A 40,939-nucleotide genomic window follows, 5' to 3' on the forward strand; every position below is an offset into this window, starting at 1 on the left:
ATGCGTGCGCGGCTCACAAAATTGGAAAAACTCGTGTCGAGCTTGTTGTCGCTCAACGCGAGCTCGGGGTCGGCCTTGGAGCTGCGGGCGGCCTGCCAGGCGCGGTGGCGCTCGGCGTAGCGCTCCGTCAGCTCGATCAACTCCCCGTTGCAGTCGACGATCGGAGCTGGCGGCGCGGGCTGCACCTTCTCAATCCCCTCCCGGGCGCGGCGAGCGGCCCAGCCGAGGCGCGAGGGCGGAAGAGCGTAGGACTGGAAGAATTCATTCTGAGATACAATGCGCATTGCGATACCTCCCCTTCAGGGTAGCGCAACCTCAGCGGCCGACATGACGACCATGTTCGCCGCTGACTGCAGGTTGGGTGTGAAGTGGGGGAGGTTAGCAGAGAGGGGAGAGGTGGAGAAGAGGGTGACGTGTTCGGGGCTCGTAACCGGCTCGCGCCAGAGCCGTAGGGGGAGGTCTTGTGCCTTTTTTGGAGTCCGCGCCACAGCCGTAGGGGGAGGTCTTGTGCCTCCCCCCTTACTCCCTCGCCAGAGCCGTAGGGGGAGATTTTGTGCCTTTTTTGGAGTCCGCGCCACAGCCGTAGGGGGAGGTCTTGTGCCTCCCCCTTACTCCCTCGTCAGAGCCGTAGGGGGAGGTCTTGTGCCTCCCCCTTACTCCCAGGGCTGGGAGGAGACGCTGAACGAATGCTCCAAAACCTCAACAGTACGACGTCCGCATCGTCAGCGCCTCATCCCCCTTCATGATCCGCGCGATCCCATCGATGCGCGTATAGCCGTAATCCTCCGCCGAGACCCCCTTGATGCGCTCGCCATCGGCGCCCTTGATCTCGGTCCAGGTCCAGCCGGCCACCGCCAGATACGTGGAGGTCTCGTCCTCGACCTCCAGCCCGTACTCGCCAAGCGCCTCCCAGATCGCGTCGGGGATCTCGCGCGGCTCAAGCGCCTGGCGGGGCAGCGGCTCGTTGCCGTCCATCTCGTCGGAGCCGTAGTCCACATGCGTCACAATGCCGATAAGCGAGGGTGTGAAGTCAAAATCATCGGGCCAGTTGATGGTGGTGCCGGCGTACACAAAACTCAGCGGCACGCCATGTTTCGCGCCCAGCTCCGCTACAAAAGCCGCGGCCTTTTTGATGGCGTCAGCGCTCTCAAATTCACTGCGCACCGGCCGACCGATGACGATCAGACCCTCGTTTTCCATCTCATTAAGATAACCTGCCATCAGCGACCTCGGCGGTGGCGCGCTCCTCCCGGGAGCGGCGAGTGGTTGGGATGTGGAGGCACGAAGGTAGGCCGGGGAGGGGGGTGGGTGCAACGGGGTCTGAAACCGGGTCGAACCCTGGCGCCGGTGTCCGACCCAGGGACGGACATGCCCCTTGTTTTATGCGCCTGATGTCTGTCCCTGGGTTGGATACGAGCCCGAGATCGAGATCAAGATCAAGCCCGAGATCGAGTACGAGATCGAGTACGAGCACCAGCTACCAGCACGAGTACGAGTACGAGTACGAGCACCAGCTACCAGCACCAGCACCAGCTACCAGCACGAGTACGAGTACGAGCACCAGCTACCAGCACCAGCACCAGCTACCAGCACGAGTACGAGTACCAGCTACCAGCACCAGCACCAGCTACCAGCACGAGTACGAGTACGAGTACGAGTACGAGCACCAGCTACCAGCACCAGCACCAGCTACCAGCACGAGTACGAGTACGAGCACCAGCTACCAGCACCAGCACCAGCTACCAGCACGAGTACGAGTACCAGCTACCAGCACCAGCACCAGCTACCAGCACGAGTACGAGTACGAGTACGAGTACGAGCACCAGCTACCAGCACCAGCACCAGCTACCAGCACGAGTACGAGTACGAGCACCAGCTACCAGCACCAGCCCGAGTTACCCTCGAAGCACGTAAGTCCCCGACCTCCCCGCCGGATCCACACCCTGCGGCAGGCAGACACCGCCCTCCCCCGCTCCACCTTCTCCGCCAGCCCCCACCCCGCGCTCCGACCGCACCGGATGCACCCACCGCGCCCCCTCCCAACCCGACCGCTCCAAACGCCCCAACAACGCCAACCCCAACCTCCCAAAACTCACCCGCGCGTTGATCTCGCTGACCGCCCGCACCACCCGCTCCCCCACGTACCACCCCACATACGCGTCCACCCCCACCGGCCCCACGTACCCCCGCTCGGCTACCGCCCGCGCGGCCTTCCTGGCCCCCTCCCAGAGCAACGCGTCCTCCTCCAAAACATCCACCGCACTCCCAAGCCCAAGCCCCCGAAACGTCCCCGTCGCATCCGCCTCCAGAGCGCACATCCCCACCTCCCGCACCGCCCCCCCGGCCTCGATCTCGAAATGCAACGAGCGCTCCGCCTCAATCTCCACTCTCGGCTCCACCACCACCCCCAACCCCGCGCCAAACACCCGCTGCGCCCACCGCCGCGCGTCGTCCGGAAGCTCCGCGCCGCGCCCCCGAAGCTGCCCCCGACCGCTCACCCCGAAGGGATGTTTGAGCACCCAGCCCGCCTCCAACCCTCGGACCGCCTCCGCCAACTCCGCCTCACTCCCACACACCGCCGAGCCCGCCAGCGCCTCAATCCCCAGCCCGAAGCGCTTATCGTTGACCTCCCGAACCACCCCGATGTCCACCAGGCCCACCTCCAGCCCGGCCCTTTCGGCAAACGCCACCACCTCGCCGGTCCACCCCCACGGCACAAGCCGCCTCCCCGCCTCAAGCCGGGCAACCGCCCCCTCGGCAGGCGGCCAGACCACCACCTCGGCCTCCGGCTCAAGCAACCTCAAAATATGCGACCACCTCGCTGACATCGCCCGCACCGCTTTCGGGATCGGCGCGCCACTGAGCGCGAGCTCAAACTCCAGATTGGTCAGCACATAGCTCATCGTCTTCCTTTTGAGGTGTATCGGCCCGGGCGTTTCGCGGCCGGGATGTAACGATTACGGAACATTTTAACAGGTGTTTTCGTTGGGCCGCTTGATAAAAGCGCCGTTGTAATGAATCTTGTCGGCGGCGTCGCCCCGACGCCTGCCCGAAACCATCTCAACCCACTCGCATCACGGCTGAGTTATGAGCGCCACCGCTGGTCAATACACCGCCAAAGACATCACGATCCTCGAAGGCTTAGAGCCGGTGCGCAAGCGCCCCGGCATGTACATCGGCGGCACCGGCAAGGCCGGGCTCCATCACCTGCTCTGGGAGATCGTCGACAACTCGGTGGACGAAGCCATCAACGGCTACGCCTCCTTTATCGAGGTGACCCTGCACGCCGATGGCGAGTCGATGACGGTCAGCGATAACGGCCGGGGCATTCCCGTCGACATTCACCCCAAAAACGGCCGCAGCGCGCTGGAGATCATTCTCACGACCCTGCACGCCGGGGGTAAATTCGACAACGACAACTACTTCACCTCCGGCGGCCTGCACGGCGTGGGCTCCTCGGTGGTCAACGCGCTGAGCACGAGTCTGGTCGCCCGCATCAAGCGCGACGGCATCCTGCACGAGCAGTCCTTTGCCCGCGGCATCCCGCTTGGCCCCATCGCCGAGATGGGCGACGCGCGCGGCTCCGGCACCGAGATCTTCTTTCGGCCCGACGCCGAGATTTTTGAAGACACCAGCTTCGACGCCACGCTGATCGCCGAATGGCTCGAGATCAAAAGTTATCTCAACCAGGGCCTGCGCATCCTCTTTCGCGACGAGCTCCACGGCAAATTCCACGAGTTCAAGCACGAAGGCGGCATCAAAGATTTTCTGGCGCATATCCAGAAATCCAGCAACCAGCCCCCCATCCATACCGACGTCGTGGTGGTGCGCGAGGCCGATCCGGCTCCCAACGTCGCCCGCGTGGAGATCGCGCTGCAGTGGACCGAAGACACCTCCGAAGACCTGCGCGCCTTTGTCAACGGCATCCCCACCGCCGACGGCGGCACCCACGAGCAGGGCTTTAAAGACGGCGTCGTCAAGGCCATGCGCACCTACTTCGACACCCACGATCTGGCGCCCAAAAGCCTCAACATCGCCTCCGAAGACATCCGCGAGGGGCTCAAAGCCATCATCAGCGTCTTTATGATGGACCCGCAGTTCCAGGGCCAGACCAAGAGCAAGCTCAACAACCCGGACATCCGCAGCATCGTCTCAGGGATTGTGCGCGTGGAGCTGGAGCGTTTCCTCAACGCCAACTCCAACACCGGCAACGCCATCGCCCAGCGCATCATCCAGGCCGCCCGCGCCCGCCAGGCCAGCCGCTCGGCCGCCAAGCAGGTCAAGCGCAAGCGCGCCGTGAGCCACCGCCTCAACCTCCCCGGCAAGCTGGCCGACTGCTCCTCGACCGACCCCGAGGAGTGCGAACTCTTCATCGTCGAGGGGAACTCCGCCGGTGGTAACGCCAAACAGGGCCGCGATCGCCGCACCCAGGCCATCCTCCCGCTGCGCGGAAAAGTCCTCAACGCCGAGCAGGCCACCCTCTCCAAAGTCTCCAGCAACAAGGAGCTGCGCGACGTGGCCGACGCTTTAGGCTGCGGCCTGGGCGACACCTTCGACGCCTCCAAGCTGCGCTACCATAAGATCATCCTGCTTATGGACGCCGACAGCGACGGCCTGCACATCTCCACCCTGCTCCTGACCTTCTTCTACCGCTACATGCCGCGGCTCATCGACGAGGGTTACCTCTACATCGCCCAGCCCCCCCTCTACCGCATTGACTGGGGCAACGAGACCTTCTGGGTCCTCGATGAGGCCGAGCGCGAGCGCACCCTCAAAAAGCTCGAGCGCCGCAAGAAGACCAAGAAGATCAACCTGCAGCGCTTTAAGGGTCTTGGCGAGATGATGGCCGACACCCTCAAATCCACCACCCTCGATCCGGAACAACGCCGCCTGCTCAAAGTCGTGGTGCGCGACGAGCACCGCGAAGACACCAATCAGGTCATCGGCGAGTTGATGGGGAAGGATGCGTCGTTGCGTTTTGATTTCATTATGGAGAACGCCCGCTACGTCGATGAGCTCGACGTCTGATCGCCCCACCCTTTTCTCGGATCCGCCGCCCCGGAGCGCTCCATGGCCGAACCCTTTGTCTTTCATTTTCAGCGCGGCCCGGCTGGCGAGCCCGAGGTCATGTACATGGTCGACCTGGACTGCGCCTGCCAGCTCTGCGGGCATGTGCAGTACCAGCGCTTCTACCACAGCACCGCCTTCCACACGCTGAGCCTCGACCTTCTCGACGAGCTCGCGGAGCGCGCCTACCTCAAGGCCGGCTACGAGTGTGAGAACTGCGGCACCGAGGTCGGCCCCGACGCCACACGCCGCGCCGCGCTGACCTACGGTTTTGCCGACGACGCCGGCGTGATCCGCGTCTTTGTCGACCGCCTCGAAGAGACGCTGCGCTACGACCTGCAGCCCCGCCGCCGCCTCGACCCCCAGGCCATGCCCACCTGGCACCCCGACGCCGAGAGCGCGCTGGTCTACGACGAGCTCGACGAAGACGAGCTCGAAGAGGTCTTCGGCCGCCCCTTCAACATCAAATGGGCCTGGATCGACCTTCTCGAAGACTGGGTCGAAGACCCCGAAGGCGGCGCCTACTCTCGCCTTGCCCCCGGGCTCTGGGCCGTGGTGGAGCGCGACGAAGAGAGCGCCGACCAACTCGCCGACGAGGTCGACGAAGACGAGTTCTTCGACGCGCTCGACTCCGGCGATCTGGCCGTGATCCCCCTGCACGACAGCCTGCCGGTGGCGCTGGCCACCCACGATCATCCCGAGCGCATCTTCGGGCGCCTGCACACCTGGCTGCCCTCCTCGCTGAGCACCGCCTTCAAAAAAGAAGAGGTCTGGGCCGACGCCTACGTCTCGCGCCAGGCGGCCATCGAGACGATGGAGCGCACCCTCACAACGGCGCGCCTGACCTACACCCTGCACCAGACCGAGGCCGACGTCTTCTTCTCCGAGATCACCACGCCCACCGGCGCGGTCTACGGCCGCGGGGTGGCCATCTCGGCGGTGCTTCGCCGCGCGGTGCACACCGGCCTGACCCCCGGTGAGGCCGCGCGCCTGACCGCCGAAGAGATCGTGGGCATCCTCCTGCAGCTCTGGTAACACTCCAATCTCCCAACGTTTATGCGCATTTACACCACACAGCGCCCCCTGGGCGAGGTCCCGGTCGGGGCCCTGGTGATGCTGCCCCTCTTTGCGATGCCGCTGGGTGCCTGGGCGGTGCGCACCGGCGTGTGGGAGTTCTCCACCTGCGGCATGAAACGCCTCTTCGAGATGCCCTGCCTCACCTGCGGCGCCACCCGCGCCACGCTGGCGCTGACCCGCGGCGACATCTTCGCGGCCATCGCCTTTCAGCCCCTGATCATCGCCCTCTACGCGCTGATCGCCATCTGGGGCGTGCTCAGCCTCTTTACCTACCTGCGCCAGCGCCGCCTCGTCTTGAGCTTAAGCCACCGCGAAGACCTGGCCTTCAAAGCCCTGCTCGTGCTGCTGCCGGCGGCCAACTGGTTCTACCTCTACAAAGCCGGCATCTGAGCTCGCCACGCCCCCCGGCCTCGGCTCAGCTCGATCCTTGTATGTGTTTGAGAAGATAGCTACTATTCGCCGCGAATGGTCCTGTCGCCGGACCTTCCTTTGTCGGCGACATTCCCCACGCGGCGGCGTCTCCCTGACGCGCTCATCGCAACTCCGCGACCCCTCCCCCTCCTTTAAGGCCAACCCCGGCCTGCACCGCGATTCGGTCTCCGAAGTCTGAGAGGAACCTATGTTCAACCCGCTTCTGCCCTCCACCCCGAGCGCCGGTCGGCTCTCCTCGCTCTTGCTGCCCCTCGCCATGATGCTGCTCGTCGGCGCGGTTGGCTGCGGCGACGATGATGGCGACGACGGCAACCTCTCCGGGCTCGATGCGCCTTCGATCCTCGTCTCTCCGTCGAGCTTCAACTTCCCCGACACCCCCATCGGGGAGCGCGAGACCACCACGCTGATCATCAGCAACACCGGCGGCTCGGTGCTCAACATCACCGAGATGGAGCTCATCGACGAGAGCCCCACCCCACAGTTTCGCCGCGGTCAGGGCTTCTTGAGCACCCTGCAGATCCCCGAGGGCGAGTCGCACGAGTTCAGCGTGAGCTACATCCCGCTCACCCCCGACCCGGCCCGCGCCGAAGTTCGCATGCGCACCAACGATCCGAACAACGCCGAGGTCATCGTCGAGCTCAACACCCCGCAGCTCGGCCCGCAGATCTTCGCCAACCAGATTGTGCGCTTTAACCGCGTGCCCGCCGGCGAAGAAGCCTGGACGCTGAACACCGTCCAGAACATCGGCACCACCCCGCTGAACATCAGCCAGATCCTGATCAGTCAGAACACCGACTTTGACATGTCCTTCCCCGCCCCCGGCGCCGACCCCTCCGACCTGGAGAGCGACACCGAGCAGTGGCCCGAGGTGCTTGAGCCCGGCGAAGCCTTCGACATTCGCGTGTGGTTCCGACCGATCAACAACAACCCCTCGTCTGGCGAGATCACGATCCTCTCCAACGATCCCAACCGCTCCACCTTCTCGCTCGACCTGCTCGGCAACAGCGGCGCGCCGTGCATGGAGGTCAACCAGGGCGAAGTCCTCGACTTCGGCGCAAGCTCCGCCGGTCAGGTCGGCCGCCGCTCGGTCGTCATCACCAACTGCAGCGCCGAGACCCCGCTGGAGCTCACCAACGTCTTCTTGAGCGAGAACCCCGACAGCATCTTCGACCTCAACCTCGACCCGCTCGGCGGCGACCCCGACGACGCCCCGGTCATCATCGATCCCTCGCGCTCGGCGACCTTCCAGGTGCTTTTCGCGCCGGTCTCCGAGACGGCTTCGTACGAGGCCAAACTGACCATCGAGAGCAACGACACCGTCGCCTCCCCCTATGAGATCGCGCTCCTCGGTGAGGGCACCGACAACGAATGCCCGGTGGCCGTGGCCGAAGGCCGCATCCTCAACACCACCCGCACCTTCACCGAAGGCACCGCCCTTCCCCTCAACACCATTGAACTTCTGGGCGGCTCGAGCTTCGATCCCGACGGTCAGATCGACTTCTACGAGTGGAGCATCCTGGAGTCTCCCGAAAACTCCCAGGCCCGCTTAAGCCCCAGCCCCAACCAGGTTGACCCGACCCTCTACCTCGATCTCGCCGGCACCTACGTCGTCGAGCTGATGGTCTACGACAACCAGGGCGTCGCCAGCTGCGGCGAGCCGGCCACGGTCACGATTCAGGCGATTCCGGAAGATGATGTGCACATCCAGCTGGTCTGGGACGCCCCCGGCGTCGCCAACCCCACCCCGGACGCCGGCGTGGACCTCGACCTGCACTACCTCCACCCCTCGGGCCGCTGGAATGGCGAGGGCAGCGTCTACTGGAACAACCGCTTCCCCAACTGGGGCAACCCCGAAGACGAGCGCGACGATCCTCGCCTCGACATCGACGACACCTGCTGCGGCGGCCCGGAGAACATCAACCACTCCAACCCGGAGTCGGGCCTGGAGTACGGCGTGGGCGTCTACTACTTCACCGACCGCGGCCTGGGCGCAGCCTACGCCACGGTGCGCATCTACATCCGCGGGGAGCTTCGCTTCCAGCTGCGCAACACCTACATGCCCTCGGAGGGTCATTTCTGGCACGTGGCCAACATCCGTTGGCCGAGCACCGACGTGTACCGCCGCGATGTGATCGACTTCGGCTTCCCGGTCCAATGATCGACCTCGCCACCAGCATCGGCCGCCGCCCGGCATCGCTTGCCGCGCTGGCGGCGGCCACCCTGCTCGGCGCCTCTCCGGCGCTTTATGCCCACGGCGCGCCCCCCCGGGCGCGCCAGGCCTTCGCCCTCACCGACCCCGGTGGGGGCGACGCGCTCTGGGCGCTCTCGACCAATTTTGGGGTGATGTCGCAGAGCGCGCCCTCGCGCTACATCTGCGAAGAGGCCTTTGAGGCGGGTGAGACCTACATCATGCTGCCCTTCGCCGCCGATCGCTGGGTGAGCCTGGGCGAAGATCGCGTCGCGCTGAGCGAAGCCGGCTGTCAGATCGAGGTGGTGCACACCTACGCGCTTCCCCCGGTCGACGCCGCCCACCGCCCGACCACTGGCGAGGTCATCGTGGCGCTGGCCGACGCCAACGAGGCGCAGCTGCACTACAGCCAGGACGGCGGCCGCACCTGGTCGCAGCTCGCGATCGACCTGAGCGATCTTCGCCCCACCGGCGTGCGATTTGTGGGCGAAGGCCAGGTGGCGTTGAGCGCGTTCCGCACCCCGGATGAGCGCCGCGGTGAGGCTGTGGTCGCCCACCTCAATGTACGCTCAGCCGCACCAGCGCTCAACCTCTTCGAGCTCCCCGCCGAGCGCCGCTACCCTTACCTTTTGGCCGCCGCCAGCGGCCAGCTCCTCTGGCACGCCCAGGGCCCCGAGTCTCAGGAGGTCTACTGGAGCGAGCTTGAGGCCTTTCCCGCGCCGGGCGCCCCGGTCTTTGAGCTCGACGCCTGGCCTGCCGCCGGCGCCCTCTCGACCGCTGGCGAGCGCGCCTGGCTCAGTGGCTCCGATGAAAACCCCGGCATCTTCACCGCCGAGCGCCAGACTCCAGACCTCTGGCAACCACTCCCCTCCGAGCACCACGCCCGCTGCCTCACCCCCACTGCGGATGGCCTGTTGATCTGCGGCCACCGCGCCACCGACGGCTTCGACCTGGCGCTGCTCGACGCCGCTGGCGAGGTGGAGCCCCTGGTGGACTTCCGCGAGCTTCAAGGTCCGCGCAGCGAATGCCTCAGCGCCGAGGGCACGCTCAACCCCTGCCAGGCGGTCTGGCCGGAGCTGGCCCGCACCCTGGGCATCGACCCGGGCAGTGTGGACGAAGGCGCCGACGCCGGCGACATCCCCGACGCCGGCGCTGCCCCTGACGCCGGCGACGCCCCGGGTCAGGCTGGCGAGCCGGGCTGCGCGCAGTCGGGTGGGTCTGTCGGAGCTCGGTGGTGGTGGGTGATCGCCATCGCGCTCTTAAGCGCGCGCCGACGCCGGCGCTGAGGCGAACGTCCCCCCAGGGTACGAAGACCCGTTTACAGACGAAAGCTGCGCTCAACCCTGGCGAGGGGCCTCAAACGCAAAGCTCACGCGCAACTCATCGCCCTCTCCGGCGCCGGCGGCGGTGCCGGCCAGGGTGAGGTCGAGCTGAGCTGCGCGCTCGGAGAGTTCTGGGCGGTCGCGCTCACGCGCCATACACACCACCGCCCCGCCCGGAGCCACAAAGGGGCGCGCCGTCTCCAGCCACTGCACCGGCGCCTGAAAGGCCTTGGAGATCACGTAATCAAACCCCGCGCCCTCGACCTCTTCGATACGCTCATTGCGAATCGAAACATCGCTCAACCCCAGGCGGTGCGTCACAATTTTGAGGAAGGTCGCGCGCTTGCGCCGCGGCTCCACAAGCATGATCGGAAGATCGCTGTACACGATCTTGAGCACCATCCCCGGCAGCCCCGCGCCGGTGCCCACATCAAGTATCGGGCCGGCCGGCTGGCGAGCCTCGGCGGCCACCAGGCTGTCGATGATCAGCTCGTCGATCACCTCCTGCCTGTCCATCGGGCCGATGAGGTTCATCGCCTCATTGAACTGCAGCAAGAGCCCCACGTACTGCTCCAGACGCTCCAGGCTGCGGGCGTCTACGGGCAGCCCGCGCGCCGCGCAGAATCGCTCGACATCGTTCATGGTGACTCTCACTTCATGTCTTCAGGGGGTCTCCACCCGACTCGGTGCGCGCGGCTCGCGCGGCAGCCCCGGCGACTTCGCCGGCGGGGTGGTGGCCTTATGCAGGGTCACGCGGATCTGGTCGTCCACCACGCCCACCCGCGCGCTCTTGCCGGCGTGCGGCCCCGGATTCTCCAGCAGCGCGCGACTGATCGCGGTGAGCACGTGTTTCTCCAGCGTGCGTTTGAGCTCGCGCGCGCCAAAGCGCTCGCTGAACCCTCGCGCTTCTAGCCACTGGCGAGCCGCCGGGTCAACCTCCACCTGCAGGCGCCGACGCTTAAAGCCGCGCCGCTCCAGCGCCTTGTTCAGCTCCAGCTCCACCAGCCGCTCCATCGCGTCGGGGCTCAGCGGATTGAAGACCAACACCTCGTCGAGGCGGTTGAGAAACTCCGGCGCAAAGAACTCATCGAGCTTGTTGCGAATATGCGCGCCCTGCTCCTGACGACGGTCCTCAGTCCCAAAGCCCATGGCCTGCACGCTGGTGCGCGAGGCCCCGAGGTTGCTCGTCAAAAAGATCAGCGTCTGGCGAAAATCCGTCGTGCGCCCGCGCGCGTCGGTGAGCCGCCCCTCATCGAGGATCTGCAAAAAGAGGTTGAATATCTCGGCGTCGGCCTTCTCAAACTCATCAAAGAGCAGCACCGAGAAGGGCTGGTTGCGGATCGCCTCGGTGAGCAAACCCTCGCGATCTTTGTCGTGCGGCGAACCGATCAACTTCTCCAGCGCAAAGCGCCCCTGGTACTCGCTCAGGTCGAAACGCACCATGCGCGACTTCGAGCCAAAGAGACGCTCGGCCACAAGCCCCGTAAAGTAGGTCTTGCCCACCCCGGTCGGCCCCACCAGGAAAAACACCCCCAGCGGGCGGGCCGGATCGTGCATGCCCGTCTTGACCATCGCCAGCCGGTCCACAATCGCATCGACCGCCCGCTCCTGGTCGATGAGCCGACGCTTGAACCACGCCCGCGTCTCCTCCAGGTCCATCGGCAGCGTATCATCGAGAAGATCCAGGCTCATGCCCGTGACCTCCGCCAGACAGGGCGGAATGTTGTGGCTGCGCAGCACAAACTCACCTGTGCTCGGCTCCTCCTGACGCAGAGTATAATCGATCAACGCATCCATCAGATCGCAGGCCCGCCCCGGCGCAAAGCTGCGCGTATAAAAGCTCTCAGCGAAGTCGCGAACCTGCTCCAGACACCCCGGCTCGGCGTGCAGCAGACGATCTTCGTCGAGGTTCAGCGCGCTCAGCCGCCGCTTGAGCACCGCGAGCGTCTCGGCCTCATCCATCGGCTGCACTTTGACCTGACGGAAAAGTCGCAAGAAGCCCGGGTCGCGGCTCAATCCATTCTTCAGATCATCTTCGGTGCACTCGGCGATGATGCGCAGCTGACCGCGCTGCAGGTAGGGTTTGAAGAAGTCCGCAAAGTTCTCATCACTCTTGGAGTGCGCCCCGGCCCCCAGCAGATCGTTGGGGTTGGTGATGTACATCAACACCTTATCGTGCTTGAGGATCGCCTCGGCCATCTCCTTAAGTTTGGTCTCCCAGTCGCCCAGATAACGCGTCCCGCTGATGAGCTCGCTGGTGTTCGTCTCCAGGATCTGCCAGCCCTCCTCATCGGTGCTCAGCCGCAGCGCCACCTCGTGAATGATCGCCGTCTTGCCCACCCCGGCTTCCCCCACGAGCAGCATGCTGCGCTGGCTGCGATCGTCGGTGAAATGCTCCACGAGCGTGCTGACGACGTCTTCGCGCTCAAAGGCCCGCATCAAATAAGAGCGCTCATCCTCGGAGTGCAGCAGTCGCCCGTACTTATCGAGCCCGCGCGAGGGCGTCGACGCCTTGGAGACCAGCTGCAGGCGCTGCCACAGAGTGCCGTAGACCTCCTGAAGGTTGCGCGCCTCCAGGTAGTTGAGCACCAGACGGCGCTCACGCGGTGTGAGCTGGTCGGGAAGTTTCTTGTACTGCTCCCGCGTCAGCCGCGGCACCAGGCGATCGAGGATCTCCTCGGCGCTCTGCTGCATCTCCAGCTCGCGCTCCAGGAGCGCCTTGAGCACCACCGGCAGACAACGCGGCGTGCCCACCGTGCGAAGTTGCGTGAGCGCCTGCTCGCGCACCCCGTACGACTCATCCTCCATCGCCCGAATCAACACCTCTTCGAGGTGCGCGTAGTTCAGGTCCCCCAGCGCCACCAGCGCCCGGTAGCGCACATCGGCGTCGTAGTCGTGCATCGCGCCCAGCACCGCCTCGGTGCTGGATGAGTCCCCCAGAATGCCCAGCGAAAAGAGGGCCATCTCCCGCACGCCGGCGTGCGGATCGTGAATCAACCCGATGAGCTTCGGGATCGACTCCCGATCGCCCAGCCTCCCCAGGTTGGTCGCCGCGGCCATGCGACGCAGGTGATGACGGTGCCCCAGGTTCTCCCGCAAGATCCCCAGAATCGGAGTGCCCAGCGCGTAGAGCTGATCGCGATAGTCGCGGTAGCGCTCCTCGTCCTCACACGCCTCAATCTTATCCAGAAGCCGCCCGGCCAGCTCCACTGATGCATCCGTCATAACTCGCCTCCAAAAGATCGGCCCGTCGCCGACGCCCCTCTTATAAAGGTCGCAGGCCGGTCCGATCTTCCACTCTATCGGTGCCCCGGAGGGCTGTACAGACCGGGCGCGCGGGCACTTCCGGCCAGATTATGATCCCGGCCTCAGGTGGTTCCAGATCTGGGTGACACGACGCGTGACGCCGCGCTCAAATCGCAGCGCCGTCCAGGCATCCAGCAGGCGCTGCTGACGCTCGGCGTCCGCAAAGCCGCGCAGGCTCAATCCGCGCCCGAACCCGGGCACCGACTCCACCATCACCGCGCGCCGCGAACACGCCCGCAGCGCCTCAACCGCGTCCCGATCGCGCAGCCCCCCGCAGGCCGCCTCGCGCGACCCATAGCCCGGCGGAAGATCGCTCACCGGCTCATTGATGCCCACCACCGACGCCTCAAACTGCAGCCCCACCTCCCGGGCGACGCTCACGCTTTTACTAAAGATCGACGCCCGCACAGGCCCTCCCCGATCGCGGCAACGCATCGACGCCTCGGCCGGCGACCGCATCACCGTCAGCGCCACAATCGGCCCCGGCACTGGCGCTCGCCATAACTCCATCGTCTCATCGACCCCGCTGATCACCGTCGGCTCAAAGAACGCCCCCTCACACCGCCGACGCCGCGACCCGCCCACAAGCAACTTCGCGCCCTTCTCCACCGCGTCGTCGATCAACTCTTCGAGCAGCTCCACCTCCCCGAAGTCGGCCTGGGGCCCCACTTCCACCTCCTCGACCCCGGGCATGCCCTGTCGCAGGCGCAGCACCTCGGCGACGACCTGGTCGGTAAACACCGCCGCGATCGACTGCTGCACCCACACCCGGCGGATTGCCGCCTCCCGACGGCCCGCCCCGCACATCGCTCCCCAGACCACCGCCCGCGCCGCCGCGACCAGATCGGCATCGTTGAGCACCACCGCCACATCCGCCCCCGGTGAGCGCCCCCACACCGGCACGAGCCGCTCTGCGGCCGCCGCGCGCACACGCCGGCTGCGGCTCGCCGAGCCATGCACCACCACCACATCGGCGCGGCGCGCGACCTCTTCGGCCAGATCATCGCCTCCGCAGATCGTCGTCCACGCGCCGGGCGTGGCGAGCGTCTGCGCGATCACATTGCCCACCGAACTGAGCAGAAGCGGCGCGCGCTCATCGCTGACCACCACCACCGTGTTGCCCGCCACCAGCGCGGCCAACCCCTGCGCCACCGTGCTCTCCAGCATGCCGTAGGCCCCCGCCACACACGCCACCACCCCGCGCGGCCGCCAGTGCGCCACCGCGCGCTCGCGCCGCTTTGAGAAGAGCCCCCGCCCCACCTCCAACTCCTCCTGAGACAAACGCTCCGGCGCACGCTCAAGCACCTCGCGGGCCACCGCCATCAACCGCCACCAGGAGCGCCGCATCTCCAGCGGTGTCATCCCCAGCTCCTCGATCCCCAGCTCCAGAAGATCCTCGCGCCAGACCATCAGCGCTCCCAGCACCTCCTTAACCGCCTGCACTCGCTGCACCAGCGGACGCCGCCGCCAGGCTCGCTGGGCCTCCCCACCACGCTCCACCACCTCGGCGGCCTGCGACGCCAGCGTACGCGCGACCTCCCCGATGGCATGCTGGTTGGCCGGATTGTAGCTGACGATCGTCTCGGCCCCCGGGCGCTTCAGCGAGGCCTCGGGCAGCTGGTCGGTCGCATCAATCGAAGGGCTGTGGCGTGCGGGTGTTTCCATACAGGAGTCTCCTCAGAGCAAGACGCGGCGCATACGACTCCCCTCTTCGAACCCTCGAAGAGCAGAGTTGACCCGACCGCGAGACTCCCAGGTCACTCGCCAGCACAGTGAATACACAATGGCCAGATGTTAAATCCTCCCCCCCTCAGGTCAAGCCTCATCTGCGCGCACCGATTGCCCCCCGCGCGCTTTTCGGCTACACGCTGCCCGGTGGATTTGCCCGCTTTTGCCACCGGCTCATATCCCCCTCATCGACCCCCTTTCGCCCCCCAAGACGCGCTCTTTGCGGCGCCCGGAGCCTGCGATGACCTTTGTCGACAAACCCTACGGACAATTTCTGGGCTCGGCGCCCGGCTTTGAGGCCGCCCCCAACATCCTCTTTGGCATCCCCATGGACTTCACCTGCTGCTTTCGAGCCGGCACGCGTCTGGGGCCGCGCGAGATCCGCTACTTCGCCGACAACCTCGAAGAATACTCCGTCGAGCAACGCCGCGCCCTGGCCGAAGACACCTTCTTCGACGCCGGCGACCTGGAGCTTCCCTTCGGCAACCCGGCGGCCTGCCTCGACATCATCGAAGAGGCCGTCGACCACATCCTCAAAGCCGGCAAACGCCCGGTGGCCATGGGCGGCGAACACCTGGTGAGCGCCGGCATCGTGCGCGCCATCGCAAAGCATTTTCCCGACGCGGTGATCCTGCACGTCGACGCTCATTTTGATCTTCGACACACCTACGCCGATCAGGAGCTCAGCCACGCTACCGCCCTGCGCCTGTGCTGGAACGCGCTGGGCATGAGCCCCACCGATCAGCCCCCTCGCCTCGCACAGATCGGCGTGCGCAGCGGCCCGGCCGAAGAGGCCGAGTTCGCCCACCAGCACATCCCGCAGATCCTCACCGAGTCGACCTCCGAGCTCATCGCGGAGCTTGAGAAGTTGCGCGCGCTCTGGGGCGACCGCCCCGTCTACTGCACCTTCGACATCGACGCGGTCGACCCGGCCTACGCCCCCGGCACCGGCACCCCGGAGCCCGGCGGTTTGAGCAGCCACCAGGCCCTGGCCATCGCCCGCTTCCTCCCCACGTTTGAGAACCTCGTGGGCTTCGATCTGGTCGAGACCAGCCCGCCCCTGGACCACGCCGGCATCACCTCGGCGCTGGCCGCCAAGATGATCCGCGAGTTCATGATCGCCACCCAGTCTTAAGGCTCAAAGAGTCTCACAGACATTCAAATCGACCCATCGACGAGGCGCTCACCATGCGGGTGAGCGCCTCGTTTGATTTTTGCTGCATCCAAAACTTAGCCGCCAAAATCAAAGCGGTAACCCACCGAGATCAGCACCGTATGAAACTGGTCGCGGCTGCTCACCGGCGCCTCCACGATCACAGGCTCCGGGAACTCGCGCAGGTGCAGCTGGTAGGTGTAATCCACCCCGATCAAGAAGGGCTCAAAGGTGCGCACCACAAGCCCCACCTGCGCCGAGGCGCTGGGCGCAAAGCTGCCCTCCCCGTACGCCCCGGCCGAGTTCGTGCCGCTGATCACCGGCGTAAAGAGCGCAGCCAGATTCAGCTCCGCAAGCTCCCCGAACGCATAGCCCAGCCCCACCCCGAGTTGGGCCGCAAGATAGCTGTGGCCGGTGTAGAGGGCGTTGGGCGCGAGCGTCGCGTTCAAGAACTCCGCCCCCACAATCCCGCGACCTTTCAGCGAAGGCCCCAGCCCGCGCACATAACGCACCTGCCCGCCCCCGCGCATGTACTGCCCGGCCAGCGGCTCGTCGGCAAACTGCGAGGTATAGGGCGCGATATCAAAATGCCCCCCGACCTCCAGCGCCGCCCGACCTCCATCAAAGATCGCCACCATCGCGTCCACGCGCGCTCCCCCTCCTAAAAGCGGCGTGTTGTGGTTGATCTCAAAGGCTTCATTGGTATTCTGGCGCATCATCCGCTGCCCCACCACAAGCCCGGCGCGCACCTTTAAGTGCGGCGCAAGGTTGCCGTACTGCTGGCGATGCCGGGCGACGGCCGCCGCCCGCAGGTCGTCTTCGTCATCGAGCGGCTCGACCTCGGCGTCGGTCTGCGCGCGGGCGGCCTCTTCTTCCTCAAGCCGGCGCTGACGCTCCAGCTCCTGCGCCTCGCGGTAGGCCAGCACCTCGGGCACAAGCGCCGAGAAGACCTCCCGCAGCACCTGCATCACCCCCTCCTGGTCGATGCGCCCGCGGCGGATGTTGTAACGCACATCGGCGAGCTCTTCGCCCTGCGGCCCCAGCACCACCACCTGCAGGGTGTTGCCCCCGCCGAAGACATCGTGAATGAGCAGCCCCTCGATGTTCCCCTCCGACATCAGCCGGGCGAACTCCGCGCGGTTCTCTTCCCGAAGCGCGCTCTGCCGAAAGGTCGCAAGCTCAAGTCCCATCGCCCGGGCCTGATCCAGCACATCTCCCTCATCGAGGAGCTCAATCTGGGTGCTCTCCTCCAGGGCATCTTCGATGCTCTCATAAGAACGCTCACCGCTATCGCCGGCGGTATTGATATACCCCAGCCGCAGCGGCGCCTGCTCCTGAGCGGCAGCAACTCCCGCCCCCGCAACGAGCACACACAGCGCGGCCAGCCACACCCCGGCGATCTTCCAGAACATCCTCTTCACATTCACAGCCTGCACCTTTCGATTCGGCGAAAAGTCGCAACCTTTTCGCGCTTTAACGATCCATCATCCACACACTGCCTATGGTGTTAGCCTCGCCAGGGGCGACTTTTCAAGCCGGCGCGCTGGCGTTGTCCCAGGCTGCGACCATCTTTAGTGGCGCCCGCGCAGCTTCGCATGAAGCCTCCCGCCGCGCTATAACTCCGGCGCCATCCTCGATCTGCCCTCCGCTCACCAGGGATCCTGATGTTTGGTCTCTTCAAACGCTTTCGGCGAAACGCCCTGCTCAAAGAACCTCTCCCGCAGAGCTGGGAGCAGGCCCTGGCCGACGCGCTGCCCTTTCTCAATGAGCTCAACACCCTGGAGCGCGAGGGGCTGGAATCGCACCTGAAGATCCTCATGAAACAAAAACACTGGGTCGGCGCAGGCGGCTTTGAGCTCGATGAGTCCATTCGGCTGACCATCGCCATCCAGGGCGCGCGCATAGCCCGCGCCCTGCCCCTGGACGCCTTTGAGCGCTTAAGCGAGTTCGTGATCTACGGCGAAGACTTTGTGCGCCCCGACGACGCCTTCGGCGGACCGATCCACGGAGAAGCCCACCCCTTTGGCACCGTCGTGCTGAGCTGGCCGGCCTGCCAGGAGGGCCTGGCCTACCCCTGCAGCGGCTACAACCCCATCCTCCACGAGCTGGCCCACGTGCTCGACGTCTCCAGCGGCTACTTCGACGGCACGCCCCTTCTGCACAGCGGGGAAGATTATGAGCCCTGGGCGCGCGTCTTCCAGCATTATTTTGACGCGCTGCGCCAACACCCCGAGCAGGCTTTCCTCGATCTTTATGGCGCCGAAGATGAGGCGGAGTTTTTTGCCGTGGCCACCGAAGCCTTCTTCGAGCTGCCGGATCTTCTCCTCGAAGAAGCCCCCGATCTTTATGAGGAGCTCGGGCGTTTTTATCGCCTCGACCCGCATATCATCCCCTGCAGCTGCGAGTCCCACGATCCTCCCGTCGACGACCCTCACACCGAGCCCGAGGAGGTCGGCCGCCCCCTCTTTGGGCCGGGCGATCCCCTGGATTTTTTCTAAGCGCCAGACTCACTGCGCTCGTTTTTCGGGGCATATCAACGTCGACGCGATCGCCCGAAAAGTCGTGATCAATAAAAGGTGATCGCCGTCTTATGCTCAATGCTCAGACGCGCCGCCTCATAGAGCGCAAGCCACACCAGACGCTCAATCGCATAAGGCGCACCGGTGGGGCGTTGCGCGGCCAACTCCGTGACATAGTCCTCGTCGAGGTTGCCGTCGGCGTCGACCTCGATCTCCAGCGCGTCGGTCAGCAGCAAAAGCTCCTCGCGCAACCGGTACGATGAGCCCAGCGCCCCGCCGCGGATCTTATGCTTCGGATCGAAGTAGATCTCGTGGAAGTCGATCGGCAGATAATACCCCTCGCTGTCGGAGTGGCAGAGCAGGTGCGAGCGCAGCTGGCGGTAGAGCTGGCGCAACACCCGGTCATCGGCCGGATCTTCGCCCGGCTCCACCGGGTAGGGCACCCAGCGCGGATCGCGCATGATATGCGCCCCGAAACGCCGCAGGTAATGCAGCCAGGAGTAAGGAAAGGAGTTCAGCGACGAGCGCGGACGTGGTCGCCCCCCCTCGATCCCCTCAAAGGCCTCGGGCTCCTGATGCGTGGGAAGCCCCTCGGCCTCCAACACCGTGTTGATATATGCCAGATCTTCGCGCATCGCCTGCGCCGCCGCCGGATTGTCTTGCTCAAAGAGCACCAGCGCTCCCACACCAATTGCCAGCCCCATTGCGACCTCCATATCACCACAGACACACCGGTTTGCCCGACCCCTCGTCGAAGGCACGCGCTGCGGCTCCCACTGGAAAATATGCGCACCTCCTAGCCCAACCCCTCTAAGATCGCAACCTAACTTAACAACGATCTCGGACTGGCTGACGGCTCCTGATCAGGAAGCCCACCAGCACCGCCGCGCATTCCTTCACGCAAAACGCCCCGGCCTGCGGGCGCCCCCCGCTGCGTACCTTGTTTCAAGCCAACCGGTGCCTAAGCTACCGGCTCCAACGTTGATTGCGCCCGACCGCACTCGCCGGCCGAAGCCGGGCCTTGCATTGGGCGCGCGAGTGTTAGAGAAACACCCACAGACGCGCCGGCCAGGCGCCTTTAAAACGACGACCTCTTGACCCCGAATGGAGATGCTATGACGACGAAGATCGCGATTAATGGTTTTGGACGCATTGGACGTTGTGTGGGGCGAATTGCGCTGGCCGACCCGGATGTGGAACTGGTCGCCGTCAACGACCTGACCAGCCCCGAACAGCTGGCCATCCTCTTCAAATACGACTCGGTGCACGGCACCTACCCGGGCAAAGTCGAAGCGGTCGAAGGCGGCATCCGCATCGACGGCAAGCTGCTCAAGGTCACCTCGCTGCGCGACCCGGCCGAGCTCCCCTGGGGCGAGCTGGGCGTCGATATGGTCATTGAGAGCACCGGCGTCTTCCGCAAGCGCGAGCAGGCCGCCAAGCACCTGGACGCCGGCGCCAAGCGCGTGCTGATCTCGGCCCCGGGCAAAGGCGTCGACCTCTCGCTCTGCATGGGCGTGAACAACGACGACTTCAACGACGACATGAAGATCGTCGACGTCGCCAGCTGCACCACCAACTGCCTTGCGCCGGTGGCCAAGGTCCTCGACGAAGTCTTCGGCATTGAGCTGGGCCTGATGACCACGGTGCACTCCTACACCAACGACCAGGTGATCCTGGACACCCCCCACCCCTCCGACTTCCGTCGCGCGCGGGCGGCGGCCGTCAACATGATCCCCACCACCACCGGTGCGGCCATCGCCGTGACCAAGGTCCTCCCCCAGCTCAAGGGCAAGCTCGACGGCATGGCCATCCGCGTGCCCACGCCCAACGTCTCCTGCATCGACCTGACCGTGCGTCTCGGCAAAAAAGCCGACGTCGACTCGGTCAACAAGGCGCTGCGCGAAGCGGCCGAAGGCCCGCTCAAGGGCATCCTGGGCTTCTCCGACGAGCCGCTGGTCTCCTCGGACTACATCGGCAACCCCAACTCCTCGATCGTCGACGGCCTCTCCACGATGGCGCTCGGCGATGACTTCATCAAAGTCATCTCCTGGTACGACAACGAGTGGGGCTTCTCCAACCGCATGGTCGATGTGGCGAAATTTATTGCCAAAAAGACCGCGTAAACCTCTGATTTAAAACGCAAAACACCCACCCTTTAGCACCGACTTTTTTAGCGATGCTCCGGGGTGGGTCGGGTGCGGGGGACGCTTCCGGCGCGGGAGCGTCTCCCGCACTCACTCAAATGACCGCTGATCTGAACGACTGAACCTGTGGGGCGCTTGCGCCCGACGCTGCGGAGCCCAAAAGCCTGATGGACACCACCGGCATCAAATTCGTCGACGAGCTCGACCTCAACGAAAAACGCGTGCTCATCCGCGTTGATTTTAACACCCCGCTCAAAGACGGGGAGGTCGCCGATGACACGCGCATTCGCGCTGCGCTGCCCACGATCGTGCATTGCCTGGAGGCCGGCGCGAAGGTGATCTTATGCAGCCACCTGGGCCGCCCCAAAGGCAAGGTCAACCCGAAGTACACCATGGAGCCGGTGGCCGCGCGCCTGGCCCAGCTCCTCGACACCGACACGCTCCTCTACGATGTGGAGGTGGTCTTCCCCGAGGCGGTGGTCGGCCCGGATGTTGCCGAACTGATCGCCGACTTGAAGCCTCGCCATCAGGTGATGCTGCTCGAAAACCTGCGTTTTGAGCCCGGCGAGGAGTCCGGCGACGACGCCTTCGCCAGGGAGCTGGCGGAGCTGGCGGACTTTTATGTCAACGACGCCTTCGGCGCCGCGCACCGCGCGCACGCCTCGGTGTATACGATCAACAAATTCTTCGATCGCAACCATAAGGCCGCCGGCCTCCTGATGCGCGCGGAGTTGCAGGGGCTGGGCCGACTTCTCCAGCGTCCCGAAAAGCCCTTTGTGGCGGTGGTCGGCGGCGCCAAGGTCAGCGACAAGCTCGGCGTCTTGATGAGCCTGCTCGACAAGGTCGACGAGATCCTCATCGGCGGGGCGATGGCCTACACCTTCCTGGCCGCCCAGGGCGTGGGCGTGGGTGAATCGTTGGTCGAGCGCGACTTCATCGACCAGGCCACCTCGATCCTCAACCGCGCCAAAGCCCAGGGCGTGAAGCTGCGCCTTCCGGTCGACCACCGCGTCGCCCCGAGCTTTGAGGCCACCGAGGCCACCATCACCGACGATAACATCGTGCCCGGCGGCACCATGGGCCTGGACATCGGCCCGCGCACCGCCGAGGAGTATGGCCGCGCCATCGCCCGCGCCTCCACCATCTTCTGGAACGGCCCGATGGGTGTGTTTGAAAAACCCGCCTTCGCCGAAGGCACCTTCTCCGTGGCCCGCGCGATGGCCGACGCGGAAGGTTACACCGTGGTCGGCGGTGGCGATTCGCTGGCGGCGATCGAGAAGGCGGGGCTGGCCGAGTCCATCGACCATGTCTCCACCGGCGGCGGCGCCAGCCTGGAGCTTCTGGAAGGCAAGTCTCTGCCGGGCATCGACGCGCTGCGGGCGAACTACCCCATCGATTGATTCAAAGGCGTCGATGATGCTGACACCTCTCGTGCCCTCGACGCCTTCGTTCCAACCGACATAAGCCGTCGCAACATCAAGGTGTCGCAAAAGGTTGCCCGCGTGACGAACTCCCGTCACGCGGGCAATTCCTCAATCAAATCAAGCATTTGCACGCAGCATCCCGATCAAAAACTCGACCGAACTTCGATCGGGACCATCTTTTTTCAAAACCCACCATGGCCGGGGTGGAAGTGTGCTCTTGAACGGGGCGATCGCCTCATGCAAGAGTGTGGAGGTCACCCTGCCGCAACGCTTGCGCCCTGTCCTCCTTTGCCGGAAGGCCCGTTGGCCCGAGCACCTCGCACGTACGTAACGCACCCACGGGGTAACTCGAAACGCCGGCGCAAACGCTGACCTCAACCCCCCCGGAGCGCCCCTCAAAAGCGCGCCCCGGCCACCCACCCGGAGCTCCCGATGCGCACGCCCATCGTCGCTGGAAACTGGAAGATGAACCTCTCGCAGGCCGACGCCCTCACCCTGGGCCGCGCCATCGCCGAGGGAGCTCCTACCCGGGGGGTCACCGCCATCGTCGCCCCGGTCGCCCTGCACATCTCCGCGCTGGGTGAGGCTCTGGCCTCCTCCCCGGTGCTCCTCGCCAGCCAGAACGCTCACTGGGCCGAGTCCGGCGCCTACACCGGCGAGTTGGCCGCCCCGATGCTGCGCGAGCTCGGCGTGCGGTATGCGATTCTGGGGCATAGCGAGCGCCGGCAGTACTTCGGCGAAGACGATGAGGGCGTCAACCGCAAGACCCGCTCGCTGCTCGCCCAGAGCCTCCACCCCATCGTCTGTTTCGGCGAGTCCCTCGACGAGCGCGAAGCCGGCCGCACCCGCGACAAGGTCGAGTTCCAGGTCCGCGCCGCACTCGCCGGACTCAGCGCCGATGAGGCGCGCCGCGTCATCCTGGCCTACGAGCCCATCTGGGCCATCGGCACCGGCAAGACCGCCTCCCCGGAGCAGGCCCAGGAAGTGCACGCCTTCTTGCGCGAAGTCCTCGAAGATCGTTTCGATCGCGAGACCGCCCAGGCCATGCCCATCCTCTACGGCGGCAGCGTCAAACCCTCCAACTTCGCCGAGCTCCTCTCCCAGCCCGACATCGACGGCGGCCTGGTCGGCGGCGCGAGCCTCAAAGCTGAGAGTTTTCTCGAGCTCTGCCAGATCGCCGTCCAGAAGAGCACCGCCGGCTGAGCCCGCGCATTGCTGCCAGAAGGGCTTAATTGCGCGTCGTTTCGCGCATTTTAAGCCTCCTGCGATCGAAATAATCGCCCCTTCGCGAGTCGTTTTGATCTGGCATCCCGGACCGAGCCGCCCTCCGCCCGGGAGCGGCGCGCCTCGCTCGTTTCCGGCGTGCCCTTTTACCGATGGCAAACCCATGCGCTTTCACGCCTTTCGCGACTTCGAAGACGGCACCATCATCGACGGGCTGGGCTTCGACATCGTCGTTCATCGCCGCTCGGTCGGGTCGATCAACCTGCCCACGGGCCAGCTCATCGCCTGCGACCCGCTGCACGCGCTCGACACCGAGCCCTTCGCGCTCAGCCTGGATCCAGGCCAGTACCCGGTGCATCTGCTGGTCGCGGAGCTTCGCGATGAGCGCCGCAACGCCTACGCCGTGGTGCGCGTCGGCGAGGGCCCGGTGCGCCGCTGGGAACCGGCCGAGATGAGCCTGCCGGCGGCCAACTCCGACCAGCCCGACGCCCCGCGCCCCTCCCTGCTCGACATCATCGATGAAGATCCGGGCTACCCCGTCGACTCCTCGCTCGGCTGCTTTATGGACGCCACCACCGCCGGCGCGCTCATCGACTACCACCAGATCGTGATGCCCGAAGACAACGACTTTGAGCGCTTGCTGCTCGCGCGTCTTCGCAAACGCCGCCGCGCCGGCGCAGGCTACGGCACCCTGGATCTGCGCCGCGACTTGAAGCTCCCGATGCCCGAGGGCCTCAACCTCATCGCCTTCGACACCGGCTTTGGTCCCGGCCACTACCCCACCTACGTGGGCCTGGGCGATGAGGGGCAAGTCGTCAGCGTCGTGACCGATTTTCAGGTGCTCGACCTGCGCTTTCCCTCCTTTCCCCTGCCCGCGGCGACCTCCTTCGACGAGTTCGAGTAACCCCCCGATCCCGCCTTAAGGCGTCTTAGAACCACCCCGGAGAGCGCAATTTGGGTGCTTGCCCCGCTTGCCCCCCTCGGCAAGCCCGCATAGGATGGCACCCATGAACGGCATCGCGCTGAAAGCTCTGCTGTCGCGGGCGCAATCAAGGGGTTGAATTTGGGACACCAGGATAAGGTGATCGACCAGCTGGTCGACGAAGGCAAGGTTGAGCCCGAGCTCCGAGACACCCTGCGTGCGACATTCGGAGCTCATGCTTCGAGCGCCCTCTTAACGCGCGCCAACCTCAAGGAAGATGAGCTCCTCGAAGCGCTTTCGCTGACCTTCGACCTGCCGCCGGCCGGCTACACCGAGGGGCTTTTTGTCGAGCGCGACCTTCTGAGCGCGCTCGGCCCCGAGGCCATCCGCCAGTACGAGGTTTTGCCGGTGCGCCGCCGCACTGGCGAGCGCGTCGACGTGCTCGTGATCGAGCCCCTCAACGCCATGGCTCGCCAGATCCTCGAAGAGACCCTGGGGCTTCCGCTTCGTCAGTACATCTGGCCGCGCCTGCGTTTTCTGCAGGCCCGCCATGTCTTCCTGGGCGACGAGCTTCCCGAGTTCGCCACCTCCTACCTGCGCGAACACCCCGTCACCATGGGCTACGCCACCGCCGGCGAGCGCCCCGAGCTCTACGAACTTCTCAAAAGCTCCACCGGCCTGCAGGTCAACACCTGGGAAGACGCCGACCGCCGGGCCTTTTTTGAGAACTGCTTCGACCGCGACACCCTGCTCAAAGCCCTCCTGGGGCTGGCCGCCGGCCGCCTCACTCGCCGGCTGATCGTGGTGCTGAGCAAGGCCGGGGTGCAGCCCTATTTTCAAGAAGACTGGCCGGCGCTCGACGAACATTTTGAGCGCGTCGACGCCCTGCGCGAGCGCAAGGCGGCCACCACGCTCGATAGCGCCCGCCAGGATCGCGAGGCGCTGCTCACCGGCAGCGCCGCCGAGCTCGGGCTCACCCCGCTTTTTGAAGCGCTGCAGGTCGAAGCCCCCCCGCTGCTGGCGATGATCCCGGTGCGCATCGGCGGCCGCGCGGCCATGGCGCTCCTCGGCGCTCCGACCGACCCCCGAGCCGCCGTCCGCCTCGATGAGGTCTCAGAGACCTTCGCCCTCGATGAGCTCGTCGACGCCGCCGCCCTTGTCGGCCGCCAGCTCGAAGAGCTCATCCGCCGCGCCAAAGCCGGCACGCTTCCGCCACCGGCCGAGCGCATCCCGCAGCTCCCCGCCCCCCGCATTCAGCTCGGCCTGGGCTTCGAAGACTCCCTCATCGAGATGACCATCGCCAGCCGTCAGCGCGGCCGCCACCGCTGGGAGATCATCGACATCAGCCATGCCTCCGAGGAGCCCTCCGAGCCCTCGGAGTTCCCCGAGATCCGCAGCCACGTCCCCGAACCCGAGGTCATCGGCGCCATCTCCGAGGCCTTTGGCATCAGCGAAGATTCTGATCCTTTAGACACCTCCGAGCCCTCTGAGCCCCTCGCCAGCGCCGAACCTTCAGCGGTCTCGGAGCCCTCGGACGTAGCCGCACCTTCGGAAAGCGCCGAACCCTCGGACGTCGCCGATGTATCTGAAACAGCCGAAGCGAGCGACCCCACCGCCGTCTCCGAAGTCTCTGAAGTTTCCGAAGTATCCGAAGTCTCGGAACCGTCCGAGATCTCTGAAGCATCTGAAGCATCCGAAGTTTCCGAAGCATCTGAAGTCTCCGAAGCGTCCGATGTCTTTGAAATCTCCGACCCCTCGGACAGCTCGGAGCCTGTGGAGGCGCCGGCCGCGGCGATCCTCGACGGCGAAGGCGCCATCTCCGAGTCCTATGAAGCGCCGCTGACCGACGAGCTGGTGGAGCTGCCCCCCTTCCCCGACCCCTCCGAAGCCAGCATCGCGCCAAAAGATCCGCTTGAGATCACCGCCGACTTCTCGCCGGCGGCCTTCTCTGGCGAGCTGAGCTCTTCGGCCAGTGAGGCCCCGCGCCCCTTTGAGGCGGCGTCTTCGGTCGCCGAGGACGACGAGGGCGGAATGGGGGCCTCGCATACCGAGATCTACTCGCCATCGTCGGTCGCCCACGAGAGCGCCGACGACACCCCGGCCCCCTACGCCGAGGTGGGCGCGACCTCCTTTGGTATGCCCGCCCTCTCCGCCGACGAGCTCTCCTCCCAGGCCAGCGACCCCGCCCACAGCGCCGCCGACGCCACCAACGTCTCGGAGGCCATGGTCGCCGACGCCGAACAACGCCAGGCCGACGCGAGCGACGAACACCCCGACGACGAGGTCGATAAGGGCTGGAGCGACATCCTCAACGAGGTCTCCGAGAGCGCCATCCCTGCGATGCGCGCCAGCGATGCCGACGATGCGGACGACGCCGGCGCCCCCCCGGCCGCCGTGCTGGAGCCGGTCGACGAAGCCCCCGAAGAGGCCTCGAATATCGCCGCGGCCCCCGCGCCCCTCGAAGCGGCCGAGCCCGACGCCCAACCCGAGCCCGCCGAAGTCGCGCCCGCTGAAGATGTTCCCGTCGAAGCGCAGCCCGCCGAAACTGGCGAGGAGCGCGACGAGATCCCGCCCGCGCCGCCCGCCCCCACCGCCGAGTTGCACCCCATCAAAGGCGCTCCGGCCGACGATTCGGCCCCCGCCGACGCCGGCAAAAACTCCAACCCGGCCGCCGACGCCGGACGCGGCATCCGCGGCGCGACCCGCGGGCTGAACATCCCCGCCGACGCCTCCGGCGTCCCGCGCGCCCAGATCTTCCGCCGTCCTCGCCGACGCGACCGCGACGCCAGCCCCGGCCAGCCCACCCCCAACGAAGAGCCCGAAGTCACCGAGCTCGGCGCCTCCGCCACCGGCCACACCTTTATGGGCGTCGGCGAGGTGCGTTATGTGCAGGTGGGCCCCAACGCGATCAGCGAGATCAGCGAACCGATGCGCGAGGAGCGCTCCGAGCCCCGCGCCGATCGCTGGCTCGACGAGCTCGAGCAGGGCGCCCGCTCCGAGAGCAGCGCCCAGATCGGCGGCTCCTCCTCCCGCGCCACCATGCAGATCAACCCGGCCGGCCGCACCCGCAGCTTTGGCGAGTTGTTGGAGCATATGGAGAGCGACGCCCTGGCCAACCCCCGCACCGTGCCGGTCGAGGCGCTCGAAGAGATCCTGGACTCCGGCCCGGTCGCCGTCGACCTGAGCGAGAGCCTGGAGATGCTCGACGCCCGCGACCACGACCTGGCCTTTGCCGCCGCCGAGCACGTCGCCACCGCCGGCGACTCCGTGATCGCCAGCCTCGAAGAGCTCTTCCCCGGCCGCATTTTTGTCGACCGCTACCAGTACACCGCCCAGACGCTGCCGCCGGTGCGCGAGCACGGCCCGGTGCTCGACGCCCTGGTGCGCCTGGGCCGCCCCTCGCTCAAGGTCGTGCGCCGCTTCATCGACAACCCCAGCCTGGAGCTGCGCTTCTACGCCACCTTCCTGCTCACCGAGCTCCCGGCCGACGGCCTCCTCCACGAGCTCCTGGGCCGCCTCTTTGACCGCGACCAGCAGACCCGCCAGCTCGCCCGCACCATCCTGATGGGCTACCGCAATCACGGCGACTTCGAGGCCCTGGTCATCCTGCCCCTGCGCCACGAGCTCGCCCAGAAGAGCGAAGAATTCCGCGTGGAGCAGGCCGCCGAGAACATCCGCCTGATGCGCGATCTCAAGGCCATCCCCCAGCTCGTCGACGCCCTGGGTGAGCACGGCGGCCGCGTGCAGCTGACCATCCACCGCGCCCTGCGCGAGATCACCCTGCAACCCCTGGGGCCCTCCCCCTCGGAGTGGCGCCGCTGGTGGTTCGACGCCCACGAGACCCCCCGCTGGCGCTGGCTGGTCGACGCCATGAACAGCCCCGACGACGAGCTGCGCCTGCTCGCCTTCGACGAGATCGAACAGCTCCCCGGCCTCGACCTCAACTACCACCCCGACCAGCCCCCCAAGCTGCGCATCCGCGCGCAGAGCGAGCTCGCCGAGTGGTTTGTCCGCAGCGGCCACGGCTGATCTTTTCGATCAGGGCGCCCTTCTCCAACCCCGAGCATGACGTGACGAACCCCCTCTGAACGCCTTAAGAGGGGGTTCGTCACTTCACAGAATACCCCCTTATGGGTAATTCGAGCCCTTCGTCGACGTGACGAAAGGGCGCTTACGCCCTTAAGGACCCCTTCGTCGACGCGACGAATACCCCCTTATGGGTAATTTGAGCGCGACGTCGACGTGACGAAGGGTGGGTTAAGGGCTTCGGGGGGTGTTCGTCGCGTCGAAGAGGGTCGGGCGAACCCACGCCTCCCTGCTCCGCGATCGAAACAACCTGATGTCATCATCAAAAAACCCCGCGCAGCCTCTCGCCGCGCGGGGTTTTCAACGTTTCGCGATTCCATCACCGAGCCCGATCAGCTCGCCGGCACCTCATCGCGCTCCGCGACGTGGGCGTCTTCCACGTCGCCGGGCCCGGGAGGGGTGGGCTCGGCCGGGTCGATGGTGATGGTGACGCCGGCCGAGGCGCGCTGGGGGCGGTAGATGGTGTAGAGGGGCGCGAGCAGCTGGTTGAGATCGTCTTCCAGGCCGACCAGTCGCAGGGAGGCCTCCAGGAGATGGCGCGCCGAGCCGTAGGCTCGGCGGACCTCGGCGCGGGCGGCCTGCAGCTCGCTCATGGTGGTGGTGGCCTCGGCCTTCTCGGCGTCGGCGATCTGGCGGCAGGTCAAGAGCACGCTCAGCGTCTGGCGCGCCGCGTCGACGCGCGGGTCGTGCACGAACTCGCGGGTGCAGAACTCCACCACCCGGCGCAGACGCGCGGCGGCCGCGTCGAGCCCCAGTCCCACAAAACGTCCCGGGGTCACCCCGCCAAACGCGCTCTCCATGGCCTCGGTGAACTCCTCGAGCCGTGGCGAGGCGCTGCTCTTGAGGCTGTAGTAGCGGGCCTGGCACATGTCATAGAGGCTCATGTAGCTGGCCTCGGCGGCCGCCTCGGCGCGGTCGAGCTCGGCGGCGGCGCGCTGGGCCTGGCCGCCCTCCTCCAGGGCCTCCTCCACATGCTCGGTGAAGCTCAAGTGGGCCTCTTCCAGCAGATCCAGGCAGAGCTCTTTGCTGGTCTGGGCCACCGGGTGGTTGAAGTTAAGCGGGGCGATGGCGTCGCGCGCGCGCAGCAATCTGGCGAGCATGACCTGATCGAATTTGGTCTCCTGCATGGTGCAGCTCCGTGTTCGGGTCGGGGCGTCGCCGCATAAGCAGCTTAAGCAGCTTAAGCAGCAAAAGCTGCATGCGCTGCATACAACGACGCGCCGAAAATCGACGTGGAGTCCCCCCTACGGCCTTGGATGGCGGGGACGAACGGGGTGGTGCTTTTTACGAATGCGGGGACTTTAAAGCGTTGGCGCTTTCGGTTCAAGCCGTGCGGGTGCTATCGCTGAGAGTGCACCTCCGCGCGGAATAGAATCGGCCGCCGCCGGGTAATTGTGCGGACTCCTGTCAACCAGCCGGACACCACCGATGAAAAAACTCCGCCTCAGCAACGCCGCGCTCCTCGCGCTGATCATCATCACGAGCGTGGGCTGCGATCAGGCCACCAAGATCGTCGCCCGCGAACAGCTGGAAGGCGCCGGACGCCTCTCCTATCTCGGCGATACCTTTCGCCTGGTGCTCATCGAGAACCACGGCGCCTTTTTAGGCATGGGCTCCGAGATGCCCGCCGCCCTGCGCACCGCGATCTTTGTGGGCGTGGTCAGCATCGCGCTCATCGCCTTTCTGGTGTGGATCATGCGCACCCCCTCCCTCTCGAAATTCTCGGTGGTGGCCGCCGGCCTGGTCATCGGCGGGGGTATCGGCAACGTGATCGACCGCGTGCTCTTCGACGGCGGCGTCACCGATTTTCTCAACCTGGGCATCGGCACGCTGCGCACCGGGATTTTCAACGTGGCCGACGTCTGGATCATGGTCGGCGCGGCGATGATGCTCATCTCCCGGGACACCTGGGCGCCCGATGACGCCAGATCCCCCGATGAAGACGGCTCGCCAGCGGCGGAGGACAGTGGCGAGGACCCGCGCACCGAGCTGCAAACCTAGCCGGTGCCTGATGCTCATCGCTTTCTTCTAAATGAAAAAACGCCCCGGAATCCCGGGGCGTTTTTTTTTCAACGGTTGATGCCAGCAGTGTGCGTAGGAGTGGCCCGGGGAGAACACTTCCTCCCGGCGTTCGTTTGCCAGAATGAGAGTACCCGGCGCGCATCTTTCGCACCTGAAACCCCGCTGGCATACTGACCCGGTCCCGCATCTGCCCCATTACGTGAGCTCCGACGCCATGACGCAGCCCCCCGCCGCGACCTCCGACGCCAGCCCCACCCCTGATGCTACCGAAGACGCCCCAAAACCCTTCGACGCCATCCCGCAGCCGCCGGGCTCGTTGATTCTGGGCAATGTGCCGGCCTTCAAAGCCGATATGCTCGCCACGCTCTTTGAGAGCCGGGCGCAGTATGGCGACCGGGTGCGATTTCGGCTGCTGAACAAGCAGGCGCTTTTTATCGCGCACCCCGATGACCTCAATTACGTGCTCATCCGCAACAACCGCAATTTCATAAAAACCACCCGCGGCTACCGCGCGATGCGCCAGCTCCTGGGCAATGGCCTTGTGACCAGCGAGGGGGATTTCTGGCTTCGGCAGCGGCGCATCGCCCAGCCCTCCTTTCATAAAAAGCGCATCCACGGCTTTGCCGAGACGATGGTCGACGTGGCCGAAAAGAGCGCGCGGGAGTGGGAAGCGCGGCTGAGCGCGGAGGAGGGCGCGGTGCTGCGCTTAAGCGAGGAGATGACCCGCATCACACTCGATATCGTCGGGTTTACGCTGCTGAGCACCGAGCTCTCCAGCCATAGCGCGCAGGTCAACGCCCGGCTGCAGTTTGTGCTCGAAGAGGTCACGCGGCGGATTCGCGTGCCCTGGTCGATTCCGCTGAGCGTGCCCACCCCGGGCAATATGCGGGTTAACCGCGCGATTGCCGGGCTCGATGAGGTGGTCGAGGGCATCATCGCCGAGCGGCGAGGGGGAGAGAGTCGGGAAGATCTGCTGACGATGCTGATGGAGGCCCGCGATGAAGAGACTGGCGAGGGCATGTCCGACGCCCAGCTTCGCGATGAGGTGATGACGATCTTTTTAGCGGGCTTTGAGACCACGGCCACCGCGCTGATGTGGACCTTTTATATGCTCTCGCAGCATCCCGAGGCCGAAAAAGCCCTGCACGCCGAGCTCGATGAGGTCTTAGAAGGCGGCCGCCGCCCCACCCTGGCCGACCTGCCGCGCCTGGAGTGGACGCGCATGGTCATCGAGGAGTCAATGCGCCTCTACCCGCCGGTGCCCATGCTCGCGCGCACCTCGGTCGAAGACGACGTGATCGGCGGTTATGAGGTGCCCGCCGACACCTTTGTGATCGTCAGCCCCTACGTCACCCACCGCCACCCCGACTTCTGGGAGTCGCCCGAGACCTTTGATCCGGAGCGTTTTCGCGACCCCAAAGCCGAGCGCCCCCGCTTTGCGTATTACCCCTTTCTGGGCGGTCCGCGTCAGTGCATCGGCAAAAGTTTTGCGATGATGGAGGCCCAGCTCGTGCTCGCCACGCTCGCCAGGCGCTTTAAGCTGCGCTACGCCGGCGACGCCCCGGCCGAGCCCAACGTAACGATCACGCTGGGTGTGAAGGAGGAGATTCCGATGCGGTTGCAGGCGCGTTAACCGACTGCGCTGAAACGACCCGGGGTCGAACATCGACCTCTATTTATGCGGGTGAATCCGTGGTCTCTTTGGCGTCGGAACGCTCGACCAACGCGCGAAGCTGCGGCCGGGTCTGGCTGAGCTCATCGAGGCGTCGCTCCCCATCCTCGCTCAAAAAGGGGCGCATAAGCCCCACAGCGTGGCGGGGGCTGACGCGCACGCGGCCGTGGGATTGGCGCGCCAGCGCCAGGATCATGTAGGTGCCGTAGAAGAGCCAGGCGGTATCAAAGGCGTTGATGCGCGGGTCGACGATGCCGGCGTCCTGCCAGCGGGTGATGTTCTCGGTGAGCAGCCCGACGACCTTTTCCTGATAAGGCAGGTAGACCGCGCGCACATCCGGCTCGTCGAGCTCGGCGAGTACCAGAAAGATCATGCGCGCGAGGTCTTCGGAGCTTTGCAGCAGACGCGCGTAAAACTCCATGCAGCTGACGATGGCCTCGACGGGGTGCTCGTAATGTTCGGCCAGCGCGTGCTCCAGCCCCCTGGCGAGTTTGCCGGAGGTGTGGTCGATGGCGTCGATGAAGAGATCGCGTTTGCTGCTGTAGTAGCGGTAGAGCAGCGCCTCGGTCACGCCGGCCTCCTCGGCGATGCCCTTGGTGGTGGCGCCGTGGTAGGTCGAGCGGGCAAAGACGCGGATGGCGCTCATCAAGATCTGTTGCTTGCGCTCGGCAGCGGGAAGTCGACGGGTGGGCACGGTGGGGCGCTCGCTGAGGGGAGGTGAGAGGCGATTCTTCAAGGGTTCACACAGGGTTAACCCACCGGTCAAGTGACAGCTTCGGAACAGATCTGGGTGGGTCGGGGCGTATCCTAACCGCAAGGTAAGGATTCGCAAGTCAGGGGTGGTTTGACCCGCCCTCGGTCGGATGGTGTTCCCGGGGTAGCGAGATGAGCTCCGAGCCCCGGTCGACCCTGAGGGGCGTAGCATGGCGGGCATAGAAGGGCCGCCGGCGACGTTTTGAGCCCGGGGTTGCCGCGCGCCGGACAGCTCCTTATGATGCTCCCGAGTGTAAGACCTGCTCTTTTTGCGATAACGCACCGAAGCGACAGACGATGATCGAGGCCAACTCACAACCTGCGTACGCGAGGATCGCGTGGAAGTTGATGGCAGCATTCTGCCTGACGCTTCTCTGCGCGCTTGTGATGGCAGCGCCCTCGGAGGTGAGCGCGTGTGTGCCGCCTTCGATGCAGCTTTCGTCGGAGACGGGCGAGCTCGATCGTGGCGCTTCGGAAGATCACGCCGATGACGATCAGGATGTCATCGAGCGGCCAGAGCACGTCGAGCATGAAGCCTGCTGTCCGGGAGAGCTGGAGAGCGGGCAATGCGCCGCCGACTGCGATTATTGCGGTTGCTGCGGCCATATGGTGGGCACGACCGCCTGGAGCTTTCGGCTTCAGCGCGTGCCGGCCCTCATCGAGGAGGTGATCACCCTCTCCCGCGATGGGGAGGGCCACCGCATGAGGCTCTTTAAGCCTCCCCGTGCGCTCATCTGAGCGTAGGTTTTCGCCATTCTGGCGAACTTCGAACGTATTAAATGGATCGAAAACCAGGTGATTCGGTGCGCGCTTGAGCGTGCCTGTCAGGGTCAGTGCGCCTTTGCGCAGACCACGGGCAGGCGCCCATGCCGAGCCGCCGTCGGGCGCGACATCTTCGGATGTGGGCGCGCGGCGTCAGGCGACCGGACCACCTTCGGGAGAGAGCATCATGCATCGACGACTCGCGGTCTTTGCCGCGTGCGCCCTCGTTGCCTCGGCGGCCACCTGGCCGCAGGCAGCCCGGGCAGAATCGCCCCCCGAGCTCCGACTGAGCTCGGTCATCGACTATGCGCGCTGCACCGCGCCGACCTTTCACGAAGCGTCCCTCGACACCGAGGCCGCCCGCGGAGAGCTGCGCGCCGGCGAACGCCTCTTGAGCGAAGGCGTGGAGCTGGGCGTGAGCGCCGGACCGCGTTTTTTGCCCGGCAGCGCAGAGAGCCCCCAGGCCGATATTGGCGTGGAGGTGGGTCTTCCCCTGGGTCGACCTGGAGACCGCGCCCGGCGCATCGAAGAAGGCGAAGCCAACCTCGCGCTCAGCGAGCGCCAGGCCGAGCTTGCTGATCTGGGTGCCATCCGGGGCGCGCTGATGCTCTACCGGGAGGCTGCCACCCGGGCGGCCCGGCTGGCGCTGGCCGAAAAACGCCTGGAGCTCAGCCGCCGCTTAAGTGAGGTGGCCGCCGCCCGCGCCGAGTCAGGAGAGTCCGGTGCGTTGGAGGCCGAGCTGGCCGCCTTAAGATATGAGCGCGAAGCTGCAGAGGTCGCTCGCCAGCGCGCTCGCCAGGGCCGACTGGAGCGCCGTCTGGCCACGGTGCTCGGACTCGAAACAATCCCGGAAGATGGCGCGAACACTGAAGCTGTGGCTCGCGCCACTCTCCCCACTGCCGCTGAACTTGAGCGTGTGCAAGAAGCGCTTCAGCGCTCGGAGACCATCTCCCCCCGCGCCGCCGAGCTTCGAGCCCGCGCTGAGGCCCTGCGCGCCCAGGCCCGCGCGCAACGCGCCGAGCGCTGGCCCTCCCTCAACCTCAACCTGGGCGCCGAGCGCGAAGGCAGCGAGGCGCTGGCCGCCCACCTGGGCCTGGGCTTTGCCTTTGGCTCCGGCGCCGAGCGCCGCGCCTTAAGCGACGCGCTCCAGGCCGCGGCCGAACGCGCCGAAACCCTGGCGCAGGCCGAACAGGCCCGCGCCGAAGCGCGCACCCGGGCCACCGCCGACCTGCTCGCCAGGCTCCGCGAACACCACCGGCACTGGGAAGACGAGCTCCTCCCCCGCCACCTCGCCATGCGCGAGCGCTACCTGGCCGCCTACGAAGCCGGTGCGCTGCCCTTAAACGAAATCCTCACCCTGGAGCGTGAGCTCAGCGAGGCCGAAGACGCCCAGGCCGCGCTCGTGGCCGACCTGCTCTCGGCCACCACCGAGGCCCTCGAACTTCTAAACTTTCATCATCCCGACGCCCCCGGCGCCGAGGAGGTTATATGCGAACGCTGATTTTTTTGATCATGGTCACTGCGCTGCTGATTTCGGGCGGCTGTGAGTCTTCGGAAACTTCTGAAACTTCCAAAAACTCCGAAACGTCCGAGTCCACGGAACACGCCCACGAATCGCACGATCATGGCGAAGCCGCGGCCAACCCTCGGACAGCCGATCCCCACGACTGGTGCGGCGGACACGACATCCCCGAGTCCATGTGCACCAAATGCAACCCCGAGCTCATCGAAAAATTCAAAGCCGAGGGCGACTGGTGCGCCGAACACGGGTTTCCTGAGTCGGCATGTCCCCAATGCAACCCCATCGCCCCGCCCGGTAGCAACGCGTCCGCTGGCGAGACCCGCGTCGGCGACCCCCACGACTGGTGCGGCGGACACGACATCCCCGAGTCCATGTGCACCAAATGCAATCCCGAACTCATCGAAAAGTTCAAAGCCGAGGGCGACTGGTGTGAGGCGCACGGGTTTCCCGAGTCGGCATGTCCCCAATGCAACCCCATCGCTCCGCCTTCCACCACGAGCGCCGGCCACGACCACGGCCACGGCGGCGGCGCGCAAAGCGGCGCCCACCTCGCCACGGCCCAACCCGGGGACTGGTGCGCCGGGCATAACATCCCCGAGTCCAAATGCACCAAATGCAACCCCGAGCTGGCCGAGGGTTTTCAGGCCGAGGGGGACTGGTGCGCGGAGCACGGCTTCCCTGAGTCGGCCTGCCCCTACTGCAACCCGGTCGCCCCTCCCACCGCCGGCGTGGTCCTGCACACCGCCGACCACGAAGACCTGGCCGGGCTCATCACCGCCCCGGCGCTCGCCAGCCAACGCAGCGAAGGCCTGAGCGCCCCGGCGACCTTTACCTTTAACGCCGACCGCGTCGCCGAGGTGCGCACGCTTCAGCCGGGCATCGTGCGCGAGATTCTCGTGCAGCCTGGCGAGCGTGTGGATGCCGGCCAGGCCCTCATCAAGGTGGAGAGCGCCCAGGCCAGCGACCAGCAGGCCGAGCTCGTGGCCGCACGCCAGGCGCTGCGCACCGCCGAGTCGCATCTGGAGCGCCAGCAGTCTCTGCGCGAGCAGGGCATCAACGGCCAGCGCGACGTGGAGCTCGCCAGGAGCGAGGCCGAGCGCGCCCGGGCGCGTGTGCGCACCGCCGAGGCCGCGCTGCGCTTAAGCGGTTCGGTCGATGCCCGCGGCCAGATCACCCTTCGCTCGCCAATCGACGGGGAGGTGGTCGAGCGAGACGTCATCGCCGGGAGCTATGCGTCGGCGGAGATGGCGCTGATGACCATCGCCGACCGGAGCGCGATGTGGGCCGAGGTCTTTGTGCCCGCCGCGCAGAGCCGCGCGCTGGCGCTGGGCCAGCGCGTGCGCTTGAGCCCCGAGCAGGCGCCCGAGATGGAGGTCACCGGCCAGGTGGCCCAGATCGACAGCCGCGTCGACCCGGCCACCGGCACCCTGCGCGTGCGCCTGGAGCTCGACCCCACCGATCTTCCCCTGCGCGACGGCCAGCTGGCCCGCGCCACCATCGAGACCGGTCAACCCACACGCGCGCTGCGCATCCCCCGCGAGGCCGTACAACGCTTCAACGACCAGCGCATCGTCTTTGTGCGCGAGCGCCAGGGTGTTTACCAGACCCGCAAGGTCGACATCGTGGCGTCCGAGCGCGACACCCTCTGGGTCGCCGGCGAACTCAACCCCGAGGAGCCGGTGATCACGACCGGCGCCTTCGTACTACTGACGGAGCTTCGCGCCGACGATATCGGCGTGGGCTGCACCCACTAAGGAGCGGCCTATGCTGAAAAAACTCATCGACCTCTGCCTCACCCACCGCCCGGTGGTGCTCTTGCTCACGCTCATCGCCGTGGCCTTCGGGTCGCTGGCGCTGCGCGATCTTCCCTTCGACGCCTTCCCCGAGACCGCCCCGGCCGTTGTCAGCGTCAACACCAACGCCGGCGGCCTCTCCGCCGAAGAAGTCGAGCTCCAGGTCACGCGCCCCCTGGAGCAGGCCGTCGGCGGCATGCCCGGGCTTGTACACGTGCGCTCCACCTCGCGCTTTGGATTCTCGCAGGTCACGGCCCTCTTTAACGAAGACGCAGACCTTTTGGAGAGCCGCCAGCTGGTGGCCGAACGCGTCGCCGCCGTCGAGCTCCCCGCCCACGTCGAGCGCCCCGCCCTGGGGCCGATTTCCAGTGGCCTTGGCGAGGTCTTTCAGTATGTGGTGGTAAGCCCTGGGCGTTCGCTAGCGGAGCTGCGCACGCTGCATGAATACAGGGTTCGCCCGCGACTTTTGAGCGTGCCGGGCGTCGCCGAGGTCAACACCTGGGGCGGCAAAGAGCCCCAGATCGAGGTCATTGTCGACCCCCTCACCCTCCAGGCCCGCGGGCTGACCCTCGACGACGTGGAGCAGGTGCTGCGCGACAACCACGTGAGCGTGGGCGGCGGCCTTATCACCGAGTCCTCTGAATCGATGGTGGTTCACGGTCGCGGACGCCTCCGCTCCATCGAAGCCATCGCCAACCTCCCCATCGCGACCGGTTCGAGCAATAGCAGCGGCGCCAACATCCTGCGCCTGGGCGATGTCGCAGACGTGCAGCGTGGCCACGCCATCCGCCGCGGCGCGATGACCGCCTTTGGCCAGGGCGAACACGTCATGGGCCTGGCCTTCGCGCTGCCCGGCGAAAACACCCGCGAGGTGGCCGAAGCCCTCGAAACGCGTCTTTCGGAGGTGCAGGCCGACCTCCCCGAGGACATCGAGCTGCGCGTCGTCTACCAGCGCACCGAGCTCATCGACAACGTGCTCGACACGGTGCGCAACAACCTTCTGGAAGGCGCCCTGCTGGTCATCGCCATCCTCTTTATGCTCATGGGCAACCTGCGCGCCGGCCTGATTGTGGCGCTGGCCATCCCCCTTTCGATGCTCTTTGCCTTCAACCTGATGCTCAAATTCGGCGTCGCCGGAAGCCTGATGAGCCTGGGTGCGATTGACTTTGGCCTGATCGTCGACAGCTCGGTCATCATGGTCGAGAACGCCGAGCGCCGCCTCTCGGAGGCCCCCGAAGGGGCCGACCGCCTGGAAGTCGTCCGCGACGCCGCCACCGAAGTTCGCCGCCCGACGCTTTTCGGCGAGTTGATTATTGCGAGTGTTTACCTGCCGATCCTGGCGTTGGAGGGGGTTGAAGGTGCGCTCTTTCGCCCGATGGCGCTCACCATGATCTTCGCGCTGGCCGGCTCCATGCTCCTCTCGCTCACGCTGACGCCGGTGCTCGCGAGCTACGCGCTCACCCGCGGCGGCCATCGCAAAGAGCCGGCGCTGGCGCGCGCACTCAAGCGCCTCTACGCCCCGATTCTTGAGCGCGCGCTCCACCACCGCTGGACGGTGGTGGCGCTCGGCGTGATCTGCATCATTGGCGCCGGCGCCCTCTCCACCACCCTGGGCGCGCGTTTCATTCCGCGTCTCGACGAGATGGCCATCACCGCCAACACCGTGCGCCTGGCCGGCGTCTCGCTCGAAGAGACGCTGCGCTACAGCGAGCGCCTCGAACAACGGCTGATGGAGAAATATCCCGACGAGATCCGCCACGTCTGGACCCGCACCGGCACTGGCGAGGTCGCCACCGACCCGATGGGCCTGGAGGTCAGCGACGTCTTTATGATCCTGCACCCCCGCGACCAGTGGACCCGCGTAGAAACCCAGGATGAGCTCACCGAAGAGCTGCGCGTCTTTTTCGAAAACGTCCCGGGCATGCGCACGACCCTCTCCCAGCCCATTGAGCTGCGCGTCAACGAGCTCAGCGCCGGGCTGCGCAGCGAGCTGGGCATCCGCCTCTTCGGCGGCGACCTGGAGACCCTGCGCGACAAGGGTCAGGAGCTGATGACGGTGCTGGCCGGCGTCGAAGGCATCGCCAGCCTCAGCACCGAACAACTCCTCGGGCAGCACGTCGTCGACATCGAGGTCGACCACGTACGTGCCGCCCGCGCCGGCCTGAGCGCCCGCGAGGTCTTAAAAGCCGTGGAGCTCATCGGCGGCCGTCCCCTTGGCGAGTTTTATGAGGGGGAGGTGCGCCAGCCCCTGGTCTTGCGCGTCGACGAGCGCCTGCGCGAGCAGCCCGAGCTTCTCGAAGATGTTTTGCTCAACTCGCCCACCGGCCCGGTGCGCCTGGGCGACGTGGCCACCATCACGGTGCGTCCCACCGCCTCTGCGCTCAACCGCGACTGGGGCCAGCGCCGCCTGCTCATCCAGGCCGAACTGCAGACCGAGGACGTCATGAGCGTCGTCAAAGACGCTCGCCAGGCCGTCGCCAAAAACTTCGACGCCCCCCCCGGCTACCACGTCGAATTCAGCGGTCAGTTTGAGAACTACGAGCGCGCTAAAAAGCGCCTGATGGTGCTCATTCCCCTCACGCTCCTGCTTGTGCTCACGCTCCTCTACCTGACCTACGGACGTATCAGCGACACGCTGCGCGTCTTCAGCGGCGTGCCCTTCGCCGCGGTGGGCGGGGTGCTGGCGCTCTGGTTGCGCGGGCTTCCCTTTAGCATCTCGGCGGCCGTGGGATTTGTGGCGCTGATGGGCATCGCCGTGCTCGGCGACATCGTGCTCGTCTCCACCATTCGCCGCTACACCGCTCAAGGTCTGGAGACCCTGGAGGCGGTGCGCCAGGCGGCGCTTGTGCGCCTTCGCCCGGTGATCATGACGGGCCTTGTCGCAGCGGTTGGCTTCATTCCCATGGCGCTCAGCGTGGGCGTGGGCGCGGAGGTGCAGCGCCCCCTGGCCACCGTGGTCATCGGCGGGGTGATCACCTCCACCCTCTCCACGCTCATCGTGCTGCCGGTGCTTTATCTCGTGTTTCAGTCCGCGCGCTCAAAACCGAGCTAAGCCCCCCTCGCCAGTATATCCGCACCCACAAACGCCAGCTCGGACCCCCGAGCTGGCGTTTTTTGCTAATAAGTTCCCCGACTCAGACCCCTTAGCTGACGCACTCACCACCCGAGTTCCCCAACTCAGACCCCTTAGCTCCCGTTCTCGATACCCAGATCCGCGACTCAGGCCCCCTTACCTCCCGTTCTCGATACCCAGATCCGCAACTCAGCCTCCTTAGCTCCGGTTCTCGGCACCCGAGTCCGGCGACTCAGGCCCCTTAGCTCCAGTTCTCGACACCCAGATCCGCAACTCAGCCCCCTTAGCTCTCGTTCTCGGCACCCGAGTCCGGCGACTCAGACCCCCTACCTCCTGTTCTCGATACCCAGATCCGCGACTCAGACCCCTTAGCTGTGGTTGGGTGGTTGGGTGGTTGGGTGGTTGGGTGGTTGGGTGGTTGGGTGGTTGTGGAGCGCCGGGGTTCGCGACGTCGGTCGATTTGTGAGTGCGGTGGGAGGAGCTCGCGAACCAAACAATCCGAGCGCATCCAGGGCCGACGAAACGTTCTTCGCAAAATAAAAAATCCGAGCGCATCCAGGGCCGACGAAACGTTCTTCGCAAAATAAAAAATCCGAGCGCATCCAGGGCCGACGAAACGTTCTTCGCAAAATAAAAAATCCGAGCGCATCCAGGGCCGACGAAACGTTCTTCGCAAAATAAAAAATCCGAGCGCATCCAGGGCCGACGAAACGTTCTTCGCAAAATAAAAAATCCGAGCGCATCCAGGGC

The 40,939-nt window shown here is 65.9% G+C and carries 29 protein-coding genes; 18 read left to right on the forward strand and 11 right to left on the reverse strand.

The features are described from left to right. The 3 genes from FRC98_RS20190 to FRC98_RS20200 all read right to left on the reverse strand — a co-directional run. Positions 1-284: hypothetical protein (locus FRC98_RS20190; protein ID WP_146983379.1), on the reverse strand; the 284-nt coding region annotated here is incomplete at its 3' end. Positions 285-699: 415 nt separating this feature from the next. Next, on the reverse strand, positions 700-1,221 hold the full coding sequence (locus FRC98_RS20195; RefSeq protein WP_146983381.1) for a hypothetical protein: 522 nt from the start codon (positions 1,219-1,221) through the stop codon (positions 700-702). Positions 1,222-1,895: 674 nt separating this feature from the next. Further along, positions 1,896-2,903, reverse strand: a complete 1,008-nt coding sequence (locus FRC98_RS20200; RefSeq protein ID WP_146983382.1) for a hypothetical protein — start codon at positions 2,901-2,903, stop codon at positions 1,896-1,898. Positions 2,904-3,087: 184 nt separating this feature from the next. On the opposite strand from FRC98_RS20200, the gene FRC98_RS20205 reads away from it, so the two are divergent. From FRC98_RS20205 to FRC98_RS20225, 5 genes are all read left to right on the forward strand, one after another. Further along, a complete protein-coding gene (locus FRC98_RS20205) occupies positions 3,088-5,028 on the forward strand; it encodes a DNA gyrase/topoisomerase IV subunit B (protein ID WP_146983384.1) in 1,941 nt (646 codons plus the stop codon). A gap of 42 nt (positions 5,029-5,070) precedes the next feature. After that, entirely contained in the window at positions 5,071-6,102 is a 1,032-nt protein-coding gene (locus FRC98_RS20210) for a hypothetical protein (RefSeq protein WP_146983385.1), read from the forward strand. A 21-nt stretch (positions 6,103-6,123) separates the two neighbouring features. Further along, on the forward strand, positions 6,124-6,534 hold the full coding sequence (locus FRC98_RS20215; protein WP_146983387.1) for a DUF2752 domain-containing protein: 411 nt from the start codon (positions 6,124-6,126) through the stop codon (positions 6,532-6,534). Positions 6,535-6,763: 229 nt separating this feature from the next. Further along, the gene (locus FRC98_RS20220) at positions 6,764-8,734 is read left to right on the forward strand and encodes a choice-of-anchor D domain-containing protein (RefSeq protein WP_146983389.1); all 1,971 of its coding nucleotides are present in this window, start codon (positions 6,764-6,766) and stop codon (positions 8,732-8,734) included. Beyond that, complete coding sequence (locus FRC98_RS20225; RefSeq protein WP_146983390.1) at positions 8,731-10,050, forward strand: hypothetical protein; 1,320 nt, start codon at positions 8,731-8,733, stop codon at positions 10,048-10,050. The genes FRC98_RS20220 and FRC98_RS20225 overlap by 4 nt, the downstream gene beginning before the upstream one ends. Positions 10,051-10,101: 51 nt before the next feature. Here the strand turns inward: FRC98_RS20225 and rsmG are convergent, their stop codons facing one another. The 3 genes from rsmG to FRC98_RS20240 form a co-directional block, all read right to left on the reverse strand. Next, positions 10,102-10,728, reverse strand: a complete 627-nt coding sequence (rsmG, locus tag FRC98_RS20230; protein WP_146983392.1) for a 16S rRNA (guanine(527)-N(7))-methyltransferase RsmG — start codon at positions 10,726-10,728, stop codon at positions 10,102-10,104. Positions 10,729-10,749: 21 nt separating this feature from the next. Further along, on the reverse strand, positions 10,750-13,311 hold the full coding sequence (locus tag FRC98_RS20235; protein WP_146983394.1) for an AAA family ATPase: 2,562 nt from the start codon (positions 13,309-13,311) through the stop codon (positions 10,750-10,752). A gap of 129 nt (positions 13,312-13,440) precedes the next feature. Further along, the gene (locus tag FRC98_RS20240) at positions 13,441-15,057 is read right to left on the reverse strand and encodes an aldehyde dehydrogenase family protein (RefSeq protein ID WP_146983396.1); all 1,617 of its coding nucleotides are present in this window, start codon (positions 15,055-15,057) and stop codon (positions 13,441-13,443) included. A 304-nt stretch (positions 15,058-15,361) separates the two neighbouring features. Here FRC98_RS20240 and speB point away from each other — a divergent pair, with 304 nt between their 5' ends. Continuing rightward, the gene (speB, locus tag FRC98_RS20245; RefSeq protein ID WP_146983397.1) at positions 15,362-16,255 is read left to right on the forward strand and encodes an agmatinase; all 894 of its coding nucleotides are present in this window, start codon (positions 15,362-15,364) and stop codon (positions 16,253-16,255) included. A gap of 95 nt (positions 16,256-16,350) precedes the next feature. Here speB and FRC98_RS20250 read toward each other — a convergent pair whose 3' ends face one another. After that, entirely contained in the window at positions 16,351-17,685 is a 1,335-nt protein-coding gene (locus FRC98_RS20250) for a hypothetical protein (protein ID WP_146983399.1), read from the reverse strand. Positions 17,686-17,937: 252 nt separating this feature from the next. On the opposite strand from FRC98_RS20250, the gene FRC98_RS20255 reads away from it, so the two are divergent. After that, positions 17,938-18,771, forward strand: a complete 834-nt coding sequence (locus tag FRC98_RS20255) for a M90 family metallopeptidase (protein ID WP_146983401.1) — start codon at positions 17,938-17,940, stop codon at positions 18,769-18,771. A 68-nt stretch (positions 18,772-18,839) separates the two neighbouring features. On the opposite strand, the gene FRC98_RS20260 is transcribed toward FRC98_RS20255, so the two are convergent. Then, on the reverse strand, positions 18,840-19,496 hold the full coding sequence (locus FRC98_RS20260) for a putative DNA-mimic protein (protein ID WP_146983403.1): 657 nt from the start codon (positions 19,494-19,496) through the stop codon (positions 18,840-18,842). Between the two features lie 411 nt (positions 19,497-19,907). Here FRC98_RS20260 and gap point away from each other — a divergent pair, with 411 nt between their 5' ends. From gap to FRC98_RS20285, 5 genes are all read left to right on the forward strand, one after another. Next, positions 19,908-20,915 (forward strand): type I glyceraldehyde-3-phosphate dehydrogenase, encoded by a 1,008-nt coding sequence (gap, locus tag FRC98_RS20265; RefSeq protein WP_146983404.1) that lies wholly within the window; start codon positions 19,908-19,910, stop codon positions 20,913-20,915. 188 nt (positions 20,916-21,103) lie between these two features. Then, a complete protein-coding gene (locus tag FRC98_RS20270) occupies positions 21,104-22,336 on the forward strand; it encodes a phosphoglycerate kinase (RefSeq protein WP_146983406.1) in 1,233 nt (410 codons plus the stop codon). Between the two features lie 456 nt (positions 22,337-22,792). Beyond that, positions 22,793-23,563, forward strand: coding sequence for a triose-phosphate isomerase (gene tpiA / locus FRC98_RS20275; RefSeq protein WP_146983407.1), 771 nt, complete (start codon positions 22,793-22,795; stop codon positions 23,561-23,563). 184 nt (positions 23,564-23,747) lie between these two features. Continuing rightward, on the forward strand, positions 23,748-24,488 hold the full coding sequence (locus tag FRC98_RS20280; RefSeq protein ID WP_146983408.1) for a DUF4241 domain-containing protein: 741 nt from the start codon (positions 23,748-23,750) through the stop codon (positions 24,486-24,488). A gap of 159 nt (positions 24,489-24,647) precedes the next feature. Then, positions 24,648-28,535, forward strand: coding sequence for a hypothetical protein (locus tag FRC98_RS20285; protein WP_146983409.1), 3,888 nt, complete (start codon positions 24,648-24,650; stop codon positions 28,533-28,535). A 389-nt stretch (positions 28,536-28,924) separates the two neighbouring features. On the opposite strand, the gene FRC98_RS20290 is transcribed toward FRC98_RS20285, so the two are convergent. Next, positions 28,925-29,719, reverse strand: coding sequence for a hypothetical protein (locus FRC98_RS20290; protein WP_146983410.1), 795 nt, complete (start codon positions 29,717-29,719; stop codon positions 28,925-28,927). Positions 29,720-30,020: 301 nt separating this feature from the next. Here FRC98_RS20290 and lspA point away from each other — a divergent pair, with 301 nt between their 5' ends. Both lspA and FRC98_RS20300 read left to right on the forward strand, forming a co-directional pair. Further along, positions 30,021-30,593 carry a signal peptidase II gene (gene lspA, locus FRC98_RS20295; protein WP_146983411.1) on the forward strand — a complete coding sequence of 191 codons (573 nt, stop codon included), beginning with the start codon at positions 30,021-30,023 and terminating at the stop codon, positions 30,591-30,593. Between the two features lie 235 nt (positions 30,594-30,828). Next, positions 30,829-32,247, forward strand: coding sequence for a cytochrome P450 (locus FRC98_RS20300; protein WP_146983412.1), 1,419 nt, complete (start codon positions 30,829-30,831; stop codon positions 32,245-32,247). A 43-nt stretch (positions 32,248-32,290) separates the two neighbouring features. On the opposite strand, the gene FRC98_RS20305 is transcribed toward FRC98_RS20300, so the two are convergent. Next, the gene (locus FRC98_RS20305; protein ID WP_230467853.1) at positions 32,291-33,022 is read right to left on the reverse strand and encodes a TetR/AcrR family transcriptional regulator; all 732 of its coding nucleotides are present in this window, start codon (positions 33,020-33,022) and stop codon (positions 32,291-32,293) included. A 365-nt stretch (positions 33,023-33,387) separates the two neighbouring features. Here FRC98_RS20305 and FRC98_RS20310 point away from each other — a divergent pair, with 365 nt between their 5' ends. From FRC98_RS20310 to FRC98_RS20325, 4 genes are all read left to right on the forward strand, one after another. Then, the gene (locus FRC98_RS20310; RefSeq protein WP_146983414.1) at positions 33,388-33,777 is read left to right on the forward strand and encodes a hypothetical protein; all 390 of its coding nucleotides are present in this window, start codon (positions 33,388-33,390) and stop codon (positions 33,775-33,777) included. Between the two features lie 211 nt (positions 33,778-33,988). Further along, positions 33,989-35,302, forward strand: coding sequence for a TolC family protein (locus tag FRC98_RS20315; protein WP_146983415.1), 1,314 nt, complete (start codon positions 33,989-33,991; stop codon positions 35,300-35,302). Then, a complete protein-coding gene (locus FRC98_RS20320) occupies positions 35,290-37,077 on the forward strand; it encodes an efflux RND transporter periplasmic adaptor subunit (protein WP_230467854.1) in 1,788 nt (595 codons plus the stop codon). Before FRC98_RS20315 ends, FRC98_RS20320 begins: the two co-directional genes overlap by 13 nt. Positions 37,078-37,087: 10 nt before the next feature. Continuing rightward, positions 37,088-40,168 (forward strand): efflux RND transporter permease subunit, encoded by a 3,081-nt coding sequence (locus tag FRC98_RS20325; RefSeq protein WP_146983416.1) that lies wholly within the window; start codon positions 37,088-37,090, stop codon positions 40,166-40,168. A 389-nt stretch (positions 40,169-40,557) separates the two neighbouring features. On the opposite strand, the gene FRC98_RS21885 is transcribed toward FRC98_RS20325, so the two are convergent. Further along, positions 40,558-40,939, reverse strand: a 382-nt coding sequence (locus FRC98_RS21885) for a hypothetical protein (protein ID WP_230467855.1), incomplete at its 5' end; no start/stop codon positions are given.

The sequence above is a fragment of the Lujinxingia vulgaris genome (assembly GCF_007997015.1).
Classification (GTDB): Bacteria; Myxococcota_A; Bradymonadia; order Bradymonadales; family Bradymonadaceae; genus Lujinxingia; species Lujinxingia vulgaris.

Coding starts and splice junctions, on each gene's coding strand:
- FRC98_RS20280 (WP_146983408.1), top strand. CDS start 23,748: ATGCGCTTTCACGCCTTTCGCGACTTCGAAGACGGCACCATCATCGAC.
- FRC98_RS20235 (WP_146983394.1), bottom strand. CDS start 13,311: ATGACGGATGCATCAGTGGAGCTGGCCGGGCGGCTTCTGGATAAGATT.
- FRC98_RS20225 (WP_146983390.1), top strand. CDS start 8,731: ATGATCGACCTCGCCACCAGCATCGGCCGCCGCCCGGCATCGCTTGCC.
- FRC98_RS20315 (WP_146983415.1), top strand. CDS start 33,989: ATGCATCGACGACTCGCGGTCTTTGCCGCGTGCGCCCTCGTTGCCTCG.
- FRC98_RS20320 (WP_230467854.1), top strand. CDS start 35,290: ATGCGAACGCTGATTTTTTTGATCATGGTCACTGCGCTGCTGATTTCG.
- FRC98_RS20270 (WP_146983406.1), top strand. CDS start 21,104: ATGGACACCACCGGCATCAAATTCGTCGACGAGCTCGACCTCAACGAA.
- FRC98_RS20195 (WP_146983381.1), bottom strand. CDS start 1,221: ATGGCAGGTTATCTTAATGAGATGGAAAACGAGGGTCTGATCGTCATC.
- FRC98_RS20205 (WP_146983384.1), top strand. CDS start 3,088: ATGAGCGCCACCGCTGGTCAATACACCGCCAAAGACATCACGATCCTC.
- tpiA (WP_146983407.1), top strand. CDS start 22,793: ATGCGCACGCCCATCGTCGCTGGAAACTGGAAGATGAACCTCTCGCAG.
- FRC98_RS20210 (WP_146983385.1), top strand. CDS start 5,071: ATGGCCGAACCCTTTGTCTTTCATTTTCAGCGCGGCCCGGCTGGCGAG.
- FRC98_RS20290 (WP_146983410.1), bottom strand. CDS start 29,719: ATGCAGGAGACCAAATTCGATCAGGTCATGCTCGCCAGATTGCTGCGC.
- speB (WP_146983397.1), top strand. CDS start 15,362: ATGACCTTTGTCGACAAACCCTACGGACAATTTCTGGGCTCGGCGCCC.
- FRC98_RS20260 (WP_146983403.1), bottom strand. CDS start 19,496: ATGGGGCTGGCAATTGGTGTGGGAGCGCTGGTGCTCTTTGAGCAAGAC.
- gap (WP_146983404.1), top strand. CDS start 19,908: ATGACGACGAAGATCGCGATTAATGGTTTTGGACGCATTGGACGTTGT.
- FRC98_RS20200 (WP_146983382.1), bottom strand. CDS start 2,903: ATGAGCTATGTGCTGACCAATCTGGAGTTTGAGCTCGCGCTCAGTGGC.
- FRC98_RS20215 (WP_146983387.1), top strand. CDS start 6,124: ATGCGCATTTACACCACACAGCGCCCCCTGGGCGAGGTCCCGGTCGGG.
- lspA (WP_146983411.1), top strand. CDS start 30,021: ATGAAAAAACTCCGCCTCAGCAACGCCGCGCTCCTCGCGCTGATCATC.
- FRC98_RS20250 (WP_146983399.1), bottom strand. CDS start 17,685: ATGTTCTGGAAGATCGCCGGGGTGTGGCTGGCCGCGCTGTGTGTGCTC.
- FRC98_RS20255 (WP_146983401.1), top strand. CDS start 17,938: ATGTTTGGTCTCTTCAAACGCTTTCGGCGAAACGCCCTGCTCAAAGAA.
- FRC98_RS20240 (WP_146983396.1), bottom strand. CDS start 15,057: ATGGAAACACCCGCACGCCACAGCCCTTCGATTGATGCGACCGACCAG.
- FRC98_RS20310 (WP_146983414.1), top strand. CDS start 33,388: ATGGCAGCATTCTGCCTGACGCTTCTCTGCGCGCTTGTGATGGCAGCG.
- FRC98_RS20325 (WP_146983416.1), top strand. CDS start 37,088: ATGCTGAAAAAACTCATCGACCTCTGCCTCACCCACCGCCCGGTGGTG.
- rsmG (WP_146983392.1), bottom strand. CDS start 10,728: ATGAACGATGTCGAGCGATTCTGCGCGGCGCGCGGGCTGCCCGTAGAC.
- FRC98_RS20220 (WP_146983389.1), top strand. CDS start 6,764: ATGTTCAACCCGCTTCTGCCCTCCACCCCGAGCGCCGGTCGGCTCTCC.
- FRC98_RS20300 (WP_146983412.1), top strand. CDS start 30,829: ATGACGCAGCCCCCCGCCGCGACCTCCGACGCCAGCCCCACCCCTGAT.